Annotated in this window: 47 protein-coding genes, 1 tRNA gene and 1 pseudogene (1 of these 49 only partly in view); 27 read left to right on the top strand and 22 right to left on the bottom strand. The window is 71.1% G+C overall.

Annotated features, from left to right (window positions below; genetic code table 11):
• Positions 1–298, bottom strand: a pseudogene (locus tag IE206_RS09610) (CocE/NonD family hydrolase); it reaches 1,211 nt to the left of the window's first position.
• 392 nt (positions 299–690) lie between these two features.
• On the opposite strand from IE206_RS09610, the gene IE206_RS09605 reads away from it, so the two are divergent.
• Complete coding sequence (locus IE206_RS09605) at positions 691–3,312, top strand: bifunctional FO biosynthesis protein CofGH (RefSeq protein WP_189961627.1); 2,622 nt, start codon at positions 691–693, stop codon at positions 3,310–3,312.
• A 64-nt stretch (positions 3,313–3,376) separates the two neighbouring features.
• Here IE206_RS09605 and IE206_RS09600 read toward each other — a convergent pair whose 3' ends face one another.
• Positions 3,377–3,874 (bottom strand): cupin domain-containing protein, encoded by a 498-nt coding sequence (locus IE206_RS09600; RefSeq protein WP_189961626.1) that lies wholly within the window; start codon positions 3,872–3,874, stop codon positions 3,377–3,379.
• Between the two features lie 109 nt (positions 3,875–3,983).
• Here IE206_RS09600 and IE206_RS09595 point away from each other — a divergent pair, with 109 nt between their 5' ends.
• The 4 genes from IE206_RS09595 (at position 3,984) to IE206_RS09580 (ending at position 8,790) form a co-directional block, all read left to right on the top strand.
• On the top strand, positions 3,984–4,595 hold the full coding sequence (locus IE206_RS09595; protein WP_226598891.1) for a TetR/AcrR family transcriptional regulator: 612 nt from the start codon (positions 3,984–3,986) through the stop codon (positions 4,593–4,595).
• 153 nt (positions 4,596–4,748) lie between these two features.
• Positions 4,749–7,121 (top strand): tetratricopeptide repeat protein, encoded by a 2,373-nt coding sequence (locus IE206_RS09590; protein WP_506416031.1) that lies wholly within the window; start codon positions 4,749–4,751, stop codon positions 7,119–7,121.
• Positions 7,122–7,202: 81 nt separating this feature from the next.
• Positions 7,203–8,327: an ADP-ribosylglycohydrolase family protein gene (locus IE206_RS09585; RefSeq protein ID WP_189961624.1), complete on the top strand. Its 1,125-nt coding sequence runs from the start codon at positions 7,203–7,205 to the stop codon at positions 8,325–8,327.
• Positions 8,328–8,409: 82 nt separating this feature from the next.
• Positions 8,410–8,790, top strand: a complete 381-nt coding sequence (locus IE206_RS09580; protein WP_189961623.1) for a hypothetical protein — start codon at positions 8,410–8,412, stop codon at positions 8,788–8,790.
• 51 nt (positions 8,791–8,841) lie between these two features.
• Here the strand turns inward: IE206_RS09580 and IE206_RS09575 are convergent, their stop codons facing one another.
• A complete protein-coding gene (locus IE206_RS09575; protein ID WP_189961622.1) occupies positions 8,842–10,416 on the bottom strand; it encodes a sodium:solute symporter family protein in 1,575 nt (524 codons plus the stop codon).
• 381 nt (positions 10,417–10,797) lie between these two features.
• A complete protein-coding gene (locus IE206_RS09570; protein ID WP_189961621.1) occupies positions 10,798–11,580 on the bottom strand; it encodes an SDR family oxidoreductase in 783 nt (260 codons plus the stop codon).
• Between the two features lie 81 nt (positions 11,581–11,661).
• Between IE206_RS09570 and IE206_RS09565 the strand changes: the two genes are divergently transcribed.
• A complete protein-coding gene (locus tag IE206_RS09565; RefSeq protein WP_189961620.1) occupies positions 11,662–12,501 on the top strand; it encodes a hypothetical protein in 840 nt (279 codons plus the stop codon).
• Between the two features lie 105 nt (positions 12,502–12,606).
• On the opposite strand, the gene IE206_RS09560 is transcribed toward IE206_RS09565, so the two are convergent.
• From IE206_RS09560 to IE206_RS09550, 3 genes are all read right to left on the bottom strand, one after another.
• Positions 12,607–12,810 (bottom strand): DUF397 domain-containing protein, encoded by a 204-nt coding sequence (locus tag IE206_RS09560; protein ID WP_189961619.1) that lies wholly within the window; start codon positions 12,808–12,810, stop codon positions 12,607–12,609.
• Between the two features lie 174 nt (positions 12,811–12,984).
• On the bottom strand, positions 12,985–13,854 hold the full coding sequence (locus tag IE206_RS09555) for a helix-turn-helix domain-containing protein (RefSeq protein ID WP_189961618.1): 870 nt from the start codon (positions 13,852–13,854) through the stop codon (positions 12,985–12,987).
• A 254-nt stretch (positions 13,855–14,108) separates the two neighbouring features.
• Positions 14,109–14,861: a GOLPH3/VPS74 family protein gene (locus IE206_RS09550; protein ID WP_189961617.1), complete on the bottom strand. Its 753-nt coding sequence runs from the start codon at positions 14,859–14,861 to the stop codon at positions 14,109–14,111.
• A gap of 196 nt (positions 14,862–15,057) precedes the next feature.
• On the opposite strand from IE206_RS09550, the gene IE206_RS09545 reads away from it, so the two are divergent.
• Together IE206_RS09545 and IE206_RS09540 are read left to right on the top strand one after the other, a co-directional pair.
• Positions 15,058–17,655, top strand: a complete 2,598-nt coding sequence (locus IE206_RS09545) for a serine hydrolase (RefSeq protein ID WP_189961616.1) — start codon at positions 15,058–15,060, stop codon at positions 17,653–17,655.
• 232 nt (positions 17,656–17,887) lie between these two features.
• Positions 17,888–19,783 (top strand): DUF8823 domain-containing protein, encoded by a 1,896-nt coding sequence (locus tag IE206_RS09540; RefSeq protein WP_189961615.1) that lies wholly within the window; start codon positions 17,888–17,890, stop codon positions 19,781–19,783.
• A 105-nt stretch (positions 19,784–19,888) separates the two neighbouring features.
• Here IE206_RS09540 and IE206_RS09535 read toward each other — a convergent pair whose 3' ends face one another.
• Positions 19,889–20,443 (bottom strand): flavoprotein, encoded by a 555-nt coding sequence (locus IE206_RS09535; RefSeq protein ID WP_189961614.1) that lies wholly within the window; start codon positions 20,441–20,443, stop codon positions 19,889–19,891.
• A 582-nt stretch (positions 20,444–21,025) separates the two neighbouring features.
• The gene (locus IE206_RS09530) at positions 21,026–21,541 is read right to left on the bottom strand and encodes a DNA-processing protein DprA (protein ID WP_226598890.1); all 516 of its coding nucleotides are present in this window, start codon (positions 21,539–21,541) and stop codon (positions 21,026–21,028) included.
• A 36-nt stretch (positions 21,542–21,577) separates the two neighbouring features.
• Between IE206_RS09530 and IE206_RS09525 the strand changes: the two genes are divergently transcribed.
• Positions 21,578–21,844, top strand: a complete 267-nt coding sequence (locus tag IE206_RS09525; protein ID WP_189961613.1) for a hypothetical protein — start codon at positions 21,578–21,580, stop codon at positions 21,842–21,844.
• Complete coding sequence (locus IE206_RS09520) at positions 21,841–22,008, top strand: hypothetical protein (RefSeq protein WP_189961612.1); 168 nt, start codon at positions 21,841–21,843, stop codon at positions 22,006–22,008. The genes IE206_RS09525 and IE206_RS09520 overlap by 4 nt, the downstream gene beginning before the upstream one ends.
• 155 nt (positions 22,009–22,163) lie before the next feature.
• Here IE206_RS09520 and IE206_RS09515 read toward each other — a convergent pair whose 3' ends face one another.
• The gene (locus IE206_RS09515) at positions 22,164–22,667 is read right to left on the bottom strand and encodes a mycothiol transferase (protein ID WP_189961611.1); all 504 of its coding nucleotides are present in this window, start codon (positions 22,665–22,667) and stop codon (positions 22,164–22,166) included.
• Between the two features lie 251 nt (positions 22,668–22,918).
• Between IE206_RS09515 and IE206_RS09510 the strand changes: the two genes are divergently transcribed.
• A complete protein-coding gene (locus IE206_RS09510) occupies positions 22,919–23,200 on the top strand; it encodes a hypothetical protein (protein WP_189961610.1) in 282 nt (93 codons plus the stop codon).
• Between the two features lie 331 nt (positions 23,201–23,531).
• Here the strand turns inward: IE206_RS09510 and IE206_RS09505 are convergent.
• The 3 genes from IE206_RS09505 to IE206_RS09495 form a co-directional block, all read right to left on the bottom strand.
• Positions 23,532–23,607: transfer RNA gene (locus IE206_RS09505), tRNA-Arg, on the bottom strand.
• Positions 23,608–23,900: 293 nt separating this feature from the next.
• Positions 23,901–24,134 carry a hypothetical protein gene (locus IE206_RS09500; RefSeq protein WP_189961609.1) on the bottom strand — a complete coding sequence of 78 codons (234 nt, stop codon included), beginning with the start codon at positions 24,132–24,134 and terminating at the stop codon, positions 23,901–23,903.
• A 205-nt stretch (positions 24,135–24,339) separates the two neighbouring features.
• On the bottom strand, positions 24,340–25,626 hold the full coding sequence (locus tag IE206_RS09495; protein ID WP_226598889.1) for a L,D-transpeptidase: 1,287 nt from the start codon (positions 25,624–25,626) through the stop codon (positions 24,340–24,342).
• A 135-nt stretch (positions 25,627–25,761) separates the two neighbouring features.
• Here IE206_RS09495 and IE206_RS09490 point away from each other — a divergent pair, with 135 nt between their 5' ends.
• A complete protein-coding gene (locus IE206_RS09490) occupies positions 25,762–26,853 on the top strand; it encodes an LCP family protein (protein WP_189961608.1) in 1,092 nt (363 codons plus the stop codon).
• Positions 26,854–27,032: 179 nt separating this feature from the next.
• Positions 27,033–28,709 (top strand): class I adenylate-forming enzyme family protein, encoded by a 1,677-nt coding sequence (locus tag IE206_RS09485; RefSeq protein ID WP_189961884.1) that lies wholly within the window; start codon positions 27,033–27,035, stop codon positions 28,707–28,709.
• Between the two features lie 265 nt (positions 28,710–28,974).
• On the opposite strand, the gene IE206_RS09480 is transcribed toward IE206_RS09485, so the two are convergent.
• Complete coding sequence (locus IE206_RS09480) at positions 28,975–30,279, bottom strand: M6 family metalloprotease domain-containing protein (RefSeq protein ID WP_189961607.1); 1,305 nt, start codon at positions 30,277–30,279, stop codon at positions 28,975–28,977.
• 299 nt (positions 30,280–30,578) lie between these two features.
• On the opposite strand from IE206_RS09480, the gene IE206_RS09475 reads away from it, so the two are divergent.
• Positions 30,579–31,235 (top strand): TetR/AcrR family transcriptional regulator, encoded by a 657-nt coding sequence (locus tag IE206_RS09475; RefSeq protein WP_189961606.1) that lies wholly within the window; start codon positions 30,579–30,581, stop codon positions 31,233–31,235.
• 135 nt (positions 31,236–31,370) lie between these two features.
• Complete coding sequence (locus IE206_RS09470) at positions 31,371–32,915, top strand: MFS transporter (protein WP_189961605.1); 1,545 nt, start codon at positions 31,371–31,373, stop codon at positions 32,913–32,915.
• A gap of 48 nt (positions 32,916–32,963) precedes the next feature.
• On the opposite strand, the gene IE206_RS09465 is transcribed toward IE206_RS09470, so the two are convergent.
• Positions 32,964–33,455: a MarR family winged helix-turn-helix transcriptional regulator gene (locus IE206_RS09465; RefSeq protein ID WP_189961604.1), complete on the bottom strand. Its 492-nt coding sequence runs from the start codon at positions 33,453–33,455 to the stop codon at positions 32,964–32,966.
• Between the two features lie 149 nt (positions 33,456–33,604).
• Here IE206_RS09465 and IE206_RS09460 point away from each other — a divergent pair, with 149 nt between their 5' ends.
• Complete coding sequence (locus IE206_RS09460) at positions 33,605–34,390, top strand: dioxygenase family protein (RefSeq protein ID WP_189961603.1); 786 nt, start codon at positions 33,605–33,607, stop codon at positions 34,388–34,390.
• A gap of 40 nt (positions 34,391–34,430) precedes the next feature.
• Here IE206_RS09460 and IE206_RS09455 read toward each other — a convergent pair whose 3' ends face one another.
• On the bottom strand, positions 34,431–34,967 hold the full coding sequence (locus IE206_RS09455; RefSeq protein ID WP_189961602.1) for a GNAT family N-acetyltransferase: 537 nt from the start codon (positions 34,965–34,967) through the stop codon (positions 34,431–34,433).
• Between the two features lie 148 nt (positions 34,968–35,115).
• Between IE206_RS09455 and IE206_RS09450 the strand changes: the two genes are divergently transcribed.
• Positions 35,116–36,117 carry a sigma-70 family RNA polymerase sigma factor gene (locus IE206_RS09450; protein ID WP_189961601.1) on the top strand — a complete coding sequence of 334 codons (1,002 nt, stop codon included), beginning with the start codon at positions 35,116–35,118 and terminating at the stop codon, positions 36,115–36,117.
• Between the two features lie 94 nt (positions 36,118–36,211).
• Here the strand turns inward: IE206_RS09450 and IE206_RS09445 are convergent, their stop codons facing one another.
• Positions 36,212–37,195, bottom strand: a complete 984-nt coding sequence (locus IE206_RS09445; RefSeq protein ID WP_189961600.1) for a helix-turn-helix transcriptional regulator — start codon at positions 37,193–37,195, stop codon at positions 36,212–36,214.
• Positions 37,196–37,259: 64 nt separating this feature from the next.
• Here IE206_RS09445 and IE206_RS09440 point away from each other — a divergent pair, with 64 nt between their 5' ends.
• The 5 genes from IE206_RS09440 (at position 37,260) to IE206_RS09420 (ending at position 43,130) form a co-directional block, all read left to right on the top strand.
• Complete coding sequence (locus tag IE206_RS09440; protein WP_189961599.1) at positions 37,260–38,792, top strand: MFS transporter; 1,533 nt, start codon at positions 37,260–37,262, stop codon at positions 38,790–38,792.
• Positions 38,793–38,995: 203 nt separating this feature from the next.
• Complete coding sequence (locus tag IE206_RS09435; protein ID WP_189961598.1) at positions 38,996–39,757, top strand: DeoR/GlpR family DNA-binding transcription regulator; 762 nt, start codon at positions 38,996–38,998, stop codon at positions 39,755–39,757.
• Positions 39,754–40,704 (top strand): 1-phosphofructokinase, encoded by a 951-nt coding sequence (pfkB, locus tag IE206_RS09430; protein WP_189961597.1) that lies wholly within the window; start codon positions 39,754–39,756, stop codon positions 40,702–40,704. Before IE206_RS09435 ends, pfkB begins: the two co-directional genes overlap by 4 nt.
• A gap of 40 nt (positions 40,705–40,744) precedes the next feature.
• Complete coding sequence (locus IE206_RS09425) at positions 40,745–42,736, top strand: PTS fructose transporter subunit IIABC (protein ID WP_189961596.1); 1,992 nt, start codon at positions 40,745–40,747, stop codon at positions 42,734–42,736.
• A 139-nt stretch (positions 42,737–42,875) separates the two neighbouring features.
• Positions 42,876–43,130, top strand: a complete 255-nt coding sequence (locus IE206_RS09420) for a hypothetical protein (protein ID WP_189961595.1) — start codon at positions 42,876–42,878, stop codon at positions 43,128–43,130.
• Between the two features lie 67 nt (positions 43,131–43,197).
• Here the strand turns inward: IE206_RS09420 and IE206_RS09415 are convergent, their stop codons facing one another.
• The 5 genes from IE206_RS09415 to IE206_RS09395 form a co-directional block, all read right to left on the bottom strand.
• Entirely contained in the window at positions 43,198–44,067 is an 870-nt protein-coding gene (locus tag IE206_RS09415; protein WP_226598901.1) for a DUF6227 family protein, read from the bottom strand.
• Positions 44,068–44,233: 166 nt separating this feature from the next.
• Complete coding sequence (locus tag IE206_RS09410) at positions 44,234–45,535, bottom strand: L,D-transpeptidase (RefSeq protein WP_189961594.1); 1,302 nt, start codon at positions 45,533–45,535, stop codon at positions 44,234–44,236.
• Positions 45,536–45,647: 112 nt separating this feature from the next.
• On the bottom strand, positions 45,648–46,724 hold the full coding sequence (locus IE206_RS09405; RefSeq protein ID WP_189961593.1) for a P1 family peptidase: 1,077 nt from the start codon (positions 46,722–46,724) through the stop codon (positions 45,648–45,650).
• A 52-nt stretch (positions 46,725–46,776) separates the two neighbouring features.
• A complete protein-coding gene (locus IE206_RS09400; RefSeq protein WP_189961592.1) occupies positions 46,777–47,613 on the bottom strand; it encodes an SDR family oxidoreductase in 837 nt (278 codons plus the stop codon).
• A 326-nt stretch (positions 47,614–47,939) separates the two neighbouring features.
• Positions 47,940–50,627 carry an AfsR/SARP family transcriptional regulator gene (locus IE206_RS09395; protein ID WP_189961591.1) on the bottom strand — a complete coding sequence of 896 codons (2,688 nt, stop codon included), beginning with the start codon at positions 50,625–50,627 and terminating at the stop codon, positions 47,940–47,942.
• A gap of 213 nt (positions 50,628–50,840) precedes the next feature.
• Between IE206_RS09395 and IE206_RS09390 the strand changes: the two genes are divergently transcribed.
• The 5 genes from IE206_RS09390 to pflB all read left to right on the top strand — a co-directional run bounded on the left by IE206_RS09390 (position 50,841) and on the right by pflB (position 57,589).
• Entirely contained in the window at positions 50,841–52,019 is a 1,179-nt protein-coding gene (locus IE206_RS09390; protein ID WP_373300894.1) for a low temperature requirement protein A, read from the top strand.
• Between the two features lie 243 nt (positions 52,020–52,262).
• A complete protein-coding gene (locus IE206_RS09385; RefSeq protein WP_189961589.1) occupies positions 52,263–52,787 on the top strand; it encodes a cupin domain-containing protein in 525 nt (174 codons plus the stop codon).
• The gene (locus IE206_RS09380) at positions 52,784–53,182 is read left to right on the top strand and encodes a VOC family protein (protein ID WP_189961588.1); all 399 of its coding nucleotides are present in this window, start codon (positions 52,784–52,786) and stop codon (positions 53,180–53,182) included. The genes IE206_RS09385 and IE206_RS09380 overlap by 4 nt, the downstream gene beginning before the upstream one ends.
• 394 nt (positions 53,183–53,576) lie before the next feature.
• Entirely contained in the window at positions 53,577–55,007 is a 1,431-nt protein-coding gene (locus IE206_RS09375) for a NarK family nitrate/nitrite MFS transporter (RefSeq protein WP_189961587.1), read from the top strand.
• A 311-nt stretch (positions 55,008–55,318) separates the two neighbouring features.
• Positions 55,319–57,589 carry a formate C-acetyltransferase gene (pflB, locus tag IE206_RS09370; RefSeq protein WP_189961586.1) on the top strand — a complete coding sequence of 757 codons (2,271 nt, stop codon included), beginning with the start codon at positions 55,319–55,321 and terminating at the stop codon, positions 57,587–57,589.
• The last annotated feature ends 82 nt before the right edge of the window (positions 57,590–57,671 follow it).

The raw sequence follows: 57,671 nt of genomic DNA, 5'->3' as shown, positions 1-57,671 counted from the left end.
CGATCCGGCCGGCCGAACCCGGACCGCCCGCCTGGGAGATGAGGTGGTCGAGCGCCTTGATGCCGTCCGCGATGTCCTTCTCGCCGGCCACCTCGACCTCGCCGCCGGACTCGCCGAAGCCCCGCGTCGTGTAGGCGAGGACGTGGTAGCCGCGGCGGGCGAAGCGCATCGCCTGCACGGTGTAGACGCTCCAGCCCTGCTTGGCCCACGGCGAGGGCATCACGATCAGCGGGTGCGGGCCCTCGCCGTTGTGCAGCCATAACGCGGCGTCGAGCTCGACGCCCTCCCCGACCGGCACTTTCACGCCGTCCAGGAAGGTCGCCGCCTCCCGCGTCTCGGCCACCTCGGCCGCCCGGGCGGGGGCGAGCTTCGAGGTGTCGCCGGTGCGCAGCGCCTGCACGACCTGTACGAGCGCGCCTTCGTCCAGCTCCGGGTAGAGGCTCACCACGGCGGCCGGTTGCGTTCCCTTTGAACCCTTTGAAGTCACGTCGGTCCCATCCCTGTTCGTCGTCGTCGACTTGCACGGGTGTCGCCGCTCGGGCCCGGAGCGACCCCCAGTATCGGGGCGGGCGCGCTGCGTAGCGATGCCCTTTCGTGCAGAACAGCCTGAAATGTGCGGCGGCTTGATCTCGGGGGACCGGTGACGATGCCCATGGTCCCGGGGCGAGCGCACGCTCGTATGCTCGGTGGATGACTTCCAGCGCGCAGCCCCCGCAGGCAGAAGGACCGGGCCCTGCCTCACAGCAGTCCGCCGCACCGACCGCCAACTCGATGCGGCGCGCGCTGAAACGCGCCAGGGACGGCGTCGCGCTCGACGTGGCCGAGGCCGCCGTGCTGCTCCAGGCCCGCGGCGACGACCTCGACGACCTCACCGCCTCGGCCGCCCGGGTCCGCGACGCGGGCCTCGACGCGGCGGGCCGGCCCGGGATCATCACGTACTCGAAGAGCGTGTTCATCCCGCTCACCCGGCTGTGCCGGGACAAGTGCCACTACTGCACCTTCGTCACCGTGCCCGGCAAGCTGCGCCGGGCCGGGCACGGCATGTTCATGTCCCCCGACGAGGTGCTCGACATCGCGCGCAAGGGCGCCGAACTGGGCTGCAAGGAAGCCCTGATCACGCTCGGCGACAAGCCCGAGGACCGCTGGCCCGAGGCCCGCGAGTGGCTCGACGCGCACGGCTACGACGACACCATCGCCTACGTACGCGCCATGGCGATCCGCATCCTGGAGGAGACGGGGCTGCTCCCGCACCTCAACCCCGGCGTCCTGTCGTGGACGGACTTCCAGCGCCTGAAGCCGGTCGCCCCGTCCATGGGCATGATGCTGGAGACGACCGCGACCCGGCTGTGGTCCGAGCCGGGCGGTCCGCACTACGGCTCCCCGGACAAGGAACCGGCCGTGCGGCTGCGGGTGTTGGAGGATGCGGGCCGCTCGTCGGTGCCGTTCACCAGCGGGCTCCTGATAGGCATCGGCGAGACGTACGAGGAGCGCGCGGATTCGCTGTTCGCGCTGCGCCGCGTCTCGCGCTCGTACCACGGCATCCAGGAACTGATCATCCAGAACTTCCGCGCCAAGCCGGACACGGCGATGCGCGGCATGCCGGACGCCGAGCTCGACGACCTGGTGGCGACGGTCGCCGTCGCCCGGCACATCATGGGCCCGGCCGCGTGCCTCCAGGCGCCGCCGAACCTGGTCGCGGGGGAGTACGGGCGCCTGATCGGCGCGGGGATCGACGACTGGGGCGGGGTGTCCCCGGTCACCATCGACCATGTGAACCCCGAGCGCCCGTGGCCGCAGATCGACGAGCTGGCGGATCGCTCGAAGGAGGCGGGCTTCTCCCTCCGCGAGCGCCTGTGCATCTACCCGGAGTTCGTGCAGCGCGGCGAGCCGTGGCTGGACCCCCGCCTTCTGCCGCACGTCCGCGCGCTGGCCGACCCGGAGACGGGCCTGGCCAACGAGTCGGCCGAGGTGCGCGGCCTGCCGTGGCAGGAGCCCGACGAGGGCTTCACCGCCAGTGGCCGCACGGACCTCCACCACACCATCGACACCGAGGGCCGCACCGGCGACCGTCGCGAGGACTTCGACTCGGTGTACGGCGACTGGGGCGCGCTGCGCGAGGCGGCGGCCCCGGGCATGGTGCCGTCCCGCATCGACGCGGACGTACGCCAGGCGCTCACGGTCGCCGCCGACGATCCGACGAAACTGACCGACGCGGAGGCGCTTGCGCTGCTGCACGCGGACGGCGAGGCGCTGGACGCGCTGTGCCGGGTGGCGGACGACGTCCGCAAGTCCATGGTGGGCGACGACGTGACGTACATCGTCACGCGGAACATCAACTTCACCAACGTCTGCTACACGGGCTGCCGCTTCTGCGCCTTCGCACAGCGCCGCACGGACGCGGACGCGTACACGCTGTCCCTGTCCCAGGTGGCGGACCGGGCCGAACAGGCCTGGGACGTGGGGGCGGTCGAGGTCTGCATGCAGGGCGGCATCCACCCCGACCTGCCGGGCACGGCGTACTTCGACATCGCGCGCGCGGTGAAGGAACGGGTCCCCGGAATGCACGTCCACGCGTTCTCCCCGATGGAGGTCGTGAACGGGGCGACCCGCACCGGCATGTCGATCCGCGAATGGCTGACCGAGGCGAAGGCGGCGGGCCTGGACTCGATCCCGGGCACGGCGGCGGAGATCCTGGACGACGAGGTCCGCTGGATCCTGACCAAGGGCAAACTCCCGACGGCCACCTGGATCGAGGTCGTCACGACCGCCCACGAGCTCGGCATCAGGTCGTCGTCGACGATGATGTACGGCCATGTGGACCAGCCCCGCCACTGGCTGGGCCACTTCCGCACGCTGGCCCGCATCCAGCAACAGACCGGCGGCTTCACGGAGTTCGTGACGCTCCCCTTCATCCACACGAACGCCCCGGTGTACCTGGCGGGCATCGCACGCCCCGGCCCGACCGCCCGCGACAACCGCGCGGTGACGGCGATGGCCCGTCTCCTCCTGCACCCCCACATCCCCAACATCCAGACCAGCTGGGTGAAGCTGGGCACGGAGGGCGCCGCCGAGATGCTCCGCTCGGGGGCGAACGACCTGGGCGGCACGCTGATGGAGGAGACCATCTCCCGTATGGCGGGCTCCAGTTACGGCTCGTACAAGTCCGTCAAGGACCTGATCGCCGTGGCCGACGCGGCGGGCCGCCCGTCCCGTCCCCGCACCACCCTGTACGGGGAGGTGCCGCAGGAGCGGGTTCGCGCGGCGCATGCTTCGGACGGGCATCTGCCGGAGTTGCTGCCGGTGGTGGAGTAGCGCGCTGCTGAGGGGGGGGCGGCGTGCCGAGGCTCCGGACTGCCCGGTGCCCGACAACCGGGGTTCAGTCCAGCGCCATAGTCCCCCGCGTATACCGCATCCCGTATCGCTCCCCCAGCGCGTTGACCTTCTCCAGGTCCAGCGTTCCCTCGGGGGTGCGGATCGTCGGGCCCGCTTCGAACATGTCCTCCACGAAGCGGTCCCAGCCGCCCGGGGTCGAGATCTGCAGGGCGCGGACGGGGGGCTGGGAGGCGTTGCGCATGGCGTGGGGGACGCCGTGGGGGAGGAGGGCCGACATGCCTGCGGTCAGGCGGTGCGTCGTGCCCCGGTAATCGATCTCCATCTCGCCCTCCAGTACGTACACGAACTCGTCCATCAGCTCGTGGACATGGGGCGGGATGTCGACGTCCAGGCGGTTCTCCAGGACGGCCAGGCGGCCCTCGCTGTCGGTCGTGGTGACCTTCACGCCGAAGCCGGGTGGCAGCGGGACCCGGGTGGGGCGGGTCTCGCCCGGTTCGAGTACGAAGAAGCGGTCCTCGGGCAGGGCGGATGCGTCGGGCATGGGTGTGCCTTTCCGGTCTGCGGCTGGTGTGCCGGTGGCTGGCAGCACCACCGTACGCCCTATCTGGAGGAAAAGCTCCGGTTGGCTCGCGGCGCCTAGCATGTTCCGCATGACAGGACTGCGTGCCGATGCCCGGCGGAACCGGGAGAAGATCCTGGCCGCGGCCCGGGAACTGTTCCGTGAGCAGGGCACGGCCGTCGCCCTCGACGACATCGCCCGGCGGGCCGGTGTCGGCATCGGGACGCTCTACCGGCGCTTTCCCGACCGGGACGCGCTCATCCTGGACGTGGCCCTGGAGGGGTTCGAGACGGTTCTCGCCGTTGTCGAGGCGGCTCGCGCGGGTGGGGGTGGTGCTGCCGCCGTGCTGGACGAGACGTTCCGGCGCGTCGTCGAGCAGCGGGAGCGGCTCGTCATGCCGCTCGTCGGAGGGCCGGTCGTGCGCGACCCCCGCGTGCGGAAGCTTCAGCGGGCGATTCTGGGCGCGTTGGAGGAAGTGCTCGCCGAGGGGCGGGGCGAAGGGGTGCTGCGGGCCGACATCACGGCGTTCGACCTGGTCGGGGCGGCGGCGATGGCCTGCCGGCCCATGCCGCATCTGCCGCGCGAGGCGGCGGGCGCGCTCGCCGCGCGGCATGTCGCCGTCTATCTCCACGGGCTGCGGCCGCACGGCGCTCCGGCGCTGCCCGATATGGTCGACCCCGGGGGGTATCTCGGTCTCGGCTGACGGGGGTTGGGGGGAAGGGTGGGGGGCGTGCAGCCTTCGATGCAGGAGCTCATCCGACGCCGCAAACGCGCCGGGTTCGTGGGACGGCGGGATGAACTCGCCTTTTTTCAGGGGAACTTCGATGTTCCCGTTGATGACGCGCGGCATCGGTTCGTGTTCCGCGTGCACGGCAACGCCGGGGTCGGGAAGACCTTTCTGGTACGGGAGTTGGAGCAGGCCGCGCTGGAGCGCGGGGCCCTGACCGCCTACACGGACGAGGGCGTCGACAGTGTGCCGGAGGCCCTTGGCGTGATCAGCGCGCGGTTCGCCCGGCAGGGGTGGCCGCTCAAGGCGCTCGACAAGATCCTGGCCACCTACCGCCAGCGCCGCTACGAGGCCGAGGCGGCCGGCGCCGGGGCCGGCTCGGGGCCCTCGGCCGGAGCGGTCGTCGCGGCCCAGGCGGGGCTCGCCGGGGTGGGCCTCGTGCCCGGGGTCGGGGTGCTCGCCTCCACCGTCGACCCGGTCCAACTCGCGGAAGGCGCCGAGCGGTTGAGGGCCGCGCTCAGCGCCCGGCTCGGCCGTCAGGAGGACGTGCAGCTCGTCCTCGACCCGCTGCGCGTGCTCACCCCGGTGTTCGTCGAGGAGCTCGGCCGGGTGGCCGCCCATGCGCCGTGGGTGGTTCTCTTCTTCGACACGTACGAGCGCACGGGCGCGTTCCTCGACGGCTGGCTGCGCGATCTGGTCACCACCGACCGGTACGGCGGGCTGCCCGCCAACACGGTGCTCACCCTGTCCGGCCAGGGTCGGCCCGACCCCCTGCACTGGCCCGCCGCCGCGGACTACGTCGCCGACCTTCCGCTCGACCCCTTCACGGAGGAGGAGGCCCGCCAGCTCCTCGCAGGCAAAGGGGTGGTGGAGGAGGACGTCGTACGCGATGTGCTGCGTCTTTCCGGGCGGCTGCCCGTGCTCGTGAGCACCCTCGCCGGGAGCCGGCCCGCGACGCCGAGCGACATCGGCGACCCCAGCGCCACGGCGGTGGAACGCTTCCTGAAGTGGGAGCCCGACCCGGTCCGCAGGTCCGCCGCGCTCGAAGGCGCGCTGCCGCGCAGGCTCGACGAGGACGTGTTCCGGGCGGCCGTCAGCGGGGACGCGGCCGGGCTCTTCGACTGGCTGCGCTCGCTCCCGTTCGTACGGGACCAGGGCGGCCGCATCAAGTACCACGACGTCGTCCGCGCCCCCATGCAGCGCCTCCAGCGCACCGCCTCGCCGCAGCGCTGGCGGGGCGGGCACGAGCGGCTCGCCACCTGGTACGCCCAGGAGCGGGCCGCGGCCGGGGAGGGGCGCTGGCGCGACGAGAGCTGGCGCGAGCCGCGCCTCGAAGAGCTCTACCACCGGCTGTGCGCCGACCCCGCCGGCGCGTTCGGGGACGTACTGCGCGACGGCATCGAGGCCTGCCGCCAGGGCACCGTCACCGCGCGGCGCTGGGCCCGGGTGATCGCCGAGGCCGGCGAGGACGCCAACCGCGAGCCGCTGCGCAAGTGGGGCGCCGCCTGCCTCGCGGCGCTGGACGCCGAGCGCCGCCACGCCACAGACGTCCTCGGCATGATGCTCGCCCGCCCCGAACTCACCGACGAGGACCGGGTCGCCGTGCACATCGCCCGCGCCTGGGGCTACTTCAGGACCGAGGCGTACGACGACTCCCTCGCGGACTACCGCCGCGCACTCACCCTGGACGCGTCCAGCGCGGACGCCCACCACGGGCGGGCCGTCGCCCACCGGGCCGTCGGCGATTACCCGGCCGCCCTCGCCGACCTCGACCGGCTCGAAGAGCTGGAGCCGGGCCGCCCGCGCGCACCCCGCGAGCGCGGCGAGACCCACCGGCGCGCGGGCCGCTACGAGGAGGCCGTCGCCGAACTCGGCCGGGCCCACGCGCTCGACCCCGCGGACGCGCTCATCCTGGGCAGCCGGGGCCAGGCATGGGCCCAACTCGGGCGCCCCGCAGAGGCGTTGGAGGACTTCGACCGGGCGCTGCTCATAGACCCCGACTACGGCTGGGCGCTGGTGCGCCGGGCGCATGTGCGGGGCCTGCTCGGCGACACCGAGGGCGCGCTCGCCGACCTGGACCGCGCCGAGCGGCTCTCGCCGTCGTGGGCCTGGGTGCTCGGCGAGCGCGGCGACGTGTACCGGTTCGCGGGGCGCTACGAGGAGGCCGTCGCCGCGTACGGGCGGGCCCTCGCGCTGGACCCCGGGTACGCGTGGGCGCTGGGCAGCCGCGCGGTCGCCCTCGCGGAGCTGGGGCGCGTCCCCGAGGCGCTGGCCGACCTGGACCGGGCGGTCGCGCTGGTGCCGGGCTATGTGTGGGCGTACCAGCAGCGGGCCCGGCTGCACCGGGCCCAGGGCCGCGAGGAGGAGGCCCTGGCGGACCTGGCGCGGGCCGCGCGGGCAGGGGCGGCCCAGGGCATCCCGCCGGGGCCGCTGCCCGCCGACGAGGGCGACCCGGCGTACCCGGGCATCCCGCCGGAGCCGGGGCCGACGCCCAGACCCTGACCACCTCGTGACCGCCCCTGCCCAGGATCGGTCAATTTGCCCTCTTAAACGGGCGCATCCGTTCAGGTACCGTGCTGCCGCATGAGCGCAGCAGCCGGAGCCACCGCACCCGTCTGGGGCCGTGCCGAACAGCAGGACTTCCGTAGCCGGGTACGGGGCTGTCTGCTCGGCGGGGCCATCGGGGACACGCTCGGTGCGGGCGTCGCGGGGCTCGCCCTGACCGAGATCCGCGAGCGGCACGGCATGGACGCCCTTGGCGACCTCGTCCCCGCGTACGGCCGCCCGGGCGCGGTGAGCGCGGCCACCCAGCTCACCCTGTTCACCGTCGACGGACTCATACGCGCCCAGGTGCGCCGCGACACCGGCGCCTGGCACCCGCCCACCGACGTGCACCGGGCGCATCTGCGGTGGGCCGCCACCCAGCGCGACTGGGGGCCCGACGAACGCCGCGAGGACAACGGCTGGCTGGCCCGCGAGGAGTGGCTCTACGCCCGCCGCGACCCCGCCAAGGCCTGCCTCGTCGGGCTCGGCGACGACGTCATGGGCACCCTGGAACAGCCCAAGAACCCCGGCGCCGACGACCCGGGCGCGCTCACCCGGTCCGCGCCCTTCGGCCTCCTGGTCGGCTGGGAGCCGCAGTTGGTGCTCCAGCTCGCCGTGGAGTGCGCGGCGCAGACCCACGGAGACCCGGCGGCCTACCTCTCGGCGGGGGCGCTCGCCGTCGTCGTGCACGGGCTCGCGCGCGGCGAGTCCATGGACGGCGCCGTCCAGCGGGCCCTCGCGCAGCTCGCCCTGCGCCCCGGGCACCAGCCGGTCACCGAGGCACTCAAGCACGCGCTCGGCGCCGTACGGCAGGGCATGCCGAGCCCGGGCCTGGTCGCCACCCTCGGCACCGGGCACACCGCCCCCGAGGCCCTTGCGATCGGCGTGTACTGCGCGCTGGTCGGCGAGGACATCCGGCACGGCCTGCTGCTCGCGGTCAACCACGACGGGCCCTCGGACGCCACCGGCACCGTCTGCGGCAGCCTGCTCGGCGCGATGCACGGCGAGACCGCGCTGCCGCCCGCCTGGCTCGCCCAGCTCGAAGGAAGATCCACCCTGCTCGAACTCGCCGACGACTTCGCGATGGAGATGACCCAGGGACCCGCGCTGCACGGCCCGGCCGTCAACACGGCTACATGGCTGCTGCGCTATCCGAGGGGCTGAAACCACTCGTGCGGGCGGATGGCCGCACCCGGAGCCGCGTGTCCCTCGCGCGCGCACGCGGGAGTTCGCCAGGGTCGTCGTCATGACCCCCATCCCCAGAGCCCGCACCGCGTACTCCCGCGGCCTGTCGGCACGCTGGATCACGGCCCCGCTGGTCGCCCTCGTGCTGCTCGGCGCCGGCGCGGGCACCTCGCTCGCGGCCCCGGCCGACGACTCCGGTCAGCAGCGGTACGTCCAGTCCGGGGAGGAGCCCGCGTTCGCCGACCCCTCGGCCCGCGAGGGCGACCTCCCGCCGTACGACGCCAGGGACGCCCAACAGGCCGTCGACGCCATGGTGATGGACGAGAACGAGGGTGACGGCCAGCACTGCCCGCCGCAGAACGACGACTCCCAGAGCCGTTACGAGCGCTGGGGCCCGCACCGCGACGACGCCTACCCCGGCGACCCCGAGATCATCGGCTGAACCCCCGCGTCGCAAGGACCGGGGCAGGCCTCTCGCCCGTACCCCTGGACATCACTCCGCCGTCGCCACCTTCGCGTCCCCCGCCTCCGGCTGAGCCGGCACGGATGCCGCGGCGGATGCCGAACCCGGGCCGTCGTCATCGGAGTTGATGCGGGCGAGCAGCGCGTCCCGCTCCGGAGTGTCCTCGGGCCTGAGCAGCCCGATCAGGACGTACAGGACGAGCGAGACCGCCAGCGGCACCGACACCTGCCACTGCAGGGCCACACCGGCCTTCTGCGAGCCGTCCAGGTCGTAGTTCACGAAGAAGAACGCGAGCAGCCCGGCCGCCCAGCTGGTGAGCGCCGCGGTCGGCCCGGACTTCCGGAACGTCCTGAGCATGCCCAGCATGAACGGGATGGCGATCGGGCCCATGAGACCGGCCACCCACTTGATCACGACGGTGATGATGTCCTTGAACGCGGGCGAGTCGACCTGCGTCGCGATCGTCATCGACAGGCCGAGGAAGACCAGTGTCGACAGGCGCGCGGCGATGAGCCCCGCGCGCGAGTTCCAGGAGCGGGCCGCCTTCGAGAGCACCGGCATGATGTCCCGGGTGAAGACGGCCGAGATGGCGTTGGCGTCCGAGGAGCACATGGCCATGGTGTGCGAGAAGAAGCCGACGACGACCAGGCCGAGCATGCCGTGCGGCAGCAGCGTCTCGGTCATGAGGGCGTAGCTGTCCGAGCCGTCCGGCTTCTTGGCGTGGACCAGGAGCGGCGCGCACCACATCGGGAAGAAGAGGACCGTCGGCCAGACCGCCCACAGGGTCGCCGAGAGCCAGGCCGAACGGGTCGCCGAGCGAGCCGAGTCCGTGGCCATGTAGCGCTGGGCCTGGTTCCACATGCCGCCGTTGTACTCGAAGGTCTTGATGAACAGGAACGCCATCAGGAACGTGACGGTGTACGGGCCCGCGGTGGCGTGCGCGTGGCCGCTGGGCAGCTTGTCCCAGACCGTCCACAGCGTGGAGAAGCCGTCCAGCTTGCCCATGACCGCGATCAGCATCGCGAGCCCGGCGAACAACTGGATGACGAACTGGCCCAGTTCCGTCAGCGCGTCCGCCCACAGCCCGCCGACCGTGCAGTACACCGCGGTGATGCAGCCCGTGATGAAGATGCCCTGGGTGATCGTGATCCCGGTGAACACCGACAACAGGGTCGCGATCGCGGCCCACTTGGCGCCCACGTCGACGATCTTCAGAAGCAGTCCGGACCAGGCGAGGGCCTGCTGGGTGGAGACGTTGTAGCGGTTCTTGAGGTATTCGAGCGGGGAGGCCACGTGCAGCTTGGAGCGCAGCCGGTTGAGCCGGGGCGCGAAGAGCTTGGCGCCGATGCCGATGCCGACGGCGATGGGGAACGACCAGGTCACGAAGGACGTGACGCCGTACCGGTAGGCGATGCCCGCGTAGCCGGTGAACATCACCGCGCTGTAGCCGGACATGTGGTGAGAGATGCCGGACAACCACCACGGCATCCTGCCGCCGGCGGTGAAGAAGTCGGAGACGTCGCCGACCCGCTTGTGGGACCAGACGCCGATCGCGACCATCACGCCGAAGTAGCCGATGAGTACGGCCCAGTCGAGACTGTTCATGTGCCCCCTCCAAGGGGTCCGCCTTGTGAACGTCGATGCGCAACGTCAATGAACTCGGAGCTCTTCGCCAGTACGTCCGGCTCGGCGGCGCCCCGTGCGGGAGCGGGGACTTCGGGGATTGAACCCGTTGTCGCAGGGGTGGTCAAGACATCTCGCGGTCACAGATATGAACGAGGATCACAAAGTCGAACGATTTTGCTCCCCCTTTGCTTCGAGGGGTGTTGTCGTGCCCGTGACGGGGGCCACACGATGAGGGCACTTCGTCAGGCTCGGTCCATCGGGCTCCCTGCACATGCGAACGACCGCACGGGATGCGGGTCCCGTGCGGCCGAGAGAGTCGGTTCCAACTGCCTTTGTCTGTACGTGTGTTGAGGGGCGTGCCTACCTCATCAGCTCACCCGCGTTCACGAGCAGCGACTGGCCGGTGATCGCGCGGGACCGGTCCGAGGCCAGGAAGACGACGGCATCCGCCACGTCCGCGTCCGTGGCCAGCTCCGGCAGGGCCATCCGTTCGGTGAGCCGCCCGAGCACCTCCTCCTCGGGCACGCCCTCGGTGTGCGCGGTGAACTGGACGTACGCCTGCACCGGCGGACCCCACATCCAGCCCGGCAGCACCGTGTTGACCCGGATCCGGTCCGGGCCGAGCTCGCGTGCCATGGAGTACATCGCGGAGGTCAGAGCCCCCTTCGAGGCCGCGTAGGCTGCCTGCCGCACCTGCGAGGGTGCCGCCACCGACGACTGTGTGCCGATCACGACGACGGAGCCGCCCCTCGCCTTGAGCGCGGGCAGGCAGGCCCGTGTCATGCGCAGCGTGCCGAGCAGGTTCACGTCGATGACCTGCTGCCAGGTGGCGAAGTCGGCGTCCTGGAGGCCGCCGAAGTGGCTGTCCCAGGCGGCGACATGGACGACCGCGTCGATCCCGCCGAAGCGCTCCACGGTGAGCGCCGCGAGCGCCTCGCACTGCGCCTCGTCGGTGATGTCGGTCGGCGCGTGCGCGGTGTGGTTGCCGTCCGGGTCGATCTCGGCCGCCGACTTCGCGAGGTTGGCCTCGGTGCGCGCGCCGAGCACCGCGTTGCCGCCGTCGCGCACGACGGCCGCCGCGACCTGGTGCCCGAGCCCGGCCCCGACCCCGGACACGATGACGGTCTTCCCACTCAGCAGCATCCGGTCGCCTCCCGGCTCTGGCACTTCTTCTGACGGGGCGTCAGAGTAAGTCCGTCCGGTGGCGGAGGGAAGGGGAGCGGCATGACGGAGGACACACGGCCCGAGGCGTATGCGGAGCTGGCGTCGGTGGGGCCCTACGGGGTGCGCCCGGGGCACGCGCTGATCACCATGGTGGAGCCGCACCCGGGCCATGAGTACGCGTACAACCGCTGGTACGAGGACGATCACTACTACGCCGGCGCGATGGCGATGCCCTGGATGTACGCGGGGCGCCGCTGGGTGGCGACCCGCGAACTCCAGGAGCTGCGCTACCCGGAGAAGTCCGCGGTCGCCCAGCCGGTGAACGCGGGCTGCTACCTCTCCACGTACTGGATCACCGACGGGCGCTACGACGAGCACATGAAGTGGACCGTCGGCATCAACAAGCGGCTGGGCCGAGACGGGCGTGTCTACCAGGACCGCACCCATGTCTTCACCTCGTTCCAGGACCACGAGGCGACCGTCTACCGCGACGGTGCGGCCGGGCCGCGCGACTACCACGCCCTGGACCACCCGTACGCGGGCCTCGTCCTGGAGGTCGTCGACGCCGAAAGCCCCGATACTCGGGCCGAGTTGCTGGAGTGGCTGCGCTCGCGGCATCTGCCCGAGCGGCTCGCCGGGGGGCCTGCCGCGCTGGTGACGGTGTTCCGGCCGACGCCGCTGCCGGGCGACCGCATGACGTATGTGAAGCAGGTCGAGGGCGTCGGCACCCGGCTCACGCTGCTGTGGTTCCTGGAGCGGGATCCGAGGGAGGTGTGGGCGGACCACTTCACGGGGCTCGATGCCGAGGTCGCGGAGACGGGCCTGGGGAGGCTGGAGCTGGCGGCGCCGTTCATTCCCACCGTGCCGGGCACCGACCGCTACGTGGACGAACTCCGGTAGCGGCCGGGACCCGCGGACATGGCCGAGCCCCCTCGGCCGGGACGGCGGACCAGTCGAGAGGGCTCTTGTCGGTACTGCGGGTATCACGTCGGCTGTCGTGGGTGGTCAGCTGAGGGAATCCCGGGTCACCTCGGCCACGAACGCGTTCCACGCGCCGGGGGCGAAAGCGATCGAGGGGCCCTCGGTGACTTTCGAGTCCCGCACGGCGATGGCGTGCATCTCGGGGGACTTGACTTCGACACATGCGCCGTTTCCGGTGGAGTACGAGGACTTGGTCCAGGTGTCCGTGGCGCCCTGAAGAATTGCCATGTTCGCTCCGGTTCTTGCCAGTTGGTCGTTCTCGGCCAGCGTTCTTCGTTGGCGTGATCGACGCTACTCGCAGGTCCCGGGGTACGAGGCGGCCATTCACTCGACCGGATGGCATATTCCGGCCGGACCTTCCATCGCGGTGGGCGAGGGGTGTACGGTGCCGCGTTTCAGATCTCAGCCGGCCGTGCCCCGGGCGTAGTCCTTCGCGATCCCGGTAATGAATTCCCGGGTCTGGTCCACATTCAGGGCCTGTGCGCGCAAGTGCTCGTACATCACGCTGTATTTCTGGACATCATTGGCCTTTTCCAGGTAAAGGTCGCTGGTGACGCCCTCGATGTAGACGACACTGGAGTCCGAGGCGTCCGGAAATTCCAGAATCGCGTACTGGCCGTTGATTCCCGGATGCGCGCCCATGCTGAACGGCAGTACCTGCACGGTGACATGCGGCAGTTGGGACCGCTCGATGAGGAACTCCAGCTGGTCGATCATCAATTGCTTGTCCCCGACCCGACGGCGCAGCGCGGCCTCGTCGATGACCACCCACAGCCGCAGGGGGTTCTCCGTCGCCCGTACCCGCTCCTGCCGCCGCAACCGGACGTTCACGCGTTTCTCGACGTCGGTCGGGGCTGTCTCGGGGAGCGCCCCCGCGATGAGGGCCTCGGCGTACTGCGGGGTCTGGAGCAGGCCCGGCACGACCTGGGGATCGTAGACGCGCAGGCTCGCGGCGTCCGTCTCCAGGCCGATGTAGACGCTGTACGGGATGTCGCCGAAGGCGTGCCACCAGCCCTGCTGGCGGGAGTCCTTGGCCATCTGCATCAGCGAATCGACGATGCGGTGGTCCTCGACCTCGTACACCCCGCACAGATCGCGGACATCGCGCTGGCTGATGGAACGGCGGCCGTTCTCAAGGCGGCTGATCTTCGACTGGGACACCAGCAGGCGTTCTGCGACCTCTTCGGCGGTCATGCCTTTCAGCTCGCGGAGCCTGCGCAACTCCTGGCCCAGTCGGCGTCGCCTCACGGTGGGATTGACATTGGACGCCACGGGAAACGCACCTCCGGCTCACGGCTTTTCTGTTCTTCTGCTCTGCAGACTGCCACCAACATCCGGGCGCGCGCTGGGAAATGGCCACACACAGCGACTACGCAAACGCGCGGGGCTGTTGGGACAGCCCCGCGCGTTCATGGTGCGGCTCCCGAACCGGGTCATGGGGACGACGGTGCGGCGGTAATGCGATGCGGCTGGTGATGCGACTGGTCGTGCAGGTTCTGCCGGTGCGGCTGATGGTGCTGGCGGTGCTAGTGGTGTGCCACGGCCCTCGCCATCGCCCCGTGGTGCGCCTGCATCGGGACGCCGGCCGCCGCCGCGTGGCGGCTTCCGTTGTCCGGCGTGGCGCCGGGGCCCTGGCCGCCTCGGCGTGGCTGAGCGGCCACACCGTTCTGGACGTCCATCACGGCGTGCGCGACGAGACCGCCCATCGGGTCGTGCCTGATCAGGTCCCTGAGACGGGAGCGCGATGACCGCCCCTCGTTGCCGGGGTACAGGTGCTTGCCGAGCCCGACTGCGTGGGCCAGCGCGGCAAGCGCCGCGGTCCGCGGGTCCGGCGGTACGCCGGTGCGGATCGCACTGTCCAGCCGGGCCCTGATGTCCCGGCTGATCGCCGTGTCCGTCGCTTGGTAGCGAGTCGTCGGCAGCACCCCGCACATCTGGCCCGACACGGCATGGACCATGCCGCACCGCTCCAGGTGCGCGAGGTAAATCTGGCGGAGCCCGAGGCGGGGCCCGCCGATCCAGTGGACGGCCCGGACCGGGCTACCGCGCCTGCGCAGCAGTTCCAGTGCGGAGTCCAAGGTCGGATCTCCTGTCGGCCGTGCCATCACCACGGCGATACGATCCCCGTCTGGGGCTATCCGTCCTGCCAGAGCCAGCTCCACTAGCTGGGCTCCGGCGAGGCCGAGGTCGAGCGACTGCGGCTGCGCTGTGGTACCCGTGGCCGGGTCCAGAGCGAGCAGCAACAGCTCTTCCGGAATAGTTCTGCGGCTCCTGCCCATCCATGCCTCCCCGCGTGGATGAATGACAGGGTGACCCCTCTCACATTCATCTGTCGAGAGCGCCTGGGCGGTTCGTACGGGAACCAGCAGGTATGTCGTTCTCGTCTAGCCGGGGGGTCCTACCCGGCACACGGGACACTGGTACATGGTTCGGACAGTTTCGGATGACGCCACCCGGCGTCTGGAGGAGGCATCGGTGGCGGGCGAGTCCCCCGACAAGTCGGAGCAGAAGCAGTCGTCGGGGGAGACGACTACGAGCGAACGCGACCCGCGTATCGCGGTCTCCCACTCCCCGTCCCCCTCCGGGGTCCCCTCCGGCGAGGACGGCGCCAAGACGGCGAATGGTTCCGGCGCCGGTGCCCGTACGGGTTCCGGTCCGGCCTCCGGATCAGCCTCCGGTTCGGCTTCGGCCGCCGTGGCTTCCGCGCCGGGCGGCGTCGATCAGGCGACCGCGGTCTTCCGGGCCCCGCGCCAGGAGGACGGCGACTCTCGGCTCCGCGCCGCGGTCGCGGCGTGGGTCGACCAGGAGGCGGAGCCCAAGGATTCGGCTTCCGAGGGTGCGGCTTCCGGGCCGGAGGACGCTGCCAGGGCCGAGGCTCCCGAGCCCGGGCCCGAGTTCGAGGACGCCAAGTCCAGCGCGCCCGAGACCGAAACCGGTAGAGACGCCGACGCGGACGAGGACGGCGGGCCCGAGCCCACAGCCCCCGAGGCGGATGAGGCCGGGCAGGCGGGCGCCGAGCCGGAAGCCGCCGAGGACAGCGGCACCGACACCGAGGCGGCCGCCCCGAAGGCGGACGACCCCGCGCCCGCGACCCCCGGCACCAAGCCCGAGGCGTCCGACAACGCTGCCGCTGCCGCCAAGTCCGGCGCGGCCGGGCCGCGCGACGCCAAGGCCGACCAGGCCAAGGCCGACGACACCGAGGCCGACGACGAGGACGCTGCCCCCGGCGCGCGAGCCACCTCCTGGGGAGCCAAGCCGACCGCTTCCGAGGGTGGCGGATCGACCCCCTCCGAGCCGAAGGCGAGTCCCGCGAAGGCCGAGTCCAAGGCCGAGCCTTCCGACCCCAAGCCCGGCCCCGCGAAGGCCGAGCCCAAAGCCGACGGTGCGAGCCCCTCCGAAGCCGGCGCGAAGCCCACCGAGCCCAAGGGGATCGACCACCCCACCGCCGTCTTCAAGGCCCCCGCGCCGCCCGCCGTCGACCAGCCGACGGCGATGCTCAAGCTGCCCGCGCCCAAGCGGGAGCCCGCCGACGGGCGGACCGGCGATCCGGCTGCCGAGCGGACCAGCCAGTTCATACCGCTGCGGTCGGACGACGCGGGCCCCGGCACGGCGGCCCCCAAGAATCCCGCCGCCCCCGCCAAGAACCCCAGCGCCCCGGCCCAGGGCTTCGACGCCCCCGTCCGGAAGCCCGAGGCGCCCAAGGTCACCCCGCCGCCGGCCGCGGCCCCCGGCCCCGCCCCGGTCATCCCCGAGCGCGCCGAGCGGACCCGGCAGCAGCCGCTGCCGCCGAAGCCCCCTCTCGACCTGCTCGCCGAGCTGACGAACACCCCGCCCCCGCCGCAGACCCCGGTCCGCACCACGGTGCGGCGGTTCAAGATCTGGACCCCGCTGGTCCTGCTCCTCCTGATCGTCTTTGCAGTCGTACAGATCATGCGTCCGCTTCCGGATCCGAAGCTGACCCTGACCTCGTCGGCGACGTACACCTTCAACGGCGACGCGCTGAACCTGCCGTGGCCGGCCGAGGGACAGTCGGCGGTGTCCGTGGACGGGGTGGGCAGCCTCGGTACGCACGGGGAGCAGAAGCCCGCGCCGCTGGCGAGCGTGGCCAAGACGATGACGGCGTACGTGATCCTCAAGGGCCACCCGATAACCGGGAAGCAGGAGGGCGAGAAGATCACGGTCGACCAGCAGGCCGAGGACGACGCGAAGAAGCCCGACGAGTCGACGGCGCCGATCCGCAAGGACCAGCAGTTCACCGAGAAGCAGATGCTCGAACTGCTGATGATCCCGTCCGGCAACAACGCCGCCCGTCTGCTGGCCCGCTGGGACGCCGGGTCCGAGGAGGCGTTCATCGCCAAGATGAACGACGCCGCCAAGGAACTCGGCATGACCAGCACCACGTACACCGACCCGAGCGGTCTGAAGGAGACCACGGTCTCCACGCCGGTCGACCAGCTCAAGCTGGCCCAGGCCGTCATGCAGAACGACGTGTTCCGGGGCATCGTCAACACGCCCCAGATCAAGATCCCGGGCATCGACACGATGATCTACAACAACAACACGATCCTGCTCAAGCCGGGTGTCAGTGGCATCAAGACCGGCTCCTCGACCCCGGCCGGCGGCAACCTGCTGTGGTCGGCCGACACGGTCGTCGACGGCAAGAACCAGCGGATCTACGGCATCGTCATGGGCCAGCGCACCGGCACCACCCTCGACAACAAGCTGAAGGCCGCGATCAACAACAGCTACACGCTGATCCAGGCCGTGCAGAAGGCCGTCACCTCGGCAACGGTCGTCAAGAAGGGCGATGTCGTCGGGTACGTCGACGACGGGCTCGGCGGGAAGACCCCGCTGGTCGCCGCCAAGGACCTCAAGGCGGTCGGCTGGCCGGGCCTGAAGGTGGACGTCACCCTCGGCGCGGGCGGCAAGCCCGTCCCCCACTCGGCGAAGCCGGGCACCGTGGTCGGCGAGCTGTCCATCGGCTCCGGCAACGGCAGGCTGACCGCGCCGGTCGAGCTGAAGAGCGCCCTGGCCGAACCGGGCACCGGCGCCAAGCTCACCCGACTGGGCTGACCGCCCCGAACGCATCGAGGGCGCCCCGACCTGCGGGGCGCCCGCGTGCTAGCTTCGGGCAACTGGGGACGCGGGGACGGCGTCCTTGGAATCAGGGGACAATCTCGGGGGAGAGTCCTGGGGAGAACCTCGGGAACCCCCGCGCGGGACGTATGCAGCTGCAAAGTAAAGGCACTGCAGAGGCACACGGCCGCGCATGCCAGGTGAGACAGCGTGAGGCGGGAGAGCCGCAGTGACCACCGCTGAGCCGACGCCCACCCGCGCCGACAGCACCGCGAGTACGAGCAGTACGAGCAAGACCGGCACGGCCAGTGCGAGCACGACCGAGACCACGCGTGCGAACTCGGCCGGGTCCACGCCCTGGGCCAAGGCGCGAATACGCCTCGGAATGGGACCGGGACCGGGACTGGGTCCGAGCCCGGACTCCTGGCCGATGCGGCACCCCGTCGCGTTCGTGACGGCGGCCGCGGCCGTGACCCACATCCTGTGGTTCTTCCTCTTCGCGAACAGCGGCGGAGACCTCGCGGCGCAGGACGCCTGGACCGAGTTCGTCGGCCGGAACCCCAAGTCCGCGTACAACCTGGCCTGGTACGGCGGGATGCACCCGGTGTCGTACAGCGTGGTCTCGCCGTATCTGATGTCGGTGCTCGGTGTGCGGACGACGATGATGATCGCCGGGACCGTGTCGGCCGGTCTCACCGCGCTGATCCTGGTGCGCGTGAAGGCGGTCCGCAACCCGCTGGCCTGCTCTTTCGCCGCACTGTTCGCCTTCCTGTGCAATGCGATGTCGGGCCGGGTGACGTTCGGGCTCGGCATGATGTTCGCGCTCGGCGCGGTGGCCGCGGTGTTCTGCTGGCCGCACAACAAGCGCGAGAACCGCTGGCCGAAGGCGGCGGTGGCCGCGCCGTGCGCCGCGCTCGCCACCGCGAGCAGCCCGGTCGCGGGACTGTTCCTCGGCCTCGTCGCGGCCGCCCTCTTCCTGAACAAGCGCCGCCCGGGCGCGTACGCGATCGGCCTGCCGCCGGTCGTGGTGGTCGGCCTGTCGGCGTGGCTGTTCCCCTTCTCGGGTACGCAGCCGATGTCGCTGGCCACGACGTCGGGCCCGTTCCTCTTCGCGGTGCTGATCCTCTTCCTCGTACCGAAGGACTGGCGGACGGTCCGTACGGCGGCGCTGGTGTACGGCGTCGCGGTGCTGCTGTGCTTCGCGATCCAGTCGCAGATCGGCTCGAACATCACGCGCTTGGCGATGCTGTTCGCCGGAGTGGTGCTCCTGGCGGCGCTCCCCTACACGGTGCCGAAGTCCCGCAAGTGGTACGCGGTGGTGTTGGCCTTCGTCGGGCTCAACGGGTGGATCGGCTTCAAGTCGGTGGATGACATCGTCAGCACCGCCCCCGCCGCGACCTGGGCGCGGGATCTGGCGCCGCTGGTCGACCAGTTGCAGGGGCTCGACGCGGAGACCGGCCGGGTGGAGGTGGTCCCCGCCTCCAGCCACCGCGAGGCCTCGGCGTTCACCCCGTACGTGAACCTGGCGCGCGGCTGGAACCGGCAGGCGGACATCCAGCGCAACCCGCTGTTCTACGACGACACCCTGAACGCGGACAACTACCACGCCTGGCTGAACCGCTGGGCGGTGCGGTACGTGGTGCTGCCGCTGGGGCCGGCGGACGTCAACGGCGCCGTCCAGGAGGGCGAGCTCATCAAGGGGGGCCTGCCCTACCTGAAGCAGATCTGGTCGAACGAGCACTGGCGCCTGTTCGCGGTCGAGAACCCGACCCCGCTGGCGGACCCGCCCGCCACGGTCAAGCACGCCGGCGAGGGCGAGGTCACGGTCGAGGTCCGCTCCCCGGGCAAGATCCTGATCCGCATCCCGTACTCGCCCTGGCTGAAGCTGGTCGACGAGAAGGGCAAGGGGGTCGTGCCGCCGCAGGAAACCGCGGAGTCCAAACTCCGCAACCACGGCCCGAAGACGTACACGAACCCGAACGGCTGCCTCCGCAAGGCCGCTTCGACGCCCGCGGGCGACGAGTGGACGGAACTCCTCGCCCCGAAACCGGGCACGTACCACGTGGCCGCGCCGTACAGCATTCCCCGGGGGACGGGGTGCCCGGAGGGGGTTGTGGAGCCGTGAGGGGCCTGTCCGGCCGGTGGGCGTTCGGGGGCCGGTAGAGACCCCCGTCGGTCATCCGGGCCAGGTCATCGGGAAGCCCCGGGGAGCCCTGAGGAGCTCGCTGGATCAGGCCTGGCGTCCGGCGCCTGCGAGCGCCTCGACCGCGTCCAGTGCGAGGTGCCACGGATAGCCCTCCGGCCGGCGCTCACCCGGCTCGTTCGGCACGAACCCGCTCTCGCCGTACAGCACCGTCACCCCGGCCGAGCGCAGGGTCGCCACGGACTGCTCGAACTGTGGGTGCAGCACGTAGGCGGCGTTCACGCACGGCATGGCCACGGTCGGGATCCGTTTGCCGATCGCTTCGGCGATCACGCCCACCACGAAGGTCGAAGTCAGCCCGAGCGCCCAGGAGTTGACGGTATGGAACGTGGCGGGCGCCACCAGGATCGCGTCGGCCTCGGGCCAGACGTCGGGCTCCCCCGGCCGTTTGTACTGCGACCGCACAGGATGCCCCGTCAGCGTCGCAAGGCCGGACAGGCTCTCCTCCAGCCAGTCGGCGGCGGTCGGTGTCAGTCCCAGGCATACGTCCCATCCCCGTGCCTGCAACGTCTCGATCACCGTGGCAACCTCGAAGACCGGCGGGGCCGCCGAGCAGAACAAGTACACGGTCCGTGAAGTCATGCCGCCCAGTGGATCACATGCGACTGGCGTCGGATCGAGCGGAATCGGAAGGATCCGGAACTGCCATGGCTATGACCGTGGTCCGGCAAGGTTCCCGTGGACCGTGGTCAAGCCCCGAGCACATCCATCACGTGGTCATCGAGTTCCGCCACCCACTCCTCCCGCCGCCACGGATCCGGCAGCAGCCCCGCCTCGCGGGTCGCGGCCGCGTACAGGCCTTGCGGGGTCCCGGCCAGCGGGCCGGGACCCCTCGACGCCCTCGCCCATCTCGGCGAAGGAGCCGCCCAGTTGGCCGAGCTGCGCTCGAGAAGTCCGAGCCCGCTCCGAGTGCGATCGCCCCCGTCGGCGTGCGGGCGTACAAGTGGGCCAGGAGCAGCTGATGGCGCGCGTCGGGACGATTCGGTGCCGGGGCCTCCCAGCGGGCCACGGAACGCTGGAGCCCGGCGACGGACGACAGTGAAGTACGAGGGCGGCCGAGCTGTCCGGCGATCGCGCTAAGGGCGCGCGCCGTCCTGGCCGGGGACAGGCCGCGGCTGCGACGCAGTGCCTTGGGCATGGCCGCACCGGTCGCCCTGTCGTCACTCATGACTCCATCGTGGCGGGAAACGCCTGCGAAGAGAGTTGTACGGGCACGATCAGGCGTGGTTTCCCTTGTTCTGCCGTGTAGTTGAGGGTCTGTGAGGTGCCGGTCGATGGTTCGGTGGCGTGCGGGAATCCGATGGTCATCGAAGCGCGGTCGACCATCCACCGGTTCCGGGCGTGATAGGCGGGGGTGGCGAGTTCGGCGGCGCGTAGTTCGACGACGTCCTTGATACGGGCCCTCGTGCGAGCGATGGCCTGGCGCGCCTCGGCGTGCTGCTGGCCGACGCTGCCGGGTACGACGACGGCGAGGCGCGCGGCGGTGTTCTCGGCCAGCCATGCCGGAGCCAGGCTGTCGATGCCCTTGGCGCCGCCGATGTAGAAGTGGGCGTCGTCGGCGAATGGCCCGAGGTACGCCGCGAACAGGTCGGCGTAGTCGTGACGGCTGCGATGGCCGGTCGCCCGAGTCCCCGTAATCGCCACCGCTCTCGTGATCAACTCCGTGTCATAGGGTGTCACATCCCGCCCGGCCTCCCGCGTTGAGATCGTCTCCGCATGGACACCAACCCGCAGGGACTTGCAGGCCGACTGCGCAAGCGCGGACTCCACGTCGATGTCGGCCCCACCGACGCGGAATCCCTGCGGGCGGCCAACCCTCTCGACGGGATGCTCACCGAGCAGATTGCCGCGAACGGCAACCGTTACGTCACCTCCGTCGGCTTCGAGATCGGCGAACCCGGTCTCGAAGCGAGCTGCGCCGAACGCATCGCCCACCCGCTTGCCATTCCCGTACAGACCGGCCCCCGGGAGCACACGCCATGACGTCCACAAGCCGCACCAAGTTCTGCGTCTCCTGCGACCGGCCCATCGAGGGTGTTGCCATCCAGGTCGCGGGCGAGAGCCACCTGGGTGCGTCGAGCGGGGCCAGAGGGGACGACTTCCGGCATGTGAAGGGTGACCCGGCCTGCCGGCCGCGTGGCCGTTGATGCCGGGGCGCTCGATGCCCGGGCCGCCGGTGGCTCGACGCGTTCGGCTGGACCGTGCGTGCTGGGGGAGCGGATCGGGGCCGAAGGGGACGAGCCGATGGCTGCGGAACCCTGCTACGGCAGGGCACGGCTGCGCCCACAGACCCCCGGAGTGGTCAGAGCAGGCCCCGTACGTAGGCGGCCTGGCCGACGTGCTGGAGGTCGTCCCCCAGGACGCTCACCAGGCGGACGCCCAGGGTGACCGGCGGGTCCCAGCGCTCGTCCACGACGCGGTTGAGCGCGTTGCCGTCGAGCTTGCCGAGGAAGCCGAGCGTCTGCTCGTGGACCGCGTCGTAGTAGCCGAGCAGCAGCTTGCCCGAGGTCACCCGCACCTGGCCGACCTGCTTGGACGTGTGCCCGTATCCCGTGTCCGTCTTCGCCAGCGGCAGGTCGAAGCGGTCTGCCCAGCCCTTCGCCAGCCACACCTGCTCGATCCCGGCCGCGTCGGCGATGTGGTCGTCCTGCACCCGGGTGAGGTGCCAGATCAGCCATGCGATGGAGTTGGCCTCGCCGTCGCCCGGCCTGGTGTTGAGGTCGTCGGCGGAGAGCCCGTCGACAGCGGCGTGCACCTCTTCCCGAATGCGTCCGTAACCGTCGATGAGTACGTCCTGTGAGCGCATGCCACGCAGTCTCGTCCACGCGAGGGGTCCCGGCCAGCGGGGCCGACGGGCGTTTCGCGCCGAAACGGTTCTCCCCGGACGGGGACGTGGAAGGGCCCGCTCGCGGGCGTTACGACTTCAGGGTGGTTCCCAACAAGGTCATGATTTTCGGCGCGTCTACGGGCGTTTTGGGATTATCAAATACTAATTTTCGTGACTGTAAGGAATCGATCTGCCACGGATCGTATCCACTGCGCTCCATTGGAGATGAAATGAACGAGCTTCGCAAGGCGGCCGTCCTGGTCGTTGCCCTCGGCAGCTTCGGAATGCTGGCCGCCGGCACGGCCCAGGCACACGATGGCGGGAAGGGCGGTGACCAATTCGCTATCGGGCAGAGCAGCAACTGCCGGTCGCACGACCTGAACGTCGACGTCCTCGGCCAGGTCGGCATCCTCAACGGCGTTCTGGGCAACGCGCTCAACGGCGAGGGCAACCCGGGTGCGCAGAACACCCACCTGGGTTCGAGCATGGGCTGCAACAACAGCGCCCTGTAAGCCAGGCTTGCCGCAAAGCCTTGCGGCTGCCGCATCGCCGCCGACCAGGGCCTTGAGCCCCTGGCCTTCGGCGAGTGCGTACGACTCCATCGGTGCATGATGAGCGTCGCGCCCACGACCAACACGGGCGCGACGCTCATCCATGCGCCCCCAGGAGCCGCGTCCAGGCTCTCGTGCCGCCGCCGGGGCAGCCGGCCTTCGCGAGCATCACCCTCTGCTCCCCGCCCTGGCGCGCACCCCTGTGCGCCGTACCTGTGCGCCGTACCTGCGCTGCGAGACCGAAGGCCCTGCCGCCCAGGAGGGCGGCAGGGCCTTCGACCTGCTGATGCGCTGGTGCCCCCGGCAGGATTCGAACCTGCGACACCCGCTTTAGGAGAGCGGTGCTCTATCCCCTGAGCTACGGAGGCGGGCCTTGATGAAGACGTGGATGAAGATTGCGGCGTGATCGCCGCGACGACATCCAGTCCGCACAAGGACCTGGGCCGTCGATGAGAACGGCCCTGGACAGAGTAGCGGATGGGTGCGGGCTGGTGGGCGGCCCGTGGCGTGGTGGGCGGGCAGTCGGGGCGTGCTGCCACTGGTCGCCCGCCGGGCCGGTCCTGGGTGGTCGCCCTTGGGCTGGTGCTGTCGGTGATCCAGTCCCGGGCCTCGGCCCGAGCCTCAAGTGTCCGGTGCGGAAGCCGTGGGCTTCCTGCCTGCTTTATGCGGCTCGGTGCCGGGTGCTTTCGCCTTGGCGGAAGAGCCAGTTGAGGCGGGGTTCGATGAGGGGCCTCATCGCCTGCTGGATGGGACGGGTGCAGAGCAGGAGGGCGAGGGTGATGGACAGGACGGTGAGGGCGGCCTGGCCTGCCGGGTGGTGCAGGACTTCACGGTTGTAGACGTGGGTGTGGACCAGGGCTTGGCGCACGAAGGCGTGGACGAGGAAGGCGCTCATGGTGCCGACGCCGAGTGCGGCAGGCTGTACCCGATTGCTTCTGGGTTGGACGGAGGCATGTGGATGCTTAAGGGCGCAGGTCATTTCATGCCTGAACATGCGAAACACTCGTATATGCCCAAGGGCATCTTCGTGTCCGGCCCGGCCTGAACGGCCGATTGCCCGATGGATGCGCTGTCACGTGTGCACGTTCACGCCCTACTGGTCACCCGTGCGGCAGCGCGCTGCCCGCCGTCCACTCCGTCCACGGCAGGTTCCAGCCGTTGAGGCCGTTGTCCGGGGCGACCGTGCCGCCGGCCGTCGAGTTGCGGACGATCACCACGTCGCCGAGCAGCGAGTTCGCGTAGAACCAGGCGGCGGGGGAGTCCGGGTCGCCGCCTCCCTGGGTGTCCTGGAGGCCTATGCAGCCGTGGCTGGCGGCGGTGGCGCCGAAGGTCGAGGGCGCGGCCCAGTAGTTGCCGTGGATGAACGTGCCCGAGTTGGTCAGACGCTGGGCGTGCGGCACGTCGGGGATGTCGTACTCGTCGCCGAGGCCCACCGTGGTGCTGTTCATCTTCGTCTGCCGGTCCTGCTCGCTGATGACCATCGTGCCGTTGTACGTGGCGTACTTGGGCTGGCCGGTCGAGACGGGCACCCGCTTCACCGTGGCGCCGCCGCGCCGCACGGTCATCTCCTGGGTGGCCGCGTCCACCGTGGAGATCTGCTCGCGGCCGACCGTGAAGGAGAAGGACTTGTCCTGAACTCCGTAGATTCCCTTGGCCAGTTCGAGCCCGTCGAAGTCGAAGGCGACGGTGACCTTGGAGTCCGGCTTCCAGTAGTCCTGCGGGCGGAAGTCGATGCGGCGGTCGCCGAACCAGTGGCCCGTCGCCTGCTGGCCGCTGCTCGACGTGATCTTCACGGCGGATTCCGCGGCCCTGCGGTCGGTCACCGCCTTGTCGAACCTGAAGGAGACCTCCATGCCGACCCCGACCGTGGAGGCGTCCTCCGGGGTGTAGAACGCGATCGCCGAGTTGTTCTCGGAGACCGTCGTGAAGCGCGTGGTCGTGGTCGCCGCCCGCCCGTCCGGGTCCTTCGCCTCGGCGGTCAGCGTGTACGCCGTGCCGCGGGTCAGGTTCGCCGAGGGGTGCCAGGCGGTGCGGGCCGGGGTCAGCGCGCCGGGGATCGCCTTGCCGCCTTGGGCCATGAGGGTGACCGAGGTGAAGGTGCCGTCCGCGACGCTCGCCCCGACGTCCTTGACGGTGATGCCGACATGGTCCGCGCCGTCCTTCGGCGTGGTGGTGATCCGCGCCTTCGACACCGTGGGGCTGGGGCTCGGGGACGTGTCCTTGCCGCCGCCCGACGAGCAGCCGCCGAGCGCCAGTACGGCCACTGCGAAGAGGGCCAGGAGCGGTGTGATCCCGGGGTGGCGGGCCCGTATGCGCCCGCCGGCCGACGTGGATGCCGGTGCGGACGTCGCGGCGGATATCGACGCGGACCTCGCTGTGGGCTTCACCTTGGACGTCTCCCCTCCGGCAGCTGCCAGCCTGGATGCCCGTTATGCGGGTGTATGCACCTTTCTTGTAGTGTGCGATAACGCCCTGTTTGTGCGCATGCGGAGTTCTGGGTCGTCGACGGACGGAGTCGAAGGATGACGTACGGACCCCGTTGGGGGCGGATACCCCGGATGGGCCGGCCCAGCCGTCGGCGGGCCACCCGTATGCGCATGGTGCTCTGCTCGCTCGCCGGGGTGCTGCTGCTCGTGGGCGCCGCCGCCGTGTACACCTGGCACCGGCTGAGCGGAAACATCAGCAGCGTCGAGTTCGGCTCGCTGCTCACCCCGGAGGCCTCGGCCACCTCCGACCTCAACATCCTGGTCGTCGGCTCCGATTCGCGGGCCGGGAAGAACGCCGCGCGGGCGGGCGGGGGCGAGGACGCCGGGCGCTCCGACACCACCCTGCTGCTCCATGTGTACGGCGGCCGCAAGAAGGCGGCGCTCGTCAGCATCCCGCGCGACACCATCGTCAACCGTCCCGCCTGCGCCGCCGCATCCGGCCAGAACGTGCCGGGGCGCGACCGGGTCATGTTCAACGCCGTGTACGAGATGGGCGGAGCCCCCTGCACGGTCGCCGCGGTCGAGGCGCTGAGCGGCGGGCTGCGGATCAACCACTACGTCGAGGTCGGCTTCAACGGCTTCGCCGAGCTGGTGGACGCGCTCGGCGGGGCCGACATCACCCTGGTCAAGCCCATCGACGACAAGCAGAGCGGGGTCCATCTCGCAGCTGGCAAGCACCACTTGAACGGCCAGGAGTCCCTCGGCCTCGTGCGCACCCGGCACGGCGTCGGCAACGGCAGCGACCTCGGCCGGATCCAGCTCCAGCACCAGTTCCTGGCGGCGGTGATCGGCAAGATGGCCGGCCAGGACCTGCTCACCGACCCGGTCAGGCTCTTCGCCGTCGCCGACGCCGCGACGAAGTCCCTCACCACCGACTCCTCCCTCGCCCACGTCGACACCCTCGCCTCGCTGGTGTACTCGATGAAGGGGCTCGGCGCGAAGGACGTCCAGATGGTCACCCTTCCGGCCCAACTGGAGCAGGGCGACGAGGACCGCCTCGTGCCGGACGCCGCCCGGGGCAGGATGCTCTGGGACGCCCTGGAGGCCGACCGCCCGGTCCCGCAGGACGCACTCACCGGCACGGCCTCGGAACCGAACGGAATCGGCCAAGTGGTGACGCCGGGCTGACCCCCGGGGCCGTTGTGTTTTACACCGACCTTGACCGGGGCGGGGCAGCGGCATAGCGTCGTGGCCACGGGGACTGAGCAGGCGCTTAGGAGGGCGATCCGGTGGCGACGACTGGGGCGACGGGAGCGACGGGGGCTTGGAGGGCGCAAGGCGGTGGGGCGCGGCCGCCCGGGCCGCACATCGAGCCCGCTCGCGCCGAGGCGCTGCTCACGGCCCCCGGGGCGCCGTTCGCCGTCGTCCGCGGGGAGGCCGGCGCCCTTGAGTACGCCTCCGGGCCGCGCACCCTGCGGGAGTTCGTCGAGACGGTCTGGGCGTTCGGGGAGCAGCCGTTCCTGATCGCCGAGGGCGGAACGTACTCCTACGCCGGATTCCTCGCCGCCTCCTGCGCGCTGGCCCGACGCCTCACCGGCGTCTACGGGCTGCGCCCCGGCGACCGGGCCGTCATCGGCATGCGTAATCACCCCGAGTGGCAAGTCGCCTTCTGGGCAGCCCAGTTGGCGGGGCTTGTGGCCGTGCCGCTGAACGCGTGGTGGACGGCGGAGGAGTTCGCGTACGCCCTCGACGACTGCACCCCGCGCGTGCTGCTCGTCGACGGCGAGCGGCTTGAGCGGGTGGCGGGCTGGGCCTCCACGCACAGCGTGCGCGGCATGGTCTTCCACCACGAGGGTGAGCTGCCCGGCGGATTCGAGCGGTTCGACGACCTCTGTGAGCTCACCTCGCCCGACCCTTCCGCGGGGCCGCCCGACGTCGACATCCCGCCGGACGCCGACGCCACCATCATCTACACCTCCGGCACCACCGGCCGCCCCAAGGGGGCCGTCGCGACGCAGCTCGCGCAGGCCGGGGCGGTCATGAACCCCCGATTCCAGGCGGCCATGTCGATGCTCGGCCGTGGCATCGTCCCGGGTCAGGGGCCCACCCCTGTCACCCTCATGACCTTCCCCTTCTTCCATGTCGCCGCCTTCACCTCGCTGTACGCGGCGATGGCCGCGGGCGGCACGCTCGTCCTGATGCGGAAGTGGGACGCCGGGCGGGCGCTCGGGCTGATCCGGGAGCACGGGGTCACGCATTACGCGGGGGTGCCTGCCACCGCCCTTCAGTTGCTCGCCGCCGCGGACGAGACAGGGGATCCGCTGGAGAGCCTCACCGCGCTCAACACCGGCGGTGCGGCGGCTCCGCCCGGGCTCGTGGGCGGGCTCACCGCGCGGTACGGGTCCCGGATCGAGCCGCGCAACGGGTACGGGCTGACCGAGACCAGCGGGGGTGTCCTCGCCAACTTCGGTGCCGAATACCGCAGTTGGCCCGACAGTGCGGGGCGGCCCACTCCCGTCACCGAGGTGCGGATCGCGGGGGCGGACGGTTCCGCGCTCGCCGACGGTGAGGTCGGCGAGCTGTGGCTGCGCGGGCAGTCGCTGGTCCGGGGGTACTGGGGTGATCCCGCTGCCACTCAACTCGCCTTCCAGAGTGGGTGGTTCAGGACGGGGGACCTCGCGGTGCTGTGCGACGGGCGGGTCGCGATCGTCGACCGGATCAAGGACATGGTGATCCGGGGTGGGGAGAACGTGTACTGCGTGGAGGTCGAGGGGGTTCTGCACGATCACCCCGCGGTGCTGGACGCGGCGGTGGTCGGGGTGCCGCATCCGGTGCTGGGGGAGGAGGTGGGGGCGGTCGTTCAGGTGCGGGGCGGGTCCGGGGTGACCGCGGATGCGCTGCGGGCGCATGTGGGGGCGGTGCTTGCCGGGTTCAAGGTGCCGGCGCGGATCGTTCTGTGCGAGGGGGCGTTGCCGCGGAACGCCACGGGGAAGGTGTTGAAGCGGGAGCTTCGGGGAGTTTTCCCCACCCCGCCCCTTCCCTAAGGCCTCCGGCGGGTGGAGGGGTGGGATGGCCGCCGTTCCCGGGTGCTCCGCCCCCGGACCCCCGATCGCGCCTCAAGGGCGCTCGTCCTCGAGGGACGGACGGGCTGGACATGGGCTGATGTCCGTGATCGCCCGGCGGGCTGAGTGTGGGCTGCGGTCCGTGAACGACGGACGGGCTGAGCGTGGGCTGTGTCCGCGACCGGCCGGACAGGCTGGGTATGTCCGCACAGGCAGACGCCAGGTATGAGGCGGGCTGAACGGGCTCTCAGGACCTCGTCACCCGTACGTGATAATTCCCCATCCCGTCCACCCCCGTCACGGCTATCCGCACCCCGTTCGCCTTGTCCACGAACGTTTCTCCTGTCGTGTACGGGGCGTCCGACAGTTCCGCGTTGACGTTGGGGCTGCGGGTGCAGCCTCCTGTGGCGGGGTGGCTGTCCGAGACGTTTACCGGACCCCTGCCGGTGTCGACCTTTGCGTCCACCCGGTAGATCAGGACCCCGGGTTTGCAGACCGCCTCGTCGTTGCCGGCCTGGGTGCGTACCTCTATCGCGTACCCGTTGTCCTTCGTCACCGGGACGAAGACCAGTTTCGGGCCGCCCTCCGTGGCGAGCGGGGTCAGGGCGTACTGGGTCGCGCCGCTGCCCGTCGCGCAGGACACCTGGCTGTTGTCGAGCCAGCCCAGCTTCCACTTGTGCCAGCCCAGCATGTCGTTGTTGGCGCCCCAGTCCTCGGACATGATGTCCCAGTGCCCGACGGCCCCGCCGCCCTGCGGGGTGTAGAGGTCGGGCAGTCCGAAGACGTGGCCGTTCTCGTGCGGCAGCACCCGGTAGCCGGTCTCCCCGTACGAGCCGGAGCCGTCGTCCTGGCGGCTGTAGACGAACGAGGTGTTGGAGAGAGGGACGCCGTCCGCGTAGGGGGCGTCCTCGTTTCCCGAGAACGTCACCGAGAGGACCGTGTCGAGCGCGGAGGGGCCGGCGTTCGGGGTCACCAGCACGTTCACCAGGTCGTACTTCGAGAAGTTCACCTTCGAGCCGGCCGCCGCGATCACGTCCTGGACCAGGCGGTGGTAGCCGGGTTCATAGGGGGAGCCGCGCTCGATCCCGTACGCCGTGAACGCCTTCGGCATCCTCAGCCAGTCCGGGATCGGGGCCTCGGCGCGGTAGTCGAGGCGGCCGTAGGAGGCGTTGCGGAACCAGTCGCTGGTCTGCGGGAAGAACTCCTTGTACCGGCTGAGCGCGGAGCCGGGGCCCACTGCGTCCGGGAAGTCGATCATGAGGGTGAGGGCCCGGACTATGCCGGTGGAGTGCGCGTAGCCGGGCGGGGTCGGGAGGCCTTCCGACATCTGCACGCCCAGCGCGGCCGGGATCCGGCAGGGTTCGAGCAAGGACTCGCCGGGGGCGGCCGTGGGGCCCGCGGAGGCGCGGGTGGCGATCGACAGCGTGGTGGAACCGGTGGTCAACGTGGCGAGCGCGACCGAGGCGAGAGCGGCGCCGAAGAAGGTGCTCCGGCGCCGGCGGGGTATCCGGCGGCCTGGTGCCCGAGCCGGGCGGGACTGGCTGTCGTCCATGCGCACGCGCTCGCCTTCGGGGACGCGACAGCAGGCCGGGTCCTGACTGTGCTCGTCTGATCACCCTGTGTCGGGCGTGTCGCGGGCGCGCGCTGAGTGGGCTGAATGGGGGTTTTTCCGTATATGCGTGAACGTGACTCAAGTCACATCCGAGTGGGGAAATAACCGGGGAAGGTTTCCCCGTTTGAACCTTCGTCCCCGCTAAACGGGGAATGCTTCCCCGCTTGGGTTCAGGTCCCCGGCGGACACGTGCGACCAGCACGTCCGATCACTGACGACCAGCAAGAAGGAGCAGAGCCGTGCAGACTGCCGCCGCCCCCGTCGCCGCAGCGCCGCGCCGTGCCCCGCGTCCGCGGGCCGACGCCCTGCGCAACCGGGAGCGGATCATCGCCGCCGCGCGCGAGATCTTCGTCGAGTGCGGCGCCGAGGTGCCGCTGGACGAGATCGCCCGCCGGGCCGGCGTCGGCAACGCCACGATCTACCGCCACTTCGCCGACCGCTCGGAGCTCATCACCAGCGTGGTGCTCCACGTCATGGACCGGGTCTCGGACCGGGCCGAGACGGCGGCCGCCGAGGAGGCGGATCCCTTCGAGGCCCTGCGCCGCTTCGTGCACGCGGCGGCCGACGAGCGGATCGGGGCGCTCTGCCCGATGCTCTCCGAGACCTTCGACCAGGACCAGGCGGAGCTCAACGCGGCCCGCGAGCGCCTCGAACGCGACGTCGAGGGGCTCATGGGGCGGGCCCGCGCGGCCGGCCGGCTCCGCGCCGATGTCGCCGTCGGCGACCTCATGGTCGCCCTCTCCCAGCTGACCAGGCCGCTGCCCGGTACGCCCTGCCCGAACATCGACCAGTTCGTCCACCGTCACTTGCAGCTGTTCCTCGACGGGCTTCAGGCCCCGGCGCGATCCGAACTGCCGGGCAGCGCGGCGACCCTCGACGACCTCCGGCGGAGTTGATCGCCTCCCACTTTCACTTTCCGTTCACGCCCTCAACTCGCTGCTCAAGAAACCTGGTTGAGGTCTTGCGCAAGCGTAGATCAAGCTAGTTTCCACACTTATCTCGGTAATCCGCGTCCCAAGGTGGCTACCCCCATGTCAAAAACAGTCGGTCTCGACAAGAAGGGCCAGCTCTCGCCGGCCCCCGACCCCAGTCGCTGGAAGGCGCTCGCCTTCATAGCCCTGGCCCAGCTGATGGTCGTCCTCGACGCGACCATCGTGAACATCGCGCTGCCCTCCGCCCAGCACGCGCTGCACATCAGTGACGCCAACAAGCAGTGGGTCATCACGGCCTACGCCCTGGCGTTCGGCGGGCTGCTCCTGTTCGGCGGGCGCATCGCCGACCTGTGGGGCCGCAAGCGGACCTTCGTCGTCGGCCTGCTCGGCTTCGCCGCGGCCTCCGCGCTCGGCGGCGCCGCCACCGGCGAGGCCATGCTGCTCGGCTCGCGTGCGCTCCAGGGTGCCTTCGGCGCGCTGCTCGCGCCGGCCGCCCTGTCGCTGCTCGCGGTGATGTTCACCGACGCCAAGGAGCGCGCCAAGGCGTTCGGCATCTACGGCGCGATCGCCGGTGGCGGTGGCGCGGTGGGCCTGATCCTCGGCGGCTTCCTCACCGAGTACCTGAACTGGCGCTGGACCTTCTTCGTGAACATCCCGTTCGCGATCGTCGCGGCCCTCGGCGCCTACCTCGTCATCCGTGAGCCCTCGGGCACCCGCAACCGCTCGCCGCTGGACGTGCCCGGCGTGATCCTGTCGACCACCGGTCTGGTCGCGCTCGTCTACGGCTTCACCCGCGCCGAGTCGGCCGGCTGGTCGGACGCGCTGACCATCTCGATGTTCGTCGCCTCGGCCGTGCTGCTCGCGGCCTTCGTGACCGTCGAGGCCAAGGTGCGCCACCCGCTGCTGCCCCTGCGCGTGGTCACCAACCGCAACCGCGGCGGCGTCTACCTCTCGCTCGGCCTCGCGGTCATCGCGATGTTCGGCCTGTTCCTCTTCCTGACCTACTACCTCCAGGTCGTGAAGGGCTTCTCGCCGGTCAAGACGGGCTTCGCGTTCCTGCCCATGATCGCGGGCATGATCACCGGCTCCACCCAGATCGGCGCCCGGCTGATGACCCGGGTCCCGCCGCGCCTGCTGATGGCCCCCGGCTTCCTCACCGCCGCCGTCGGCATGCTGCTCCTGACCCAGCTCGACATCGACACGTCGTACGCCGGCGTGATCCTGCCGGCGCAGATCCTGCTCGGCCTCGGCATGGGTACGGCGTTCATGCCCGCCATGTCGCTCGCCACCATCGGGGTCGAGCCCCGGGACGCCGGTGTCGCCTCCGCGATGGTCAACACCTCGCAGCAGGTCGGCGGCGCGATCGGCACCGCCCTGCTCAACACCATCGCCGCCTCGGCGACCACCGCCTACGTCACCGGCCACATGGCGCTCGGCGCAGGCAACCCGGAGCTCCTGAAGCTCCAGGCCATGGTGCACGGCTTCACCGCCGCCATCTGGTGGGCGGTCGGCATCCTGGCGGTCGCCGCCGTCATCGCCGCCACCCTCATCAACACCGGCCGCCCCGGCGGCAGTTCGGTCTCCGGACTGGGCACCGGTGAGGACGTCGAGGACGAGGTGCGCATCCCGGTGGTCGCCCACTGACCCCCCGGTAGCACCCCGGACGCACGACCTGCCCTGGCCCCGCTGACCTCAGCGGAGCCAGGGCAGGTCCGCTTTCGCGTCCGTGGGCTGGAGGCCCTGCGCCATCACCCGCATGATCTCGCCGAGCTGGTCCGCCTGCTCCGGAGTCAGCCGGTCGAACATCGCCTGCCGTACGGCGGCCACGTGCCCCGGCGCGGTCCGCTCCAGGACCTCGTACCCCGCGTCCGTCAGGATCGCGAGCTGGCCCCGCTTGTCGGAGGGGCAGTCCTCGCGCTTGACCCAGCCGTTGTTCTCCAGGCGCGCGACGGCGTGCGAGAGCCGGGACCGGGTGATCTTCGAGTTCTTGGCCAGCTCGGTCATCCGCAGCCGGCGCCGCGGCGCCTGCGAGAGCTGGACGAGCAGCCCGTAATAGATGTGCGGCATCCCGGCGTCGCGCTGGAGCTGTCGGTCGAGGTGGTCTTCGAGGAGCCGGGTGGCGTGGAGGTAGGCGCGCCAGGTGCGCTGCTCCTCGTCGCTGAGCCAGTTGGGTGCCGAGGTCATACATCTACTGTACGGACACTTCTTGAAAGTTGAACTAGATCGCGTTAGGGTAGGTAGAAGAGCTTGAGACTTCAAGCATGTCTGCCCGTACCGTGCCCGGCCGCCGGCCCGGCCGGCCGGACTGTCAGTGAGTGAGCCGGAGAGTCGTCATGACCGTCGCCCGCGCCGAGCGCATGCCCGCCCTGTACCTCTCCCACGGCGCCCCGCCGCTCGCCGACGACCCGCTGTGGCCGGGCGAGCTCGCGGCCTGGTCCGCCTCTCTGCCCCGGCCGACGTCGATCCTGATGGTCTCCGCGCACTGGGAAGAGGCCCCGCTCGCGCTCGGCGCCACCGAGACCGTGCCGCTCGTCTACGACTTCTGGGGCTTCCCCGAGCACTACTACCGGGTGCGCTACGCGGCGCCCGGCGCCCCCGGACTCGCCGACTCCGTACGCAAGTTGCTGCGCGCCCCCGGCATGCCCGTGCAGGACATCGCGGACCGCGGGCTGGACCACGGCGCCTACGTCCCGCTCGTCGAGATGTTCCCCGCCGCCGACATCCCGGTCCTCCAGATCTCCCTGCCGACCCTCGACCCGCGCAAGCTGTACGACATCGGCCGCACGCTCGCGCCGCTGCGCGACGAGGGCGTGCTGATCGTCGGCAGCGGATTCTTCACCCACAACCTGGCAGCCCTGCGGCACACCGGCGGCCAAGTGCCCAGCTGGTCGGCCGAATTCGACGACTGGGGCGCACGGGCGCTGGCCTCCGGCGACCTCGACGCACTGCTCGACTTCGAGCACAAGGCGCCCGCCGGGCGACTCGCTCACCCCCGCACCGAGCACTTCGCCCCGCTGTTCGTGACGATGGGCGCGAGCGAGGGCGAGCCGGGCGGGGCCCGCAGCGTCATCGACGGGTTCTGGATGGGGCTCGCCAAGCGGTCGGTGCAGTACGGCTGAACGGGCGTGCGGGGCAAGGGGGTTGGCCGCCCGGGACCTCCTATGCTTCCCCGAGCTCCTTCTCGTACCAGGCCACGTCCCAGTAGCGGCCGAACTTGCGGCCCACTTCCCGGTACGTGCCGACGTGGGTGAAGCCGAAGCGTTCGTGCAGCCGGAGGGAGGCCTCGTTCGGCAGGGCGACCCCGGCGTACGCCCGGTGCACGTCCTCGCCCGCGAGCGCCTCGAAGAGCGAGCGGTACAGGAGCGTGCCCACGCCGCGGCCGGTCGCCTCCGGCGCGCAGTAGACGCTGACCTCCACGGAGGTCGCGTACGCGGGCTTCGGACGGAAGGGGCTGCTCGTCGCGTAGCCCAGGATGCCGTTCCGGCCGACAAATCGGTCATCGTGAGCAACCAGAAGGCGGTGTGGGCCGTCTTCGGGGTGGGAGTGCAGCCACGGACGGCGCTGTTCGGTGGTGAAGGCGGCCGTGTCGAATGTGATGGCGGTCTCACGGATGAAGTGGTTGTAAAGGTCCGTGAGGGCCTCCAGATCGGCCTCCACGCCAGGCCTGACCTGCACCTCTGTACGTTCCTGCGGCACCTGAACCCCTCCCGTGGCGGCACAGGGTACTGCATGATCACGAAAATCGATGGGCGGGACGGGAATTCTGTCCGGATTCCAGCCGTTGTTTCCATCGGATGCAGGGCACCCGGGAGGGTGTCGCGACCCACTCAGTAAGGGAGCACGCATGGCAACCCGCGCCGTCGCCCGCCGACAGTCCGCCTCTGGCGGTTCGGAGTCGGGAAGCAGGGTCCGCGCAGTCAGCGGTGAGATCGCCGACCGCGACCTGGTCGGTATGTACCTCGACGAAATCGCGCGTACGCCGCTGCTCGACGCCGCCAAGGAGGTCGAGCTCTCGCAGACCATCGAGGCCGGTGTGTACGCACGCCAGATCCTCGACGGAGAGGTGGTGGACACCAAGGCGGCCGGAGCCTCGCGCGAGGAGCTGGAGGCGCTGTACGCCGCCGGTGAGCGCGCCAAGGACCTTTTCATCCGATCCAACCTCCGCCTCGTCGTAGCCGTGGCCCGCCGCTACCCGAGGGCCGGCCTGCCGCTGCTCGACCTCATCCAGGAGGGCAACGCCGGCCTGGTGCGCGCGGTCGAGAAGTTCGACTACGCCAAGGGCTTCAAGTTCTCCACGTACGCGACCTGGTGGATCCGCCAGGCCATCACCCGCTCCATCGCCGACCAGTCCCGCACCATCCGCCTGCCCGTCCACCTGGTGGAGGAGCTGGGCCGCATCCGCCGGGTCCAGCGCGAGTTCAACCGGGAGAACGGGCGCGACCCCGAGCACACGGAGATCGCCGCCGAGCTGGGCACCACGCCCGAGCGCGTCGGTGACGTCCTCGACTGGGCGCGCGACCCGGTCTCGCTGAACATGCCGGTCGACGACCAGGGCGAGACCCAGTTCGGCGACCTGCTCGAAGACACCTCCGCCGTCTCCCCCGAGCAGTCCGTGCTCACGCTGCTGCGCAGCGAGGAGCTGGACGACCTGATCTGCAAGCTCGACGAGCGCACCGCCTCCATCATCAAGATGCGGTACGGCATCGACGACGGCCGCGAGCGCACGCTGACCGAGGTCGGCAAGGAGCACGGCCTGACCCGCGAGCGGATCCGGCAGATCGAGAAGCATGCTTTGCTCGAACTGAAGAAGATGGCCCGCGACACGGGCTTCGACGCGGCGGCCTAGGCCCCGCCCCCAAGACGAGCTCCGGCACCTTCCCCCCCCTGGTGCCGTGAGCTCCGGCCCCGGCACCTCTCCCCCCCTGGTGTCGGGGCCCCTCTCATTCCCCCGGCCCGGGTGCGGTCGCCCGCGTGAGACGCTCGCCCAGATCGCGCAGATAGCCGGTCATCGCCTGCGGTCCGTTGACGGTGAACTCGCAGTCCACCAGGGCAAGCCGCAGCGCCACCCACTCGAGGGAGTCGGTGCACGAGGTGCGCAGCCGGCAGCGCCCGGCGTCCAGCGGCTCCGGCGCCCCCATCGACGAGGGCAGCCGGGCCGTCACGAAGTCGGCGGGCGCCTCGAAGGTGACGTCGACGTCCAGGACGGGCTGCAGCCGGTTCATCGAGTTGCGCACGAACTCGGCCGCGTTCGCCTCGGGCAGCTCGCGCGGCGCGAACCGGGCGCCGGTCGCGAAGGGCTCCGCGACCCGGTCGACCCGGAACGTACGCCAGTCGCCGCGCTCCACGTCGTACGCCACCAGGTACCACCGGCGCCCCGTCGACACCAGGCGGTACGGCTCGACCAGGCGCTTGGTGGCGGTGCCGTCGCCGGAGACGTAGTCGAAGCGGAGGCGCTCCTGGCCGGTGACTGTGGAGGCGAGCGTGGTCAGGGTGCGCGGGTCGACGGTGGCGCCGTCGCCGCGCCAGGGCCCGGCCAGCGGCATGGTCGCCGCCTGGAGGCTCGCGACGCGGTGGCGCAGGCGCGAGGGAAGGACCTGCTCCAGCTTCGCCAGGGCCCGCACCGAGGCCTCGTCCACGCCGTCCACCGCGTGGCCCGCGCCCGCGCGCAGGCCGACCGCGATGGCCACCGCCTCCTCGTCGTCCAGGACCAGCGGCGGCATCGCCTTGCCCGCCACGAGCCGGTAGCCGCCCTCGGCGCCGCGCGCCGCCTGCACCGGATAGCCGAGCTCGCGCAGCCGGTCGATGTCGCGCCGCACCGTGCGCCGCGACACGCCGAGCCGGTCGGCGAGCTCGCCGCCGGGCCACTCGCGCGGGGTCTGGAGCAGGGAGAGCAGTTGCAGCAGCCGTGCCGGGGTATCGGTCATGTCATCCAGGATGCCCGGCCAAAGAGGACACGCTTTGACCTATAGGGGGTCTAACTTTCTTCTCATGACCTCCACCACGACCAGTAGCACCACCCCAGAGTCCGCGGCCACAGCCGCAGCAGACCGCCGCCGGTGGTTCGCCCTGGCCATCGTGATGACCGCGGCCTTCATGGACCTGGTCGACGTCACGATCGTCAACATCGCCATCCCGTCCATCCAGAAGGACACCGGGGCGAGCTTCTCCTCGATCCAGTGGATAACGGCCGGCTACGCGCTCGCGTTCGCCGCGGGCCTGATCACCGGCGGCCGCCTCGGCGACATCCACGGCCGCAAGAAGCTCTTCCTCATCGGCATCGGCGGCTTCACGCTCGCCTCCGCCCTGTGCGGCTTCGCCGCCAACCCGGAGATGCTGGTCGCCTCCCGCATCCTGCAGGGCGCGATGGCCGCCATGATGGTGCCGCAGGTCCTCTCGATCGTCCACGCCACCTTCCCGGCGCACGAGCGCGGCAAGGTCTTCGGCCTGTTCGGCGCGGTCGTCGGGCTCGGCGCGGTCTCCGGGCCGCTGCTCGGCGCGCTGCTCACCGAGTGGAACCTGTTCGGCCTCGAATGGCGCCCGATCTTCCTGATCAACCTGCCGGTCGGCATCGCGGGCCTGGTCCTCGGCATCAAGTTCATCAGCGAGTCCAAGGCTCCCAAGGCGCTCAAGCTCGACCTCGTCGGCATGGTCCTGGTGACCCTCGGCCTGCTCATGCTGCTCTACCCGCTGACCCGCGGCCGCGAGCTCGGCTGGCCGCTGTGGGGCTACCTCTCGATGGCCGGCAGCGTCCTGGTCTTCGCCGGTCTCATCGCGTACGAGCGGATGAAGGCGCGGCGCGACGGCTCCCCGCTCATAGAGCTGTCCCTGTTCAAGGTGAAGAGCTTCGCGGCGGGCATCGCCGTGCAGGCCACCTTCGGCGTCGGCCTCGGCGTCTTCTTCCTCGTGTGGACGCTCTACATGCAGATCGGCCTCGGCTGGAGCGCCCTGCGCGCCGGTCTGACCGGCGTGCCGTTCTCGATCGCGGTGTCGGTCGCGGCGGGCATGTCCGTGCAGAAGCTCGTCCCGCGCTTCGGCCGCAAGGTCCTCCAGGCGGGCGCCCTGACCATGGTCGCCGGGCTCCTGATCTACATCTGGGAGGCCGGCCGCTACGGCATGGACATCGCCCCCTGGCAGATGGCGCTCCCGCTGGTCGTGATGGGTCTCGGCATGGGCCTGATCGTCGCCCCGCTCACCGACGCGGTGCTCTCCGAGGTCCCCAAGGAGCACTCGGGTTCCGCGTCCGGGCTGATCAACACCGTGCAGCAGATGGGCAACGCGCTCGGCCTCGGCCTGGTCTCCGTCGTCTTCTTCGGTTCGATCGGCGACGACCTCGTACCGCCGCAGCTGAACCGGGCCTTCGTGGACGGCTTCCAGCACTCGCTCTGGTACGTCGCCGGGGTCCTCGCGGTGATCTTCCTGGTCATGTTCGCGCTGCCCGCCAAGCCGCAGCAGCACGTCGAGGGCGCGGTGGACGAGGCCGGCCTCCTCGACCTGACGAAGGACGCGCAGCCGGTCGGCTGAGCCCGCTGTACACGGCGATGGCCCGCACCCTTCAAGGGCGCGGGCCATCGTGCTGTCCGGGCCCGGGCCGGGTGGCTCTCTCGCGCCGGGACCAAAGTCCGTTTGTGTCCGTCGAATGCCCGAATTGATTTACATGGCGGAGGGCTGGCCGTACTGTGGCGGTGTAACCGCAGGTTCGGGCACGGAAACGGACGTAAACAGACATGTATGCACCGGAGCGGCAGCAGGAGATCCTGCGGATCGCGCGGGAGAGCGGGCGCGTCGACGTGCTCTCGCTCGCCGAGACCTTCCAGGTCACCGCCGAGACCGTACGGCGCGATCTGAAGGCACTCGACCGGGCCGGTCTGGTGCGCCGCGTGCACGGCGGGGCCATCCCGGCCGGGCGGCTCGACTTCGAGCCCGACCTCGCCGAGCGCGAGTCCACCGCCGCCGACGAGAAGGACCGCATCGCGCGCGCCGCGCTCGCCGAACTGCCCGCCGAGGGCAGCGTCATCCTCGACGCCGGATCGACCATCGCCCGCCTGGCCGCCGAGCTGCCCCTGGACAGCGGGCTCACCCTCGTCACCCACGCGCTGCCCGTGGCGGCGAGGCTCGCCGACCACCCCGCCATCGACCTCCACCTCGTCGGCGGCCGGGTCCGCCACCGCACACGGGCCGCCGTGGACGCCTGGGCGCTGCGCGCCTACGGCGAGATCCGCGCCGACGTCGTCTTCCTCGGCACCAACGGGTTCTCCGTCGCCCACGGCCTCACCACCCCCGACCTCGCCGAGGCCGCCGTCAAGCGCGCCGCGATCGGCGCCGCCCGGCGCGTGGTGCTGCTCGCCGACTCCGCCAAGCACGGCCAGGAACACTTCGCCCGCTTCGGCGGCATGGCCGACGTCGACCTCCTCATCACCGACCGCGGGCTCGCCCCCGACCTCGTCGCCGCCATCGAGGCCGCCGGCACGGACGTGATCACCGTATGAACATCCTCACCGTCACCCCCAACCCCAGCCTCGACCGCACCTACGAGGTCCCCGGGCTCGAACGCGGCGAAGTGCTGCGCGCGACCCGCGAGCGCGTCGACCCCGGAGGCAAGGGCGTCAACGTCTCCCGCGCCGTCGCGGCCGCCGGACACCGCACGGTCGCCGTCATGCCGCTCGGCGGCGCCCCCGGCGCCCTCGTCCAGGAACTCCTCGGCGCCGAGGGCATCGAGGTCGCCCCCGTCCCCGTCGCGGGCCACACCCGCTCCAACATCTCGGTCGCCGAACCGGACGGAACCCTGACGAAAATCAACGCGCCGGGTCCCCGGCTGACCGCCGCCGAGAGCGAGTTGCTGCTCGACACCGTGCGGGGGCACTCCGGCCGCGCCGACTGGATCGCCTGCTGCGGCAGCCTCCCGCGGGGCCTGGCACCCCAGTGGTACGCCGATCTCGTCGCCCGCGCGCACGCCGCCGGAGCCAAGGTCGCCCTCGACACCTCGGGCCCCTCCCTCATCGCCGCGCTGCGCGAACGCCCCGACGTGGTCAAGCCCAACGCCGAGGAACTCGCCGAGGCCGTCGGCCGCCCCCTCGCCACCGTCGGCGACGCGGTCAAGGCGGCCGAGGAAGTACGGGAGCTGGGGGCGGGCGCCGTCCTCGCCAGCCTCGGCGCCGACGGCCAGCTCCTGGTCACCGCCTCCGGTACGTACTTCGCCTCCGCTCCCGTCGCGACCGTACGCAGCAATGTGGGAGCCGGTGACGCCTCGCTCGCCGGGTTCCTCGCGGCGGGCGGCGAAGGCCCCCGGGCGCTCGCGGCCGCCGTCGCCCACGGCGCCGCCGCGGTCCAGCTCCCCGGCAGCGTGATGCCGGCCCCCGGCGACCTCGACCCGGCGGCCGTCACCGTCACCGACGCCGTCCCGCTGGACCGCCCCCTGACGGAACCGGCGCCATGACCCCGCCCGCCACCCCTCACCGCCCGCAAAGGAGCCCGCGATGAGCCAGATGATCACCGCGGAACTGGTCGACCTCCACCTCGACCTGGCCGCCGACTCCAAGGAAGCCGCCGCCCGCACGCTCGCCGAGCGGATGGCCGGCCTCGGCCGCGTCACCGACCTCGACGGTTTCCTCGTCGACGTGGCGGCCCGCGAGGCCCAGATGCCGACCGGCCTCGACGGCGGCATCGGCATCCCGCACTGCCGCAGCGCCCACGTCACCGAGCCGACCCTGGCCTTCGGGCGCAGCGCGGCCGGGATCGACTTCGGCGCCCCGGACGGCCCGGCCGACCTGATCTTCCTCATCGCGGCCCCGGCGGGGGCGGACGACGCCCACCTCTCGATCCTGTCCTCCCTGGCCCGCCAACTCATGGACGCCGAGTTCACCGCGGCGCTGCGGGCGGCGACGACGGCGGGGGAGGCGGCGGCGCTGATCGCGGGCGAGGAGGCGGCGCCCGAGCCGCAGGCCGAAGAGGCCCCGGAGCCCGAGGCCCAGCCGCACGAGACCGAGCCCTTCCGCATCGTGGCCGTCACCTCCTGCCCCACCGGCATCGCCCACACCTACATGGCGGCGGAGTCCCTGGAGCGGGCCGGGCGGGCCGAGGGCGTAGAGATCGCCGTCGAGACCCAGGGCTCGTCCGGGTTCACCCGGCTCGACCCGGCCGTCGTCGCGGCCGCCGACGGCGTGATCTTCGCGCACGACGTGCCCGTACGGGACAAGGAGCGCTTCGCCGGAAAGCCCACCGTGGACGTCGGCGTGAAGGCGGGCGTGAACCGCCCCGCCGAACTGATCGCGGAGGTCCGCGACAAGGCGGACCGCGGCGAGATCACCGAGCCGGGCGGCACCAGGCCGTCCCCGGTGGAGGCGACGGGAGAGCCGGGCGAGGGCTACGGCACCAAGCTGCGCAAGTGGCTGATGTCGGGCGTCAGTTACATGGTGCCGTTCGTCGCGGCGGGCGGTCTGCTCATCGCGCTGGGCTTCGCCATCGGCGGCTACAAGGTCAGCGACGCCCCCTTGGTCATGGACCACTTCCTGTGGACCGACAGCGGCAGCTGGGCCGCGCTGCTCTTCCAGGTCGGCGGCGTCGCGTTCAAGTTCCTCGTGCCGGTCCTGGCGGGCTACATCGCGTACGGAATGGCCGACCGGCCGGGCCTGGTGCCCGGCTTCGTGGGCGGCGCGATCGCCCTCGACATCAAGGCGGGCTTCCTCGGCGGCCTCGCGGCCGGTCTGATCGCGGGCGCCGTGGTCATGGCGATCCAGAAGGCCAGGATCCCCGCATCACTGCGCGGCATCATGCCGGTGGTGGTGATCCCGCTGATCTCCTCGGCGGTCGTCGGCTTCCTGATGTTCCTGGTCATAGGCGAGCCGATCTCCAAGCTCCAGTCCGCGCTGACCAGTTGGCTCAACGGCCTCTCGGGCGCCAATGTGATCGTCCTCGGCGTGATCCTGGGCCTGATGATGTGCTTCGACCTGGGCGGGCCGCTCAACAAGGTCGCGTACACCTTCGCGATCGGCGGGCTCGCCGACGGGGGCGACGGCAGCTTCAAGGTGATGGCGGCCGTGATGGCCGCGGGCATGGTCCCGCCGCTGGCGATGGCCCTGGCCACCACCGTACGGGGCCGCCTGTTCACCCGTACCGAGCGCGAGAACGGCAAGGCGGCGTGGGTGCTCGGGGCGTCGTTCGTCACCGAGGGCGCGATCCCGTTCGCGGCGGCCGACCCGCTGCGGGTCATCCCCTCCGCGATGGCGGGCGGCGCGGTCACCGGCGCCCTGTCGATGGCCTTCGGCTGCACCCTGCGGGCGCCGCACGGCGGGATCTTCGTGGTCCCGCTGATCGGCAACGCCTTCCTGTACCTGCTCGCCATCGCCGCCGGCACGGCGGTCAGCGCCGGCCTGGTCATCCTGCTCAAGGGCCTGCGCAAGCAGCAGCCCGGGAGCTCCCGGAACACAGCCCCGGCACCCGCCGGGGAGAAGGTGACGGTCGCCGCCTGACTGGTTCGGCCCGATGTGCCCGGTCCCTGCCGTGGGGCCGGGCGTCTTCGGCCGTCATGGCGTGACATGTACCACTTGAGGACCAAAGTCCTTGCATCTCCCTGCCACAAGTCCCGGCCCGTGTTGTCTACTGGGGCGCGTGGCTCAGAACATCACGATCATTCAGCAGATAGGCCTTTCCGTCCTCGCTGCGGCGAGTGTCGCCTGGGTCGTCGGCCTGGTCCGCATACTGCGCCGGGAGCGCGCCGACCGGGCCGAGTGGCATGCCCTGCGCACCCTGCGCGCGGTGGGCCGGCAGGCCGGGCCGCCCGCCCGGGAGGAGGTGGCGCTCACCGAGGCGGAGCGAGCCGCCTTCGCGGGCCTGATCCGCCAGCTCGATCCGCGCAGCTCCTGAACGTACGGCCGGAACGCACGGCCGTGAGGTGAGGGTCCGCAGGTCCTTCGGGGTGCCCGTGCGGCCCTCAACTCACATGGGCGCGGCGCTCCATGGCGGCTCTGGCCGCCTGTTCCGTCGCGTACACCTCGCACATGTGGCGGCCGTCAGGGGTCGCCGTGTGCTCGACCTCCCACAGGCTCAGCTCGCCGCCGTCGAGCAGCAGGAAGGCGTGCTCGTACAGCGTGAACGCGGCATCCCGGCCGGGCATGCGGCAGTGGCTGCCGAAGGCCTGGGTGATCCGGTGCGCGTGCGCGGCCCGCAGCCTCAGCGTGGTCCGCCGGCCGGGCCGGTCCGGGTTCTCGGCGCGGCGAAGGAGCCGGCGCGCGTGGTCGGCGGAATCGTCCGGTGCGTACGGGTGGGGGCGCGGTGCGGCGCCGTCCCGCCCGGCGAGGGCGTCGGGGCCGAAGCCGGCCTCCCAGCAGTCCTCCAAGTCCTGGAACAAGTCCTGGACCGGGTCGGCGCAGCCGCCCCCGTATCCGGCCAACTCGGCCTCCAGTGCGCCGAGTTCCTCGTCGGGATGGCGAGTCTCGTGGGGAAGGGCCCGGCGGCGCAGCCGGGCGGCGGCGATGCGGGCGTCCTCCTCGGCCGCGTACACCTCGTGCGCGTACTCGCGGCCGTCATTATGGGCCAGCTCCCACAGGGTGACGGTGGTGCCGTCCAGGAGCAGATAGCAGTGCCGGTACGTCTCGCGGCTCAGGCGGTGGCCGCCGGGGCCGGACGCCGATGTGTGGAGCGAGGAGTGCAGCGAAGTGGTGTGCGCCATCGCCAGGGCGAGGCGCTCGACGAGCTCGTCCGGCAGGTCGAAGGAGTTCAGGGCCCGCCCCAGGAGCGCGGCCACTTGTTCCTGGGCCGAGTCGTCGCCGGGGCCGCGCTCGCCGTCGAGCGGGTGGGGCACATGGAGCACCAAGGCTTCTCCTGGCCGTCGCTGTTGGTCACGTAGAAGGTGCTCAACGTAGCCCCTGGGGGCGGATCGCGCAGCGGGCATGGCCGAAACTTTTCCGGCCGGCACCCCGTAAAGGGGTTACCGGCCGGTCAAGTCGCCTGGTGCGGAAGGGGGTTGGTCAGGAGGTGCTGTCCGCCGTCCACTGAGCCCACGGCATGTTCCAGCCGTTGAGGCCGTTCTCCGGGGCGATCGTCTTGTCGGGCGAGCCCTTCACGACGACCACGTCACCGATGAGGCTGTGGTCGAACATCCACTTGGCCGGAGTGTCGCCGGCGGCGCCCTTCACGTCCTTCATGCCGACGCAGCCGTGGCTGGTGCCCTCGTTGCCGAACACCGACGGGTCGCCCCAGTAGTTGCCGTGGATGAAGGTGCCCGAGGTGGACAGGCGCATCGCGTGCGGCACGTCCTTGATGTCGTACTCGCCGCCGAAGCCCACGCTGTCACCGTTCATGCGGGTCTGCGTGAACTTCTCGGAGATCACCATCTGCCCGTTGTAGGTGGGGTGTTCGGAGCTGCCGGTCGACACCGGAATCGTCTTGATGGTCTTGCCGTCCTCCTGGACGGTCATCTCCTGCGTCTTCACGTCGACGGTGGAGACCTGGTTGCGGCCGATGGTGAAGGTGACTTCCTTCGACTGCACGCCGTAGACGCCCTTGGCACCCTCGACCTTGTCCAGGTCGATCTTCATGGTGACCTTGGAGCCGGCCTTCCAGTACTCCTGGGGCCGGAAGTCCAGGCGCTGCGAGTTGAACCAGTGCCCGACGACCTGCTGCCCGCTGCTGCTGGTCACCGTGATGTGCGACAGGACGTCCTTCTTGTTGGTGATCGCCTTGTTGAAGTCGAAGGACACCGGCATGCCGACGCCCACCGTGGAGCCGTCCTCGGGGGTGTAGTTGGCGATGAAGCTGTCCTTGGCCGAAACGGTCGAGAACTGCGAGTTCTCCGTCGCGGCCCGGCCCTTGTCGTCCTTGCCGTTCGCGGCGATCTTGTACTGGGTGCCGCGCTCGATCTTGCCGGTCGGCTTCCAGGAAAGGCCGTCGGCGGCGAGCGTGCCGGGCACGGTCTTGCCGCCCTGCACCTCGGTCATCGTCACGTCGGACAGCTTGCCGCCCTCGGCCTTGACGGTGACGTCGTTGATGGAGGCGTTGGTCGACCCGTTCTTCGCCGAGATGGTGATCTTCAGCGTGGAGGCGTCCTTGGCGGCCGAGGCGTCCGCGCCCTTGCCGCTCTTGGCGTCGTCGTTCGCCTTGGCATCGCCGCCGCAGGCAGTCAGCGCGAGCGCGCCGACCAGGAGGCCCGCGGCCCCCGCGACGAGCCTGGCCCGGCGCCGGGCAAGCGGACGCGCGGTGCGCGGGGTGCTGCTGAACTGCTGAGTCTGCGCTGCGTTGTCCGACGCCGGCGGTGTCACGGGCTGCTCCATGTCTGCGTGGTGTACTGCGAAATGAATCCAGTACGGACATAGAGAACCCAAATGGCCCAATGGTTGCGAGATCCGATGGTGACGGCGGTCACAATCGGGGCTCTCGGGCAGCTCAACTCCCGTACAGATCCCCATAAGAGGGAAAAGTTCCCCCAGGCCCCTCGACGCTCACGGCGGCCCGCACGCCTCGCACGATCGCCCGCGCGACGACGTCGGCCCCGGCGGCGAGGATGTGGTTCAACTCCTCGGGGCCGAGAGCCCGGTCCGTCCTGCCGGGCCTGCCGGGGCCGTCAGGGCTGTCAGGGCTGTCGGGGCTGTCGGGGCCGGAATCGTGCGATCCGGTGGCGAGGGCGAAGATCGTGTCCCCGTCGTGCATCAGGTGTACGGGGCGAATGGCACGGGCGAGCCCGTCGTGGGAGGTCCCGGCGAGCTTCTGCGCCTGCGGCCGGGTGAGCCGGGCGTCGGTGGCGACGACGGCGAGGGTGGTGTTGAGCGGCGGCATGCCGGTGCGGACCGCGTCGAGCCGCGCCCGGGCGGCCAAATGCCTTTCAGGTGAGGGGAGTTGATGATCGGTTACGTATCCGTACTCTCCGTACAGGGCGCCGTTGTGGGGGTCGATGGGGGAGCCGACGGCGTTGACGACGGCGAGGGCGGCCACCGTCGCCCCGGAGGTGAGGGTGACGCTCGCGGTGCCGACGCCGCCCTTGAGGCCGCCGACCACGGCGCCGGTCCCGGCTCCCACGTTGCCTTCCGCGACGTCGCTCCCGGCGGACGCGGCCGCCTCGACGGCCGCCCGGCCCACCGCCGCGTCGGGCCTGGCCCGCCAGTCGCCGCCGCGCCCCAGGTCGAACAGGCAGGCCGCGGGCACGACCGGGACCACTTGGTGCGGCTCCGGCCCCACCCGCACCCCGCGCTGCTGCTCCTCCAGCCAGGCCATCACCCCGGCCGCCGCGTCGAGCCCGTACGCACTGCCGCCGGTCAGCACGACGGCGTCGATGCGCTCGACGACGTTCCGCGGGTCGAGCGCGTCGGTCTCCCGGGTGCCCGGGCCGCCCCCGCGCACGGCGACGGCGGCGACCGCGCCGCCGGGCGGGGCGAGCACGACGGTCGTGCCGCTCAGGGCGTTCGGTCCGGGCACGGCCGCGTGCCCGACGAGGAACCCGGCCACATCGGTGAGGGAATTGTTCATGGCTCCCTCCCTACCACGGCAGCTGGCCACCGCGGCAGTTGAGCGCCGGCTCTCAGAACTTCGGCCCCAGGTAGGTTCCGCCCGAGGCGTCGAGGACGTGCCCGGTGACCCAGCGGGCGTCGTCGGAGGCGAGGAAGGCGACCGGGTCCGCGATGTCGGCGGGCTGCCCGATCCAGGGCAGCGCCTGGGCCTGGATCATGTTCGCCTCCATCTCGGGCGACGACCGGAAGAAGGCGCGGGTCCGGTCGGTCTCGGTGGGCCCCGGCGCGACCAGGTTGACCGTGATCCGCCGGGCTCCGACCGCGTTGGCGAGGGTCCGGGTGTACGTCTCCATCGCGCCCTTGGTCATCGTGTACGCCAACTCGCCCTCCAGCGCGATGCGGGTCACTGCGGAGCCGATGGTGATGATGCGGCCGCCGTCGCGCAGGGTGGGCAGCAGGTGCTGGGCGAGGAAGAAGGGGGCGCGCACGTTCACCGCGAAGAGACGGTCGAAGAGGTCGGGGGTCGTCTCCGCGTACGGCAGGTGCCCGGTGACGGCGGCGTTGTTGACGAGGATGTCGAGGAACTCCTCACCGGTGTGGGCGCGCAGCCCGCTGCGGACGGCGTCGGCGAGCTGCTCGACACCGTCGACGGTGTCGAGCTCGGCCCCGACGGCGAAGGCGCGGCCGCCGGCCTCGACGATGGCGTCGACGGTCTCCTGGGCGGCGGGCCCGTCGGTGCCGTAGTGGACGACCACGAGGGCCCCGTCGGCGGCGAGCCGCTGGGCGATGCCGCGGCCGATACCGCGGGAGGCGCCGGTGACGAGGGCGGTCTTGCGGGCGAGGGCACGGGCGGGCCGCCCCTGGCCCTGCTGACCCTGCTCGCCCTGGTGCTGCTGGTGCTGCTGCATGGTGTGCTCCCAGTTCTGGCCCTGCGGGCGGGGCCCGGCGGGGTTCGGCGTCGGGGGGCGGCTCCCTTCCGACAGGGACGACTCTGGGTGCGCCCGCTCACGGGGTGCGCACGGGGCGCTGACGGGGTGGGGGTGGGGTGGTGAGTGCGGACCGGTGGGGGCTGGTCGCGCAGTTCCCCGCGCCCCTATCAGGGTTGACCTTGGCAGGGTGCCCGTGCAGGCATACCCAGCCTGTCATGGGGGTCCCCCCTGGCCCTTAAGGCCTTGGGGGCGATTGAGGACGAGCGCCCTTCAAGCGCGAACGGGGTCTGGGGCGGAGACCCAGGTCAGCTCGCCGGGCAGGAGGACAGGCTCGATCGGGCGGCCGCCAGCGCCGCAGGGGTGCCGGCCCGCCGAGCCGCCACGAGCGCCCGCTCGAAATCGGCCCGGGCGGCCGCCAACCGCCCAGCCCCGCGCAGCAGTTCCGCCCGCTGACGCAACAGGTCCGCGACGTCCTCCCAGCACCCCAGCTCCTCGAAGAGCACCAGCGCCTCGTCGGCGCACGCCAACGCCGCCTCCGTGTCACCAAGGGCTCCCGACACCCCGGCAAGACCGGCGAGCGTCGTCGCCGTCCCCCAGCGTTCGCCCAGCGAGCGAAACGCCGCGAGAGCCGCCGACAGGTCGAGGGCGGCCTCCTCCACCCGGCCGTGGAAGAGGTGCAGATGCCCCGCCCCCGCCCGGGCGAGCGCCCGGGTCCAGGGGTCGGGGCCCGTCAGCTCGGGCCGCTCGGCCCCCGCGGACGGCCCCGCCGAGATCGCCCACAGGAACGCCGTGAACGGCTGCCGGAACGGCCGGTCCCGTTCGGCCACGATGCGCGCCGCCCGCGCCCGTTCCGCGCCCGGAACCGCCCCGCCCGCCCCCGCCGCGAGCACGCACAACACGTACGCCTCGCCGAAGTCGAAGCCGCAGTCGAAGTCGACCCCCTCCATTCCGCCGGGCACGTACCCGTCGAGCGCGCCCAGCAACTCGGCCGCCACAGGCGCCACATCGGCCCGAAGCCCCCGCAGCCACCAGAAGGACGAGAGCGCCGTCAGCAGACGCAGGGCGGACGGAAGGTCGTCGCGGGTCGCCCGCACCAGCGACGCCCGCAGGTTCGCGTGCTCCGCCGAGAGCCGCTCCAGCCAGCGGAGCTGATCCGCCGAACGGAGCTCGGGATCGGCCGCCTCGGCGAGTTCGAGGAAGTACGCGGTGTGGGCAGCGCCCACCAACTCCCGCGAACGCGACGGGAGTTGTTCGGAGGCGTACGCCCTGATCGTTTCCAGCATGCGGTACCGCCCCGAGCCCGCCTCCACGAGCGACTTGTCGGTGAGCGAGGCGAGGAGGTCCTCCGCGTCGGGGCCCGCGCCGCAGACCCGCCCGGCCGCCTCCGCGGTGGCGCCGCCCGCGAAGACGGTCAGCCGTGCCGCGAACTCCCGCTCCTCGTCGCTGAGCAGCGACCAGCTCCACTCCACCACCGCCCGCAGTGTCCGGTGCCGCTCCGGCTTGGTGCGGTCGCCGCGCGACAGGAGCCGGAAGCGGTCGTCGAGCCGGTCGGCGATCTCCGCGAGCGGAAGCTGCCTCAGCCGGGCGGCGGCCAGCTCGACGGCGAGCGGAAGCCCGTCGAGGGAGTCGCAAATGTCCCGCACGGTACGGGAGTTGGTGTCATCCGGTTCGAAGTCGGGGCGTACGGCGAGCGCCCGGTCCGTGAAGAGGCGTACGGCCGCATCCGTGTCCAGCGGCCCCACCGGCCGCAGCGACTCGCCCGTGATGCCCAGGGCCTCGCGGCTGGTGGCCAGGACGCGCAGGCCCGGGCAGTGGGACAGGAGACGATGGGTGAGGGCGGCGGCGTCCTCGACGATCTGTTCGCAGTTGTCGAGGATCAGCAGCACGGCACGGTCCCGCAGGGCCTCGACGAGCGCCGCCTCGGGATCACCGGCGCCGCTGTCGCGCAGGCCGAGGGCGCCGCGCACGGCCAGGGCGGTCCGGGGCGCGGCCGACAGGTCGACGAAGCACACCTCGCCGGGCAGGCGCGCGGCCGCCTCCAGGGCGAGCCGCGTCTTGCCGGTTCCGCCCGTCCCGATCAGCGTGACGAGACGCGACGACCCCAACAGGCGTACTAGGACGGCCAGTTCGCAATCGCGGCCCACGAAGGAGGTCAGCTGGGCGGGCAGCCGCGATGCCGGGGCGGTCCGGGCCTCCTCCCCGCGCAGGATCGACAGGTGGACCGCCGCCAGCTCGGGGGAGGGGTCGGTGCCGAGCTCCTCGGCGAGCAGCGTACGGGCCGTCTCGTACTCGGCGAGCGCCTCCGCGCCCCGCCCGCCGCGACGCAGCGCCCGCATCAACTGGCCGCGCAGCCGCTCGCGCAGAGGGTGTGCCGCGACCGCCTCGCGCAGCCAAGGCAGCAGCTCGGACGGGTCGCCGCCGAGGGCGAGTTCGGCCTCGGCGAGCTCCTCGACGGCGCCCGCGCGCAGCTCCTCCAGGCGTGCGGACTGGGCGGCGGCGAAGGGGGCGTGGGTGAGGTCGGCGAGCGCCGGGCCGCGCCACAGCCCCAGTGCCTCGCGCAGCAGCACGGCCGCGCGCCCGGGATCGCCCGCCTCCCGGGCCCGCGCGCCCTCCCTGGCCAGCTGCTCGAAGCGGAGTACGTCGACGTCCTCGGGGTCGGCGACGAGGCGGTAGCCGGCCGGCCCGTACTCGATGTCGACGCTCTTGCGCAGCCGGGACACCTGCGACTGAAGCGCGCCCGGGGCTCCGGCGGGCGGCTCGTCCCCGTAGAGCGCGTCGACGAGGCGCTCGGCGGGGACGGTGTGGCCTGCGTTCAGCACGAGGTAGGCGAGCAGGGCGCGCAGCCGGGGCCCCGCGGGGGCGGTTTCGGCACCGTCTATGCCCATCGGGCCGAGCAGGAGGAAGCGCATGCCCCGATTCTCGCGCAGTTCCCCGCGCCCCTGGCCGTGCTGATGCCGGCCCGCGCCGGAGCCCCAGGAGTCCAGCTCGGCCACCTCACGAGTGGGGAAAAGGTCCCCCCGGAACGGGACTTTGGCGGGGCCGCACCCGCCCCTCACCGCGTTAGCGTGGAGAACGCCGGGGTGCCACGACACCACCCCGGCACCCACTCCTCGCCCGCCTTGTGCTGAACCGGTACGAATCCGTACGGCCGGAAGTGTTGGCCGTCTGGCGCCCCCGCCGTCTGGTGTGCTGTGCGCATGCCACGCATGACCGCACGCAGCCGCCACGAGGAACACCGCGCCTCGACCCCGCTGGAACTGTTCTTCGACCTCTGTTTCGTCGTCGCCGTCGCCCAGGCCGGCGCCCGCCTCGTCCACGCCCTCGCGGAGGGGCACGTGGGCGCGGGGCTCGCGGGATACGCAGCCGTGTTCTTCGCGATCTGGTGGGCGTGGATGAACTTCACGTGGTTCGCCTCGGCGTACGACACCGACGACGCCCTGTACCGGGTCGTCACCCTCGTCCAGATCACCGGCGTGCTGATCCTGGCCGCGGGCGTGCCGCGCGCGTTCGACGACGGCGACTTCACGATCAGCGTCATCGGGTACATCGTGATGCGGCTCGCGCTGACCAGCCAGTGGCTGCGGGCCGCCGCGAGCAGCCGGGACCCGGCCGAACGCCAGGTGTGCCTGCGGTACGCGGCCGGGCTCGTGCTGTGCCAGCTCGGCTGGGTCGGCATGCTGTTCGTCCCGGACTCCGCCCGCACCTGGGTGTTCCCGCTGCTCGCCCTGGCCGAACTGTCCGTCCCCATGCTCGCTGAACTCCGCCACACCACCAGCTGGCATCCGCACCACATCGCCGAACGGTACGGGCTCTTCACGCTGATCGTGCTCGGCGAGACGGTGTCGGCGGCCACCATCGCCGTACAGGAGGCCCTCGACGAGCACGACGAGCTCGGCGATCTGCTGCCGCTCGCGGCGGGCGGGCTGCTCATCGTGTTCGCCGCGTGGTGGATCTACTTCGCGGTGCCCATCCACGACCACCTCACCTCCAACCGGCAGGCATTCCTGTGGGGTTACGGGCATTACGTGGTGCTCGCTTCGGCGGCGGCGATCGGAGCGGGGATGGAGGTGGCGGTGGAGCAGGCCGTCGGCAAGGCGCACATCTCCGCCATCGCGGCGGGCTCCGCGGTGACCGTGCCGGCGGCGCTGTTCATGCTGACGGTGTGGGGGTTGCACTCCCGGCACTTCAAGCGGGGCATGGCTCAGCAACTGACGTTGCCCGTGTCGGCGTTGACGATTTTGGGGTGTACGTTCGCGGGGCGGACGGGGGTGCCGTTGGCCGGGGCGGTGGCTGCGGTGACCGTGGCGGTCGGCTGGACGCTGAACCGTCGCCGGGCGGAGGGGGCTTCCCCCACCCCGCCCCTTCCCGAAACCCGCCGGGGGTGAGATGGCCGAGCTGGACTCCCGGGGCTCCGGCGCGGGCCGGCATCAGCACTGCCAAGGGCGCGGGGGAACTGCGCGACCATCCCGCCACGGTCCGAAGGCCGCAAGCGGGTTGGGGGCGCGGGGAACTTCGCCAACGCCCGTACGGTCCGCACGCCGAGCGGAAGGGAGGCCTCCAGATTGGCCCAGCCCTATCGCGCCAAATTGGCCTGTTCATAGGGCCGTTCAAGATCGTAGGGTCAAGCCATGACCAAGGAAACGACCCCCCAGGCCCCCCAGGCCACCCCGCCGTTCCCGCCCGTCCTCACCCGCCGCACCGACGCCGAGACCTGCGCGGACCCCAGCAGCGTCATGACGCTGCTCGCCGACTCGGATCGCACGGCCGACGGCTTCACCACCTACCGGTCCACCTTCGCCAAGGGAGCCGTGGGGGCGCCCGCCCACTTCCACACCAAGGCGACCGAGCTGTTCTTCGTGATCAGCGGGTCCCTCCAGGTGCTGGTGGGCGAGGAGGTCACCGTCCTGGAGGCCGGCGACTTCCTGGCCGTGCCGCCGCACACCCCGCACGCCTTCGCCGCCGCGCCCGGCTGCGAGGCCGACGTCCTGTTCGTGTTCACCCCCGGCATGGGCCGCTTCGACTACCTGCGCCTGCTCGGCCGGGTCATGCGCGGCGAGGCCGACCCGAAGGAGATCGCCGAGTCCGCCGAGCGGTTCGACAACCACTACTGCGACAGCCCCGCCTGGCGCGCCGCCCTGGAGGCGTCCGCGTGATCGATGCCGCGACCCACGTCCGGGTGGCCCGGCCCTCGCGGGACCTCGCCGCCGCCGAGCACTTCTACGTGGACGGCCTCGGCCTCGACGTCCTGTGGCGCACCACCGAGCGCGTCGCCGGCGAGCACGACCTCGTGATGGTCGGCCCGTCCGGCGGGGCGTGGCACTTCGAGCTGACCCGCGACCCAGAGCACCCGCTGGAGCCGACGCCGTCCGTCGACGACCTGTTCGTGGTCTACCTCGGCACCCCCGTGGACGAGGCCCTGGTCGACCGCCTCGTCGCGGCCGGCGGAACCCGCGTCCCCGCGCACAACCCGTACTGGGACGAGTACGGAGTCACCGTCGCCGACCCGGACGGCTACCGCCTGGTGCTGTGCTCCCGCACCTGGGGCTGAGCCGAGCCCGCACGATCACGAGCGCCTGACCGATCACCCCGGCCGACAACGGTCCCACGGGCGCACCAACTCCACCTGCGCGGAGGCAGGTTCAACCCGGTCGGCGGCCTGCTCCGGGTCACCGATCTCGGCCGCCTCGATCCCGAGCGCCCTGACCTGGGCCCATGCGGGGCATGGGCCATGGACCGCATCGACTCGTCGGTGACGCCCGCGCCACCGATCGTCCTGCCACGCCTGCGGGCGGAATCGTGGCCGAGGCGCCGCAGGGGCCGTACGGCAGGCCCGGGCGGGGACCTAGGGCCGCCCGCACGCACGCCATTGGCCTCTCACCCCCGGCCCGGCCAAAGCGCACCGTGGATATGTCAGGACTCGTCTCAACCCCCTGGGAAGCACCATGAGTTCCGCGCTCCAGCCGTCCACCCGGCAGGACCCCGGCCCCGCCGCCACCGTCCCGTACGACCCGGAGAACTACCGGCCCGGCCGCACCATCACCACGTGGGAGCCGGAGAACGAGGTCTTCTGGCGCTCGGTCGGCCGGAAGGTCGCCAACCGGAACCTGTGGATCGCCGTCCCCGCCCTGCTCGTCGCCTTCGTGGTGTGGCAGGTGTGGTCCGTCACCGCGACCAACCTCAAGGACGTCGGCTTCTCCTTCTCCACCTCGCAGCTGTTCTGGCTCACCGCCGTCCCCGGCCTGACCGGCGGCACGGCCCGCATCCTCTACACCTTCCTCGGCCCGATGATCGGCCAGCGCCGCTTCACCGCGCTCTCGACGGTGATCCTCGTCGTGCCGCTGATCTGGCTCGGCATCGCCATCCAGGACACCTCCACCCCGTACGGCGTCATGGTGATCATCGCCGCGCTGTGCGGCATCGGCGGCGCCAACTTCGCCTCCTCGCTCGCCAACATCGGCTTCTTCTTCCCGAAGAAGGAGAAGGGCAACGCCACCGGCATCAACGGCGGCCTCGGCAACCTCGGCGTCTCCGTCGTCCAGCTCCTGACCCCGATCGTGATCACCTTCTCGACCATCGCGATCGGCACCGCCCAGCACAAGAAGGACGGCACCCCGGTCCACCTGCAGAACGCCGCGTTCCTGTGGGTCCCCGTCCTCATCGTGCTCGCGCTGATCGCCTGGTTCGGCCAGAACGACCTGAAGGTCGCCTCCACCCCCTTCAGCCGCCAGAAGGTCATCTTCAAGCGCAAGCACAACTGGCTGATGACCTGGCTGTACGTCGGCACCTTCGGCTCCTTCATCGGCTTCGCCGCCGCCCTGCCGCTGCTGATCAAGACGACCTTCCCCGCCTACTCCGTCGCCACCTACGCCTGGATGGGCCCGGCGCTCGGCGCACTGGCCCGCTGGGCCGGCGGCTGGATCGCCGACAAGCTCGGCGGTGCGAAGGTCACCATCATCTCCTTCGTCGGCATGGCCCTGTCGATCATCGGCGTCATCAACTTCCTTCCGGCGGGCGGCGATTCGGGCAACTTCTACGGCTTCTTCGGCTGCTTCCTGGCCGCGTTCTTCTTCTCCGGGGTCGGCAACGGCTCGACCTTCCGGCAGATCCCGGTGATCTTCCGCAACCAGCACCTGAAGGGCCTGACCGAGGGCACCGCCGAGCACGCCAAGGCGCTCAAGCAGGCCGAGATGGAGGCGGGCGCCGTCACCGGCTTCACCTCCGCCATCGCCGCGTACGGCTTCTTCTTCATCCCGGCGATGTTCGCCAACTTCGCGGTGACCAGCGCGATGTGGGGCTTCGTGGCCTTCTACGGCAGCTGCGTCGTGGTGGCGTGGTGGTTCTACGCCCGGAAGGGCGCCGAGGCGCCCAGCTAGGCCGTATCCCCGTCGACCGATTCCGCACAAAAGGCCCGCGCATGGTGCGCGGGCCTTTTCGGCGTCGCGATTACCGAAATTCTTGTGAATGCTTTCACAAGTGAATTAGGGGCCAAAGGCTCGGAAAGGTGTGCAGGTCAGGTGGGGTGTCAAGCGATGAGAGGGGGGAGGGGCAGGGCTTTCGGCCCGGATCTGGTGACCTATGCCGCCGCATTTGATCGATCAAAAGGAGTGGAATGGGAAGCGGTCGAAGAGCTTCGGCTCAACGGCACGAAGTACGACGTCAACGGTGATTCGGAAGGGTGCCTGCCATGACTGCGACTCCCGCAGAGGCAACGAAGAACGGCGGAGCCTGGGACGGCTTCACAGGCGGACTCTGGCGCGACGCCATCGACGTCCGCGACTTCGTCCAGCAGAACTACACGCCCTACGCAGGCGACGCCGACTTCCTCGCCGGCCCCACCCAGCGCACCACCGCCGTATGGAACAAACTCCTGTCGATGTTCCCCCGGGAGACCGAGCAGGGCATCTACGGCGTGGACGTGAAGACCCCGTCCCGCATCGACGCCTTCGAGCCCGGCTACATCGACGGCGACGCCAAGAACCACAAGGACCTCATCGTCGGCCTCCAGACCGACGGCGCCCTCAAGCGCGCCATCATGCCCAACGGCGGCTGGCGCATGGTCGAAAGCGCCCTCAACGCCTACGGCTACGAAGCCGACCCCGGCGTACGCGACGTCTACACCCACCTCCGCAAGACCCACAACGAAGGCGTCTTCGACGCGTACACCCCCGAAATCCGCGCCTGCCGCTCCTCCGGCATCATCACCGGCCTCCCCGACGCCTACGGACGCGGCCGCATCATCGGCGACTACCGCCGCGTCGCCCTCTACGGCGTCGACCGCCTCATCGCCGCCAAGGAAGCCGACAAGGCCCGCCTCGGCGAGGACTGGGCCACCGAGACCGTCATCCGCGACCGCGAGGAAACCTCCGAGCAGATCAAGGCCCTGAACGAGCTGAAGAACATGGCGATGTCGTACGGCTACGACATCTCCGGCCCGGCCACCACCGGCCGCGAAGCCGTCCAGTGGCTGTACTTCGCCTACCTCGCCGCCGTGAAGGAGCAGAACGGCGCCGCCATGTCGATCGGCCGCATCGACAACTTCCTCGACATCTACCTCCAGCGCGACATCGAAGCCGGCCTCATCACCGAGGAACAGGCCCAGGAATTCATCGACGACTTCGTCATCAAACTCCGCATCGTCCGCTTCCTGCGCACCCCCGAATACAACGAGCTCTACTCCGGCGATCCCACCTGGGTCACCTGGTCCATGGCCGGCATCGGCGAGGACGGCCGCCCCCTCGTCTCCCGCACCACCTTCCGCGCCCTGCAGACCCTCTACAACCTCGGCCCCGCACCCGAGCCCAACCTCACCGTCTTCTGGGACCGCGAACTCCCCGCCGGATTCAAGGACTTCGCGTCCAAGGTCGCCATCGACACCTCGGCCATCCAGTTCGAGTCCGACGAGCTGATGCGCCCCAAGTACGGCGACGACACCGCGATCGCCTGCTGCGTCTCCGCCATGGCCGTCGGCAAGCAGATGCAGTTCTTCGGCGCCCGGGTGAATGTGGCGAAGGCGCTGCTCTACGCGATCAACGGCGGCCGCGACGAGAAGAGCGGCAAGCTCGTCGTCGAGGGCTTCACGCCCATCGAGGGCGAATACCTCGACTACCAGACCGTGGCCCGGCAGTACGACGCGATGCTGGACTGGCTCGCCAAGACGTACGTCCACGCCCTCAACGTCATCCACTACATGCACGACAAGTACGCCTACGAGCGCATCGAGATGGCGCTCCACGACCAGCGCATCCTGCGCACCATGGCCTGCGGCATCGCCGGCCTCTCGGTCGCCGCCGACTCGCTGTCCGCCATCAAGCACGCCAAGGTCAAGGTCGTACGCGACGAGACCGGCCTCGCCGTCGACTACGAGATCGAGGGCGACTACCCCGCCTACGGCAACAACGACGACCGCGCGGACGCGCTGGCCACCCGGATCGTGCACGACTTCATGGAGAAGGTCCGCAAGCACCCCACCTACCGCGACGCCGTCCACACCCAGTCCGTCCTGACCATCACCTCCAACGTCGTCTACGGCAAGAAGACCGGCAACACCCCCGACGGCCGCCGCGCCGGTACCCCCTTCGCGCCCGGCGCCAACCCCATGAACGGCCGCGACGAGCACGGCTACATCGCCTCCGCGCTGTCGGTCGCCAAGCTGCCCTACGACGACGCCGAGGACGGCATCTCGCTGACCAACACCATCACGCCGGACGCCCTCGGCCGCACCCCGCGCGAGCGCATCGACAACCTGACAGGCGTCCTGGACGGCTTCATTGCCAGCAACGGCTTCCACATGAACGTCAACGTCCTCGACAAGGCCACCCTGGAAGACGCCATGCGCCACCCGGAGAACTACCCCCAGCTCACCATCCGGGTCTCGGGTTACGCGGTGAACTTCGTCCGCCTGACGCGCGAGCAGCAGCTGGATGTCATCAACCGGACGTTCCATGGGGGGCTTTGAGGGGGGAGGGTCTGGGCGCGGGGGGTGGGGCCCCCCCCCCCCCCCCCCCCCCCCCCCCCCCCCCCCCCCCCCCCCCCCCCCC

It is taken from the genome of Streptomyces violascens (assembly GCF_014649955.1).
GTDB lineage: Bacteria > Actinomycetota > Actinomycetes > Streptomycetales > Streptomycetaceae > Streptomyces > Streptomyces violascens.
This window is presented reverse-complemented; position numbering and strand designations above follow the sequence as displayed.

What these genes read in the sequence shown, in the direction of transcription:
- IE206_RS09605 (WP_189961627.1), top strand. Translation starts at nt 691, where the DNA reads ATGACTTCCAGCGCGCAGCCCCCGCAGGCAGAAGGACCGGGCCCTGCC.
- IE206_RS09600 (WP_189961626.1), bottom strand. Translation starts at nt 3,874, where the DNA reads ATGCCCGACGCATCCGCCCTGCCCGAGGACCGCTTCTTCGTACTCGAA.
- IE206_RS09595 (WP_226598891.1), top strand. Translation starts at nt 3,984, where the DNA reads ATGACAGGACTGCGTGCCGATGCCCGGCGGAACCGGGAGAAGATCCTG.
- IE206_RS09585 (WP_189961624.1), top strand. Translation starts at nt 7,203, where the DNA reads ATGAGCGCAGCAGCCGGAGCCACCGCACCCGTCTGGGGCCGTGCCGAA.
- IE206_RS09580 (WP_189961623.1), top strand. Translation starts at nt 8,410, where the DNA reads ATGACCCCCATCCCCAGAGCCCGCACCGCGTACTCCCGCGGCCTGTCG.
- IE206_RS09575 (WP_189961622.1), bottom strand. Translation starts at nt 10,416, where the DNA reads ATGAACAGTCTCGACTGGGCCGTACTCATCGGCTACTTCGGCGTGATG.
- IE206_RS09570 (WP_189961621.1), bottom strand. Translation starts at nt 11,580, where the DNA reads ATGCTGCTGAGTGGGAAGACCGTCATCGTGTCCGGGGTCGGGGCCGGG.
- IE206_RS09565 (WP_189961620.1), top strand. Translation starts at nt 11,662, where the DNA reads ATGACGGAGGACACACGGCCCGAGGCGTATGCGGAGCTGGCGTCGGTG.
- IE206_RS09560 (WP_189961619.1), bottom strand. Translation starts at nt 12,810, where the DNA reads ATGGCAATTCTTCAGGGCGCCACGGACACCTGGACCAAGTCCTCGTAC.
- IE206_RS09550 (WP_189961617.1), bottom strand. Translation starts at nt 14,861, where the DNA reads ATGGGCAGGAGCCGCAGAACTATTCCGGAAGAGCTGTTGCTGCTCGCT.
- IE206_RS09535 (WP_189961614.1), bottom strand. Translation starts at nt 20,443, where the DNA reads ATGACTTCACGGACCGTGTACTTGTTCTGCTCGGCGGCCCCGCCGGTC.
- IE206_RS09525 (WP_189961613.1), top strand. Translation starts at nt 21,578, where the DNA reads ATGGACACCAACCCGCAGGGACTTGCAGGCCGACTGCGCAAGCGCGGA.
- IE206_RS09520 (WP_189961612.1), top strand. Translation starts at nt 21,841, where the DNA reads ATGACGTCCACAAGCCGCACCAAGTTCTGCGTCTCCTGCGACCGGCCC.
- IE206_RS09515 (WP_189961611.1), bottom strand. Translation starts at nt 22,667, where the DNA reads ATGCGCTCACAGGACGTACTCATCGACGGTTACGGACGCATTCGGGAA.
- IE206_RS09510 (WP_189961610.1), top strand. Translation starts at nt 22,919, where the DNA reads ATGAACGAGCTTCGCAAGGCGGCCGTCCTGGTCGTTGCCCTCGGCAGC.
- IE206_RS09500 (WP_189961609.1), bottom strand. Translation starts at nt 24,134, where the DNA reads ATGAGCGCCTTCCTCGTCCACGCCTTCGTGCGCCAAGCCCTGGTCCAC.
- IE206_RS09490 (WP_189961608.1), top strand. Translation starts at nt 25,762, where the DNA reads ATGACGTACGGACCCCGTTGGGGGCGGATACCCCGGATGGGCCGGCCC.
- IE206_RS09480 (WP_189961607.1), bottom strand. Translation starts at nt 30,279, where the DNA reads ATGGACGACAGCCAGTCCCGCCCGGCTCGGGCACCAGGCCGCCGGATA.
- IE206_RS09470 (WP_189961605.1), top strand. Translation starts at nt 31,371, where the DNA reads ATGTCAAAAACAGTCGGTCTCGACAAGAAGGGCCAGCTCTCGCCGGCC.
- IE206_RS09465 (WP_189961604.1), bottom strand. Translation starts at nt 33,455, where the DNA reads ATGACCTCGGCACCCAACTGGCTCAGCGACGAGGAGCAGCGCACCTGG.
- IE206_RS09460 (WP_189961603.1), top strand. Translation starts at nt 33,605, where the DNA reads ATGACCGTCGCCCGCGCCGAGCGCATGCCCGCCCTGTACCTCTCCCAC.
- IE206_RS09450 (WP_189961601.1), top strand. Translation starts at nt 35,116, where the DNA reads ATGGCAACCCGCGCCGTCGCCCGCCGACAGTCCGCCTCTGGCGGTTCG.
- IE206_RS09445 (WP_189961600.1), bottom strand. Translation starts at nt 37,195, where the DNA reads ATGACCGATACCCCGGCACGGCTGCTGCAACTGCTCTCCCTGCTCCAG.
- IE206_RS09440 (WP_189961599.1), top strand. Translation starts at nt 37,260, where the DNA reads ATGACCTCCACCACGACCAGTAGCACCACCCCAGAGTCCGCGGCCACA.
- IE206_RS09435 (WP_189961598.1), top strand. Translation starts at nt 38,996, where the DNA reads ATGTATGCACCGGAGCGGCAGCAGGAGATCCTGCGGATCGCGCGGGAG.
- pfkB (WP_189961597.1), top strand. Translation starts at nt 39,754, where the DNA reads ATGAACATCCTCACCGTCACCCCCAACCCCAGCCTCGACCGCACCTAC.
- IE206_RS09425 (WP_189961596.1), top strand. Translation starts at nt 40,745, where the DNA reads ATGAGCCAGATGATCACCGCGGAACTGGTCGACCTCCACCTCGACCTG.
- IE206_RS09410 (WP_189961594.1), bottom strand. Translation starts at nt 45,535, where the DNA reads ATGGAGCAGCCCGTGACACCGCCGGCGTCGGACAACGCAGCGCAGACT.
- IE206_RS09405 (WP_189961593.1), bottom strand. Translation starts at nt 46,724, where the DNA reads ATGAACAATTCCCTCACCGATGTGGCCGGGTTCCTCGTCGGGCACGCG.
- IE206_RS09400 (WP_189961592.1), bottom strand. Translation starts at nt 47,613, where the DNA reads ATGCAGCAGCACCAGCAGCACCAGGGCGAGCAGGGTCAGCAGGGCCAG.
- IE206_RS09390 (WP_373300894.1), top strand. Translation starts at nt 50,841, where the DNA reads ATGACCGCACGCAGCCGCCACGAGGAACACCGCGCCTCGACCCCGCTG.
- IE206_RS09385 (WP_189961589.1), top strand. Translation starts at nt 52,263, where the DNA reads ATGACCAAGGAAACGACCCCCCAGGCCCCCCAGGCCACCCCGCCGTTC.
- IE206_RS09375 (WP_189961587.1), top strand. Translation starts at nt 53,577, where the DNA reads ATGAGTTCCGCGCTCCAGCCGTCCACCCGGCAGGACCCCGGCCCCGCC.
- pflB (WP_189961586.1), top strand. Translation starts at nt 55,319, where the DNA reads ATGACTGCGACTCCCGCAGAGGCAACGAAGAACGGCGGAGCCTGGGAC.